Here is a 57671-nt window from a genome sequence, read left to right as displayed (position 1 = left end):
TTGGCGGAGTTGCCGCTGTATCCGAGCGAACAAGCGTTGAAACTGGCAACACAGGACCTGAAATATCCGGCCCCGCAAGTCCGTGAAGCCGCAGTACGTGCTGTCAGCGCGTTTCTACCGCCGCCGGAGCGGGTGGCTCTGTTGACGCCGCTGCTGGGCGATCCAGTCAAGGCTGTGCGCATTGTGGCGGCACGGGATCTGTTGAGTGTCGCTCGCAACGGGCTGGGCCCGGCACAGGCCAACTGGGATGCCGCAATTGCCGAGTACGAATCCGTGCAGAAGAGTCTGTCAGAGCGTGCCGAAGCCAACCTCAACCTTGCGATGTTGTATCAAGCCAATGGACGTTCCAGCGAAGTAGAGGGGCTACTGCGCACAGCAATGAAGCGTGATCCGGACTTCTACCCCGCTCTGGTCACGCTTGTGCAATGGCTGGAAGGCAACAGCCGCAGTCAGGAAGCCAAAGCCCTGCTTGATGAAAGCCTCAAACAACATCCTGACGCCGCGTTGCTGCACCACACTCGCGGACTGTCATTGATCCGTGCGGGGAAAACCGCCGAGTCCATGCCATCCCTCAGCAAGGCTGCGCAACTGGAGCCGCAGAACGCGCAGTACGGTTACGTACTGGCAGTTGCTTTGCACGAGAGCGGCAAAGTGGATGAAGCGTGTGCGCAACTGGAGCGTTTGCTCAGGGCGCAACCTGCGAACCGCAACGCGCGGCTATCGCTGATCGAGTGGTATCTCAACAGCGGGCAGGAACCCAAGGCACAGGTGGTCTTGCAGTCCTGGAAAAAAATGAATATTGCGGATCCGGCATTGAAATGAGTGCGTTCTGAAGTTGTAGCCTCAGGTGAAAGGGGCTGGCCGTCCTTGGCCAGCCAGTTTATCTATCGCTCACCTATTCGCCCTGATCGCCAATCGAAGTAGATTTCGTGATTTTCATCCGATACCGAAATAAAAAAAGTTGCTGAACCGTGAAGCGCTTCTATCCTCAATGAAGTTTTTCCAGTCTCTAAAGTCCGCCGAGCGTATCCGATTGGAAGGTGTTACTGCGCGTGAGGTACAGCGCTTCGATTCGGTTCCTGGCCAATACGCATTGATGGACGCGAATTGGCGCTTGCGTGGTGCTGACGGACCTCGTGCGCTGAACTGCCGCAGCATCCTGCATCCGCATTGATGATCTGGTTGCGGCTCAGCAAAACAACGACAAACGTCTGGCAGCGTTAGTGGGCCGCACTGCCAGCAACTCCAGCAACGGTTGCCCTGCCGCCCAGTAAGGAGAGAGACCCTCATGTCAGCCAAGGATTTGCGCCGCTCCGGATCGCCGTTCACCAGCAGAAACTCAGTACGTGCAACCCTGTCGTTGCTTGGCGCCACAGGTTTATTCGTCAGCAGCCTGTCCGCCCAGGCGGGCGGTATCATGATTTACGAAGCAGGTCATGAGGGCACGGGCCTCGCGAACGCCGGGTCGGCGGTGCTGGCCACTGACCCGAGTGTGCTGATGACCAACCCGGCCGGCATCAGTCAGTTGGCTGGCACGCAGATCAACTTCAATGCCCAAGTGATCCTCGGTGACCTGAGTTTTTCCCGCGACAGCGCCAACACCTTCAGTGGCAACGAAGGCGGCAACGCACTGAAATATCTGCCAGGCAGCAGTTTTTTCATCAGCCATGAACTTGATGATCGATCGACAATCGGCTTCGGTATGTATGGCAACTTCGGTCTGGCACTGGATTATGACGACGACTGGGCAGGACGATATTTCACTCAGGAGTCGGCCATTATCGGTGTGTCATTCCAGCCGACCTATGCTTATAAAATTTCAGATGACTTATCGATCGGCTTCGGGCCTCGCTTCATGCTGGGCTACTTCCGCACTGAAGTAGCGGTCAATAACAACGTGCTGGGGCTGGGCAACGCCGACGACGGCCAGTTGCGCTACAAGGACACAGACTGGGGTACAGGCGCGAATATCGGTTTGCTCTACAACCTCAATGATCGGACCAGGCTCGGCGTTGCATGGACGAGCAAGGTCAAGCTGGAGTTCGAAGACCGACCCGAGTTGAAAAACATCACCAACCCCCTGCTCCGATTCGCGCTGAACCGTGTTGACGTCGACCAACTGAGCATTGACATGAATGTTCCTCAAACAGTCACCACCAGTGTTTCCTACCAGCTCGATCCTCAATGGACATTACTGGGTAGCCTCGGCTGGCAAGACTGGAGTGACTTCGGCAAGGTGGGTGTCGAGGTCGACACCGATGCTGCATCGACTTCACGCACTGCCGATCGGCAATACAAGGACACCTGGCACGTTTCCCTCGGCGCGCAAAACCAGATCAACCCTAAGCTGCGCTGGAATGTCGGCGTCGCCTATGACTCCTCCGCCGTCGAAGACAAGGATCGCACGGTCGATAACCCGATGAACGAGTCGTGGCGGTTGGCAACCGGATTCAACTATGCGCTGCAGGAAAACCTCGACATGCACATGAGCTACACCTTGGTCTACCTCGCAGACATGGAGGTACAACAGACCAAGTCCCGTTCTGGTGGCTCCGTGTCCGGCGAGTACAAGAACGCAGCGCTGCATGTAATAGGTGGGGGGCTGGTCTGGCGGTTTTGAATCATCCGACAAAAGAGGCTGGGCCGTACGTCCCCAAAAAGCACAGATCACCGCGGATGGTTTGGTAAAAAACCCAGCTACTCCTACGCTTAATCTGTTCGTCGCGATGCGTCGGCATTCAATGGAATGATTCAGCACGTAGCAAGAGGGCCGATCATGAATGGTTCACGGGGTGGATTTTGCGGGGCACATCTACGTCCGCAGCGTCAGTCGTTGGCATTGGAGCCAAGAATCCTGTTCGATGGGGCCGCGGCCTCAGCGACGGTCGATCAGCATCACAGTGACCCTGCCGCCCAGCCTGCTGCGGTAGAAGCGCAAGGCCCTCACGCTACGCCTACTGAAGGCCGAGCCGCCACCGATCAAGCGCCTTCTGCCGCGCGCAGTTTGTTGGTGATTGACAGCCGCATTGAAAACCGCGACCAGTTACTTGCGCAATTGCCCGGTAATGTCACCGCTATTGTGGTGAATGCAGGTGAGGATGGTCTCGCAGCGATTTCCGCTGCCCTTGCGCAACTGGGCAAGGTCGACTCGATTCAGGTCATGTCCCACGGTGCGTCCGGACAATTTACCTTGGGCAATCGAACGATCAGCTCGGACAACGTCGACTCCTTGGCAAAAAACCTCGAACAATGGCGCGCCAACCTCACCGAAGGTGCGGACATCCAGTTGTATGGCTGTGACGTCGGTGCCGGTGCGGCCGGGCAAACCCTGGTAACCGAACTCGCGCGCTGGACGGGTGCCGATGTGGCCGCTTCCAGTAACGACACCGGCAGCACCAAGGCTGGCGGTGACTGGGCGTTAGAAACCAGAGTCGGCGATATCGATAAGAGCATCGCCATCAGCGGCCTTGCGATGGAGAGTTTCAACGGATTGCTCGCCGATGCTGCACCCACCGCCGTGGTATCAACCGGCGGCAGCGACGTGTTGCTGGGAGATAGCTTCACCTTCACCGTGAATTTCACTAATGCTTCGACACAAACCGGGTTTGCCCCGTTCATCAATCTGGCCATGCCATCGACTGGCAGGGATGGCGACGACGGCGTCAACTTCATCTCCGCCACGTATCTTGGGCAAACCCTGACCAGTCACGTGGTTACTTTCGACGCCAACGGTAACGCCACGCATCCGCTGGCGAAGGACGCCAACGGCAACTTCCTGATCATTAACGCGGCGACCTATGGCATGCGCGCCGGCGACAAACTGGTGGTCATCGATCTGCCATTCGCCAGCGTTACCAATCAACAACCGGTGATTGGCGTGCAGATCACCGCCAGCCTGAGCAATCTTGCTGACACGGCGTTCTCCAACGGCACGCCTGATCTGACCATTCGCGCCAGTGGTGGCTTCCAGTTTGGTAATGATGCGCTCGATAACCCGACCAACGACCCGAGTCTGATTCAGGCTGGCAGCGCCGCATTCGTGGTGCATCCGACAGTTATCACGGTCAGCGAAACCATTAATACCCCTGAGGGTGAAACCGCCACTGGTCCCAACTACGTGCGCACGCTGACCCTGTCGGCGACGCCGGCGCCGGGCCAGACCCTGACCAATGTCATCATCACCCAACCGCTGCCAGACAATATTCAGGTCAACTCCATCACCCCCGGCGCCGGCGGGCAGGTGACTTCCATTACCCTTCACGACGGCACGGTGGTGACCGGCGCGGCACAAATCGCCGTGTTGATTGCGGCAAACGACGTCTACATCAACTCGTTTACCGTCGAGTACGCCAGCCTCACCGGCACGACCGATACGGTGGTCGCGTTCTATGTGCCCGAAGTCGATGCCAACGGCCAGCCCGTCATCAACCCGGTGACCGGCGATGCGGTGACAGTGACCCTCGGGGCGCCGAGTGCTTCGGGGCAATGGGTACCACTGGACCCGCGCGACGTCACCGCACCGAACACCACCATTGATTTCAGCGGCACCGGTCAAACCACGCAGTTCATCGCCAAGTCGATCACCCTGCTGAAAACCGCGACGATGCAGACCGACATCGGCCACACCGGTATCAGCCCCGGCGATACGCTGCAATACACCCTGAATCTGGCGATTTCCGACTACTTCGCCTTCGGCAAGGACTTCTTCAATCAGGGCCAGTTGGTCATTCGCGATCAGCTCAGCGACGGCCAGACCCTCAGCGGCACCCCGACGCTTACCGTGACCATCAACGGCGTGGTACAGACCATCACGCTGGTCACCAGCGTGGTCGACAATGCCGATGGCACGACCTCGATGGTGTTCGACATTGCCCAGTCGCTGCGCAATGCGTTCAACAACGTGCGTGGCTGGCTCAACGGCGACCTGGCTTTTGACGAGACGTTGCAAGGCGCGGTAGTCGCCGTGCTGAGCTATTCGGCGATTGTCGGCCAGACCTACAAACCGCCTTCAGGCAATCCGCATCCGGACATCAACGAGGGCGATGAACTGGGCAACACCGCCACGGTGGACGGCACGCTGCTGGTTGACCAGTTCAACCTCACCGGACAGAGCGAAACCGACGGCTCCGCGACCACCAGCGTTGTGCCCACCAGCAACGTCGATATCAGTCTGGTTGAGGTCAATAACGGCACACCACCGGGCAACGGCGAACTGCGTCCCGGCGATGAAGTGACTTTTGAACTGAGCTATGACCTGGTCACCGGCGACTACGAGCAATTCAAACTCACGGCTTATCTACCGCTGCCGCTGTTCAATGTCACAGGAGTTACCTGGGGTTCTGGCAGCGATGTCGGCCAGTGGCAGCTTGGACCGGGCAACACCAACGCGGGCGGCGTGATCAGCGTGACCAGTGCCGATGGCAACTCGGTAGTGTTCGACTTCGGCAGCTTCGCGACCAGCACCACCACCGGCAGCCGGATCGTTGTCCGGTTTACCGTGAGGGTTGGCGATCAACCCTTTGCCGACCAGCGCTCCCTGGACGTTTTGGCCCAATCGACACAGCAGACCACCCTCACCGACCGCACGTTGATTTCCTCCGACGTAGTGGCGATTGTTTCCGTGGCCGAACCGGTGCTGGGCATCAAGCACGGCGTGGTGTCCGGCTCCAACGGGACGGTCACTGGCACCACCGGCAGCTGGAATCCGCCGGGCAGCAGCGGCGTGCCGTTCAACGGCAGCATCACCGATCTGTCAGCCGTGGACGGCAACATCAGCAATATCGACGGTGCTGACCAACTGCGCCTGGTGACCGCGATTGAGAATACCGGTGGGGGCGGCGCATTCGATGTCAGCACCGCCATTACCCTGCCCGGCGGATTGAGTTTTGTCGGCGGCAGCCTGGCGGCGGCCAATCTGCAGATCTATCGCGGCGACGGCACCCTGCTGGTGCTTGGCACCGATTACAGCGTCAGCGGCAACCAGATCACCTTCCTCGATGCCGGCGGCCAGGCCTCCCTTCTCGCTGGGCGCAGCGGCACGGCTGCCGACACCAGCGGCGCCAATGTGGTGGTGATCAGTTACGACGTCGTCGTCAGCGCCACCATTGAGGCCAGCCGCACCTTGCAGACCAGCGCAGCGTTGACGAATTACGCCAGCGTCAACGGCGGCAACGATTTCACCCCCACCGACCTCACCGATCTGGCCAATCAACTGGTTGCCGCGCCAGTGATCAACAAGGTCTTTGCCGACGGTACGCTCGATGCTGGCGATTCCAGCGCCAGTCACACCACCGGCAGCGATCTGGTGATTGGCGAAAGCATGCGCTACGACATCGTCATCACCCTGCCCGAAGGCACCACGCAAAACCTGCGCATCGAGGACCTGATACCTGCGGGCATGCGCCTGGATACCAGTTTCAACAACGGCCAGGGCTATCAGATCATCACCACCCGCGCCGACAGTGGCGCACTCGGTGCGGATTTCGCCGGCAGCGTGCTGGTCAGCGGTTTCGCCGGGATTGGCGGCACACTGGGCGCCGATGGCGTGGACGGGCGCTGGACGTTCAGCGTCTCCAGCGTGTCGGCGGACAACCAGACCGGCAACAACACGTTCGTGATTCGCCTGCAACTGGTGGCCAACAACGTCATCGCCAACCAGGCGAATGTCTCGCTGCAAAACAACGCGCAACTGGTCTACAGCGATCCTGACAGCGACACACCCAATGGTGCCGTCGCCCTTGATCGCAACGTCGCCCTTACCGGCGGCCAGCCGACCGTGACCGTGCGCGAGCCAACCCTGCAAATCAATCAGGTGATCACATCCACCTCCGGTCTTGGTGGTTATGACGAAGGCGACACGGTGACGTTCAATATCACCATCAGCAACGGCAATGGCAGCACCGATTTCAGTGCCTTCGACATCAGTTTCCTCGACACCCTGCCCACTCAGTTGAGTAATGTCACGCTGGTCGGCGTGCTGTATCAGAATGGTGCAACCAACAACGGCGGCGTCGCTTTCGAAATCGTCGGGGGCCAGTTGCGAACCGCCACTGGCGCCAATATCGACATCAGCAAGGGCGGCAGTATCGTTCTGCAACTGAGCGGCGTGGTCAACGCCAGTGCGGCGGCGCTATCGAGTATCACCAACGTCGCCAGCGTGCAGTGGACCAGCCTCGACGGCGGTATTGCGGACGAACGAACCGGTGTCGACGGCACCCTCAATGGCGGCACGCTCAACGATTATCGTAACCTTTCGACCCTGCTGATTCCCGTGGCCCAGGCCATCGAGATCTCCCGCGTAGGTGGTCTGCCGGACACTGCTGCTCCCAACCCGACCACGGGGGCGGTCGAGCAAGTGACCGTCGGCGAAGTGATTCGCTATCGCGTGGTGGTACTGGTGCCCGAGGGCAACAACCCCAACTATCAGGTACAGATCACCCTGGCCAACGGCTTGCAGTTCATCTCGCCGGATGCGCTGGTCAATGCGTTGCGCATCGCGTTCATTTCCAACGGCGGGCTGACCAGCGACGCCAACCTCATCGTCGGCGGCACACTCAACATCAACGGTAACGAGAACAGCCCGGAGGCGTTGCCCATCACCTCGGATCTCTCCGGACTGGCGCCGCAGGGCATTTTCGATCCAGGCCGACTGATCATCGTCACCAACCCCGACGGCAGCCAGGTGGTGACGTTCGACCTCGGCAATGTGGTCAACGGCAATGGCGACGATGACGACCTCGAAGGCATTTCCATCGAATTCAACGTGCGGGTGACCAACATCGCCACCAACATTGCCGGCGAGCAACTGGCCGTGACTGCGCGGGAGATTGTCGGCGGCGCAGGTCGCGCGGTCAGCGACACGGTGTTCGAGCGCGTGGTCGAGCCGAGCTTCAGCGGCCTCGACAAACAAATCGTCACCTTCAATCCGAACCCGAGCGGAACGACCGGCAACGCTACGGTGCAACTGAGTTTTACCCAGAACGGCGGTCTGCCGGCGTTCGATGCGCAAGTCAGCGACAGCTTTGCCGGCGGCAGTAATTACACGCTGCTGAGCGTGAGCGTCAATGGCGTGACCTATGGGCCGGGCAACCTTCCGGCCGGGATCACTTTCAGCACCACCGGCGGTTTGAGTGTCAACTTTGATCAACTGGATATCGGCGCGCAGATCCAGGTGCGTTACTCGGTCGATCTGCCCAACTCAAGCATCGTCGCCAGCAGCAACGCGACACTGACCTGGAGCAGCCTGCCCGAGGATTTCACCAGTTGGGGCGGCGACAGCGTCGGGGTCGACGGCAGCACCACGGGTGAACGGACCGGCAGCACAGTGGGCCCGAACCAGTACATTTTGCGCGACAACGCCGGGCTCGGCGTCATCACCGGCACCTTGTGGAACGACACCGCCAGCCCGACAGCCAGCGCCACCCCGGACGGGGCCGGGCTGGCCGGGCAAACCGTTACCCTGACCTGGGCCGGCGCCGACGGCTTGCTCGACACCGGCGCCGACAACCTGCAATTCACCACCGTGACTGACGCCAACGGCCAATACCGCTTTGGCGTTTTGCCGCTGGGCGTATTCCGCATCGACGTACCCGCCGGGCTGGTCAGTTATCCGCAACCGCTGGGTGATTTGCGCGTGCGGGTCGACAGCGATGCCGGCACCCTCGGCCAGATCACCATCACCCTCGGCGACGCCGACACGCAAAGCGCGAATGCCGGTTACGTCGAACTCAACGACGCGCCGGTCAACACCCTCCCCGGCACGCAGAACGGCCAGGAAGATGTGGTGCTGAATATCGGTGGCATCAGTGTTGCCGACCTTGATGCCGACCGTGACCCGAACCTCAACGACCGCGCGATCAGCGTCATCCTCACAGTCACCCAAGGCACGTTGTTCCTCGGTGCGACAGTGCCCGGTGTCACCGTCATAGGCGCCAATACCGCCGGCCTGACACTGACCGGCAACCTGGCCGACATCAACACGGCACTGGCCAGCCTGCGCTATTTGGGCAACGCCAACTTCAACGGCACCGACACCCTCACCGTGCTCAGCAACGACCTCGGCAACTACGGTGATGCCGATGGCGACGGCATTCCCGGCACTGGCGCCGATGCCCTGACCGACTCCGATACGCTGCAAATCATCCTTGCCGCGGTCAACGACACCCCGGTGGGCGTCAACGACGCCGCCACGGCGCTCGAAGCGGGCGGCAATAACAATGCCTCCGCCGGTATCGACCCGCGCGGCAATGTGCTGAGCAACGACACCGACGTCGACATCGGCACCAATGCCGATCAACTGCAGGTTGTATCCGTCGCCCCTGGCGCTGGCGCACAGATACCGCTGGCCGGTGTCACCGTGATCAACGGGCTCTACGGTCAGTTGGTCATCAGCAGCAATGGCACCTACCAATATGTGGTCGATAACAGCAACGCAGCCGTGCAGGCGCTGCGCCTCTCGGGCCAGACCTTGCAGGACAACTTCAACTACGTCCTCGCCGACCTTGCCGGGGAGACCTCGACGGCCACATTGACCGTGACCATTCAAGGCGCCAACGACACGCCGCAAGGTGTCGATGACGACGGCGTTGCGGTAGAGGCCGGTGGGGTCAACAACGGCACGGCGGGCAGCGATGCCACCGGTAACGTGTTGACCAACGATACTGACGTCGACAGCGCCGCCAACGGCGAAACCCGCAGCGTGACCGGCGTGCGCCCGGTGGCTGAAGCAGGCACTGGCGAGTTCACCGATGTCAACGCTGCCACTGTGGTTGCGGGCCTTTATGGCACCTTGACCATCAATCCCGACGGCACTTATCGCTACGTCGTCAATAACGCCAGCGACGCCGTGCAACGCTTGAGTGCCGGTCAGCAACTGGTGGAGTTTTTCAGTTATCGGCTCACCGACACTGGCGGCCTGAACGACGTCGCGCAATTGCGCATTGTGATTCAGGGTGCCAACGACAATCCGCTGGCCAGCGACGACGCCGCTACGGCGCAAGCAGCCTCCACCAACGGTAATGCCTCGGAAAGCAATCCGAGCGGCAACGTCGTGCAGTTCCCGAGTCGCCCCGGCACGATCACCCAACCGGGCGGCAACGGCGTCGATCAGGACGTCGATGCCAACGACCAGCCCAGCAGTCAGTTGCTGGTCAACGGCGTGATCAACAAAAGTGAGGCCAGCTACAACCCCGCTGTCGATGTCCTCAGCGGCGTCGCTACAGGCACCACGTCGGCTAACGGCACCGTGGTGGTGGGGCTCTACGGCACCTTGCGCATCGGCGCCGACGGCTCGTTCTTCTATGACGTGGACAGTACCAACGCTGCGGTACAGGCGTTGGCGTCAGGCCAGACGCTGACCGAGTTCTTCACTTATCGTGTTACCGATACCACCGGGCTGACCGACACCGCGCAACTGGTGATTACCGTACGCGGCGTCAACGATCCACCCGTGGCGCAAGACGTGATTGCGCTCGCTACCGAACAGGGCGGTGTTGGCAACGCCACGCCGGGCGTCAACCCGTCTGGTGACGTGACGGCCAATGACACCGATCCCGACGGTGATGATCTGACCGTCACGCTCATCAAAACCGGCGCCACTGGCGATCCGGGGACGCCGATAGCAGTGAATATCGGCGGCACGGTGATCGCCGGGCTGTACGGCACGCTGACGATTTTCCCCGACGGCAGCTACGTTTATGAGGTCGACAACAGCAACCTCGACGTGCAGGCATTGCGCCGCAGCAGTGATCTGCTGTCGGAGCGCTTCACCTATACGGTCAGCGATGGCAATGCGACGCCAGAAATCGACACTGCAGAAATCATCGTGCTGATTCGCGGGCAAAACGATAACCCGGTGGCTGGTGACGACTCAGGCATAGCGATCGAAGCCGGTGGATTGAACAACAGCCAGCCGGGCCAGGATCCTACCGGCAACGTGTTGACTAACGACACCGACGTCGACGGCGGCGAAGTCCCGGCTGACCTGCCCGACCATGCCTATGGCGAAACCCGCGCGGTGTCGTCGGTGCGCACCGGCACTGAATCGGGCAGCGGATCCGCCGGCACGCTGGGCGCGGAATTGCGTGGCACTTATGGCTGGCTGACGCTGAATGCCGACGGCAGCTACAGCTATCGCCTCGACAACAGCCTGGCGGCCGTTCAAGCCTTGCGCGTCGGCAACAGCTTGCTCGACTCATTCAGTTACGAGGTGATGGATGCGGCCGGTGCAACCGATCGCGCCACGCTGAACATCAATATTCAAGGCCGCAACGACACCCCGGTCGCGCAAGACGATATCAACACGGCCACCGAAGCCGGAGGCCTGAACAACACCACACCAGGCAGCAATCCGAGCGGCAATGTGCTGAGCAATGACACTGATGTCGACGCTAACGGCGAAACGCTCAGCGTCATCGCCGTCAATCAGGGCGCCTCGATCGGCGTCATCGGCAGCGGGTTCAACGGCGCTTATGGCCAACTGACCCTGAACGCCGACGGCAGCTACAGCTATCTGGTCGATAACAGCAACGCACTGGTCCAGGCGCTACGCACCAATGTCCAAACCCTGACAGAAACCTTCACTTATCAGATCCGTGACCTCGCCGGTGCTACCAGCACCGCGACACTGACCATCACTATTGACGGTGCCAACGACAACCCGATTGCCGCCGACGACAGTGCCGTCGCGGTCGAAGCCGGCGGCACCTTCAACGGCACGCCGGGGGTGAGTCCGAGCGGCAATGTCCTGACCAACGACGCCGATGTCGATGCCAATGACGCCAAGCTGCTGACCGGTATTCGTACCGGCGGTGAAGCCGCTGGCGGGACCTTCACGACCGTCGGTGGTGCGCAAACCTTCAACGGTTTGTACGGCACGCTGACCATCAATACCGACGGCACTTACAGCTACGTGATCAACAACACACTGGCGGCGGTTCAGGCGCTTAAAGTCGGCGATTCGCTGGTGGAAACCTTCACCTATCGCATGCGCGACATTGCCGGTGCGACCGACACCGCACAGTTGAGTATCCGCATCGACGGCGCATGGGACGCGCCAGTAGCGGCCAACGATACCGTGCTGGCCGTGGCTGATAACGGCAATGGCAATGGCGTCAATCCGAGCAGCAACGTGCTGCCCAACGACACCGACGTCGATCAGGGCGACAGCAAAACCGTCACGGGTATTCGCTTCGGCACCGAAGCCGCCGGCGGCCCCCTGGCCGGGGTCACTGCCGGCACCGACAACGGCAATGGCACGCTGATCAACGGGCTCTACGGGCAATTGATCATTGGCGCCGATGGCAGCTTCACCTACAACCTCGACTCCAGCAACGCGGCGGTCCTGGCGCTGGGGCCACTGCAGTTCCTCAACGAACACTTCACCTATCAGGTCACCGACCTCGGCGGGCAAAACGATCTGGCGCAAATCAACGTCATCATCCGCGGCCGTAACTCGGCGCCTGAGGCCAATACTGACACCGCAACAGCGGTCGAGGCTGGCGGCAGCAACAATTCCGAGCCGGGAATCGACCCGGTTGGCAATGTCTTGAGCAACGATACCGATGCAGAAAGCGACCCACTGTCTGTGATCGGCATCCACACCGGCAGCATCAACGATATCGGCACGGTGGGCAGCGTCGGCACGTCATTACGCGGTTTGTACGGCGATCTGCTGATCAATGCCGACGGCAGCTACACCTACACCGTCGACAACAGCCTCGCTGTCGTGCAGGCCTTGCGCCAAAGTGGCCAGACCCTCAACGAAGTCTTCAGCTACACCATCGAAGACCGCTGGGGCGACACCAGCATTGCCGAGTTGCGCATCACCGTCGATGGCCGCAACGACACCCCGGTTGCCGTCGATGACAACGCGACTGCCGTCGAGGCCGGCGGCGTCAACAATGGCACCGCGGGCAGCAATGCCACTGGCAATGTGCTGGACAACGATACGGACGTCGACAGCGTCGCCAATGGCGAAAGCAAACAGGTACAGAGCGTCAGCAATCAGGCCGGCCAGTCGACCGGCGCCGGGCAAGTGCTGATCGGTGTGTACGGACAACTGACGCTGAACGCCGACGGCAGCTACACCTATGTCATCGACAACAACAATCCGGTGGTCCAGGCGTTGCGCACCGCCGGTGAAACGCTCAGTGAAACCTTCACCTACCGCATGATCGACACCGCTGGTGCGACCTCAGACGCGCGCCTGACCGTGGTGATCCAGGGGGCCAACGACGCGCCGGTCGCGCAGAACGACAGCGGGTTCGCCAGCGATCAGGCTCCCGCACCGCAAACCACTGGCAACGTGCTGCCCAACGATGGCGACGTCGACGCCAATGACAGCCTGGTAGTGGTCGGCGTGCGCACCGGTGGAGAGGCCGAGTCCGGCAGTGCTGGCGTCATTGGTCAGCCGATCATCGGTCTGTACGGGACGCTGGTGCTGAACGCCGACGGTAGCTACACCTACACCATCGACCAGAACAATCCGGCCGTGCTGGCCGCCGCCGGTCTCGGGCAAATCCTGCGAGACGTGTTCACCTACACCATCAATGACCGCAACGGCGCCAGTGACCAGGCCGAACTGCTGATCACGCTCGACATCGCCACACCCTTCATTCCTGCACCCGGGGGCAATTTCTTCGAGCGAGATAACACCAGTCAAAACCCAAACCTGCTGATTCCCGATCCACAACCAGCGGTTTTCGTCACCCCGGTGGTCGAGCGCGCGGCTGCCGCATCCGAATTGACGGCCATGGGGGTGGACGGCAGCAGAATCCGTCTTGCGTCGGTGGGTGAGTTCCGGAGTGAGTCGCTGGCCAATGGCTTGGGTCTGGTGCCAGGGCAATTCGTTGCGCTAGCGGTGCGCGAAAGCCGTCTCGACAGCGAACTTGACCTGCTCTGGATCCAGGGGCGTCAGGGCCGTACCAGCCTGAGTGCCGATGGTTTATTGAGCGATCCATCGCTGTTCACCTTGATCCCGGCGGATCTGACCCATGGGCCGGTGCCGGCTGAAAAAGAGCGTGGAAAACCGTCAACCAATGGTTTCAGCGCGCAATTGCGCGATGCAGCCCAACGGATGCGGCCGGCAAACCGTGATGGTGCAAACAGTCGAACAGAATAAATTCGAAGAATACAAAGGAATGAACATGCGACTACATGCGACCCGGCTTCTCAGTACCGCCATCGCTTCTGCACTGTTGCTCAGTGCTTGCTCATCAACGGAACCGAAACCCTCCACCGACGAAGAAAACCGCCAACGGATCATTGCCGACCAGTCACGCATGTATTCCGGCCAGGAGCCGGTTACTGCACCGATCACCTTTTACGAAGCCGCCGCCCGCGCACTGAAATACAACCTCGACTACCGCCTCAAACTGATGGAAAGCGCGCTGGCCTCGGACCTGCGCGACGTATCCAGTCACGAGATGCTCCCGCGCCTGGTCGCCTCGGCCGGTTACGCCGGCCGTGACAACGATTCCGGCGGTACCTCGATCGGCATCGAAGACCGCCAGGTCAGCTTGCGTCCATCGACCTCGGAAGAACGCTATCGTGAAGTGTATGGTTTGGGTCTGAGTTGGAGCCTGCTGGATTTCGGCGTCGCTTATTACCGCACCCAGCAGAAATCCGACCAGATCCTGATGGCCGAAGAGCGTCGGCGCAAAGTTGCGCAGAACGTTCTGCAGGACGTGCGTAACGCTTACTGGCGCGCACTCGGCGCCCAACGTCTGATGCCCGAAGTCGACAAATTGCTGATGCGCACCCATACCGCGCTGACCTCGGCTCGTGAGGCCGAAACCCGTGGCCTGCTGCCGCGTCAGGAAATCCTCGCCTATCAACGCGCCCTCCTCGACTCGATCTACCTGCTGACCGTACGCCGTCAGGATCTGGAGTTCGCCCAGGCTGAACTGTCGGCACTGATGTCGTTACCGCCAGGCTCGAAAATGATACTCGCCGACACGGCTGATCCGGCCCTGCCAGAGGTGCGGCAAAGCATGGCGCGGCTGGAACAGTTGTCGCTGGAGAACCGCCCGGAAATCATGGAAGAGTGGTACCGCAAACGGGTCAACCAGAAGGATCTGGAGATCGCCAAGGCGCAGTTGTGGCCGAACGTCAGCGTCGATTTCGGCTACAAATACGACTCCAACAAATACCTCTACAACAACGACTGGATGAGCACCGGCCTGCAAGTGTCGATGAACCTGATCCGCCTGCTGCAATTGCCTTCGCTGAACGCCGCCGAGAAATCCCAGAGCGAAACCGACGACACCCGTCGCGTAGCGCTGTCGATGGCGATCCTCACCCAGGTACGGGTCGGCACCCTGCGCTATCAACTGGCGCGCCAGGAAGTCGAGTTTGCCGAAGACAGCCTGCGCGTCGATCGCAGCCTGCTCGACTATGCTCAGGCGGCCAAGACCGGTGCGCTGGGTTCGGAACTGGAGGTGATCCGCTCCGAGGGACGTTATCTGCTCTCGCGTTATCAGCGTGAAGCCGCGTTTTCCAGCGCTCAGGCGGCCTGGGGGCGGATGTACAACTCGGTGGGCCTCGACGTATTGCCCAAAGAAATTCAACAACACGACATCAAGACCCTGGCCCGGGAAATCCAGCGCACATTAAATGAACAAGAACAACAACGCCTGCTCGCCGCCACTTCGCAAGGAAAGCCGAATGCGCAAAATCGCCCTTGAGTCCCGTTTCGGGGCCCTGCTGTTGGCCAGCCTGATCCTGCCCGTCCACGCCGAAGAAAGTCCTTCTGCCCCCACACTGGAAAGTGCCAGCGCGATACGCGTGTTACTTGCCGCCGAACTGGAAACCACCCTGTCCAGCCAGATGGCCGGCACTCTGGGCGAACTGAAAACCGGCTTCGGCGAACAGGTCGCCAAGTCCGCCGTACTCGCCCGTTTCAACTGCAATGAAGCCGAAGCCCGCGCCAAAGTCGCCGCCGCCGAACTGGCGATGGCCAAGCAGAATCTGCAAGCGAAACAACAGTTGCGCCAGCTCAATGCCGTCGGCGATATCGAAGTGTCGATGGCCAATACCGAAGTGCAAAAGGCGGCCGGCGCGCGGGCGATGGGTGCGGCACAGAGCAGTTATTGTCAGGTGCTTGCGCCGTTTTCCGGGCGCGTCGCCAAGGTGTATGTGAAGCCTTACCAAACCGTGGCCGCCGGCACTCCGTTGTTCGATCTTGTAAGTGACGGCGCGCTCAAAGTGCGTCTCAACGTGCCTTCCAATCTGCTCAAAGACCTCAAACCCGGCATGCCGCTGCAAGTCAGCATCCATGAAACCGGCAAGACCTATCCGGCTCACGTCAGCGGCATCAACTCACGCGTCGATGCGGTGGCGCAAACCGTCGAGCTGGAAGCCCGACTCGACAACAAATACCCGGACCTGATGGCCGGCATGAGCGGCACTGCACAGTTCGATCAAGCCGCACGCCCATGACCATGAACGAGCCGCTGCCCCACCCTAACCTGCTCCTGGAGCTCGACGCGCTGCGCGACAAAGCCATGGCTGCCGACTCACTGAATGCGCTGGCATTCAGCATGGCCAACGACTTGTACCCGTTGCTGCACTTTCATCAGGCATTGGTGTTTGCTCAGCGTGAGTCGTCACTGGAACTGCTGAACGTCTCGGGCCTGTCGCGCCCCAGCGAGGACTCGCCGTATCTGGTGTGGCTACGCCGTGCCAGTCGCTGGGTATCCGCGCAGGTTCCCGCTGGCGAACCGGTCTGGCTGTCGCAGGAAGTGACTGCCCCACCGCCGGATATCGCCGAAGGCTGGAACGAGTGGTGGCCGACGGGGCTGTGGTGCGTGCCGGTGCAGGATCGCGACGATCAGCGCCTGGGGTTGTTGATCGTGTTGCTGGAGCAGGCACCGCCGACCTTGTTGTGGCAACACCTCAAGGGATTGGTCAACACGTGGGCGTATTGCTGGTCGGCGCTGACGCGACGCAAGCGTTTCAGCCGCTGGCGACCAAATCGCAAACAACTGTTGCTGACGTTGATTGTGATTGGCGCCTTGCTGTTGTTGCCGGTACGGCAGACTGCATTGGCGCCGACCGAAATCGTCTCGCGGCAGGCGCAGATCATCAGTTCGCCGATCGATGGTGTGATCGAAAAGATTCAGGTTCGACCGAATCAACCGGTCGACGCTGGCACATTGCTGTTCTCGCTGGACGAAACCACCCTGCGCAGCCGCGCCGAAGTGCTCGGCAAGGAAGTCGCCGTGGCCGATGCAGAATTACAGGCCGCCAGTCAGAGGGCGTTCGATAACTCGCAAAGCAAAAGCGAACTGACCCTGCTGGCCGGTCGCGCGCAACAGCGTCGGGCGGAACTGGCGGCGGTGCAGGCGCAACTCAAGCGCACGCAGGTTTTGTCTCCGCGCGGCGGCGTCGCGGTGTTCAGCGACCCCAATGACTGGCTGGGTAAACCGGTGGTGACGGGCGAACGCATCATGCAAGTAGCTGATCCGACACAACCGGCGATGCTGATCCAGCTGGCGGTGGCCGATGCCATCGCACTGGAGCCCGGCGCCGAAGTCACGCTGTTCCTGACCGCGTATCCGCTGACGCCTCTCAAAGGTGAAATCCTCGAAACCAGTTATCAGGCGCGCCCCGGCGATGACGGCGTGGTCGCCTATCGCTTGCTCGCCAGCATCGAAGGCGCCCCGGAACACGCGCGCCTCGGTCTGCACGGCACCGCGAAAATTTATGGCGGGCGGGTGATGCTCGGTTATTACCTGCTGCGCCGTCCGTTGGCGACGTTGCGGGCCTGGAGTGGCTGGTAATGCTTGATCCTGCCGATCTGCCCGTCCCGCCACTGCGCGAAGACTTGCGCCTGAGCGAAGCAGCCCACGGCAGCAACGGTGAACCGGCGTGGGTGATTCAAGACACGGTGATCAACCGCTTTTACCGCATCGGCTGGCTCGAGTTCGAGTGCCTGCTGCGCTGGGGCCAGTCACCGCGCAAGATCAGCGAGCAGATTGCCGAAGGTACGGCGCTGAGGCCTGATGTCGAGCAGGTTCTGGATTTTCGCCAGTTCCTCGAACAGCATCAATTATTGCGCTCAGGCCCAGCGGCGCTGGAACGCCTAAAGGCCAAAGGCGAAGAAGGTGGCTGGCTAACCTGGCGCTGGTGGCTGCACCACTACCTGTTTTTCCGTATCCCGTTGCTGCGCCCGCAGAAGCCGCTGCAGAATCTGGCGCGCGCCTTGGGCTGGTTGTTTCATCCGCTGACCGGGATGCTGGTACTGAGTCTCAGCGTGCTGGGGATTATTCTGGTATTGCAGCAGTGGGACGTGTTCACCAGCGCCGTGGTCGAGTCGTTTTCCACCGAAGGCCTGTTCAGTTTCGCCCTCGCGTTGATCGTCGCCAAAACCCTGCATGAACTTGGCCATGCACTGGTCGCCACGCGCTTGGGCTTGCGCGTCGGGCACATGGGCATTGCGTTCGTGGTGATGTGGCCGATGCTCTACACCGACACCGGTGAGAGCTGGAAACTCAGCCGCTCGCGGCAGCGCTTGGCGATTGCCTCAGCAGGGATTGTCACCGAACTGTCGCTGGCCGGAATCTCAACGCTGGGTTGGGCCTTGTGTGATCCCGGCGCTTTGCGCAACGCCTTGCTCTATCTGGCGACCACGAGCTGGTTGCTGTCACTGGCGCTGAATGCCAGCCCATTCATGCGCTTCGACGGCTACTTCATCCTCTCCGACCTATTGGATTTCCCCAACCTGCACGAACGCGCCTCAGCACTCGCGCGGGTCGCATTGCGGCGCAATCTGCTGGGCTTGCAGGAAGACTGGCCGGAATCATTTCCTGTAAGTCAGCGGCGTTTGCTGGTGACCTTCGCGATCATTACCTGGATTTATCGGTTGGTGCTGTTTCTGGGGATCGCGCTGGCGGTCTATCTGTTTTTCTTCAAGATCTTGGGGATTTTCCTGTTCATGGTCGAACTGTCTTGGTTTATCGCGATGCCGGTGATGCGCGAACTGGGTCACTGGTGGAAAAACCGTGCGGCGATTCCCGGCCGCCGCAAAGTGGCGTTTTACGCGGTGCTGCTGTTGATACTGCTGGGGCTGGCGATGCCATGGCGCACACAGATCGATGCGGTCGGCGTGGCCCGTGCTGAGCACCAGTTGCGCGTGTATGCGCCCTACCCGGCGCGCCTGCAATCGATTCACCCGGAGGGCCCGGTCAAGGCTGGGGAAACGCTGATCACCCTGGACGAGCCGGACATCGCCTCGCGTCTGCAAACCAGCGAAGCCAGCGCGCGCAGCTACGAGGCGCGGCTGTCCGGGCTGATTGCCGATCCCGGCGGCCTGGCCGAAGACGCCGTGACCCGCCAGCGCCTCAACGTGCAATTCGAAGAGGCCCGCGCTGCCCGTTCGGAAATCGCCCGACTCAACCTGCAGACGCCGTTTGCCGGGGTCTGGCTCGACGTCAATCCCGACTGGAAGGCCGGGCAATGGGTCGGCCGCCAAGAGTCGCTGGGCATACTGATTGACCCACAGAGTTGGCAGGTCGATGCGTATGTCGCCCAGGACCAGGTACACCGCATGGCCATCGGGGATCACGTTCGTTTCTATGCGGATGGCCAGACCACGCCGATGTCCGGCCGTGTCGTGCAGATCGGCAGCACCCGCGCCAGTCAGCTGTCGCACCGCATGCTGTCTTCACGCTTTGGCGGGCCCGTACCGACGACCAATGCCGAACATGCGCTGATTCCGAGCAATGCGCTGTTTCAGGTGTTGATTCAGCTCGATGAGCCCCTGCCGAGCCTGCGCGAAACCCGCGGGCATCTGAAGATTGAGGGTGAGCGGCGCAGTGTGCTCGCCGACGCTGCGACTTATGTACTGGCGGTATTGATGCGCGAAAGCGGCTTCTGACAATACGGTCTAGCCAGCCGCGACGAATACGATAATCGGCCCGCACACGGCCAGCAGCACATTGGAAATCGCATAGCACACGGTGAACCCGATCACCGGGGTGTTACTCCCCGACTGCTCGATGATCTTGTTCATCGACGCCGCTTCAGTCTGCGCGCCGGCCAAGGCGCCAAACAGAATCATCGGGTGCAGGCGCAGCACATAGCGGCCGAAATACAACGCCACCAGTGGCGGCAGAATCGTCACCACGGCGCCGGACAGCAACAGTGCCAGGCCCTGCTCTTTCATTGCGGCAAACGCCGCCGGCCCGGCTAGCAAACCGACCACGGCGCCGAACGCCGTCAGGCCAAACTCGGAAAATGCCCACTGCGCCGCTGGCGGCAACGCACCGATTTCCGGGTGGCGCGAGTTGTACCATCCAATCACCAGCGCGGCGACCAACACCCCGCCGCCGATGCCCAGTTCCACCGGAATCATGCCGACATGGGTCGAGAGCAATCCCAGCAGTGAGCCGAGCACCATGCCCAGGGTGTGCATGGCGATGTCGCTTTTATAGTTGTTCTTGCGGATCCGCCCCAGGCGTTTGGCTATCGCTTCGACGCTGACAGTGCGTCCGGTAAGCGTCAGCACGTCGCCCCGGCGCAGCACTGTGTTGGGCAGTAGCGGCAGATCGTAGCCCTGCCGGGAGATGGTGTTGACGAAACATCCCAGGCGTCCATCGCTGGCCAATCGGATTTTCGCTTCATGGATAGTCTTGCCGGCAAACTCGGCTGAAGTCAGGACGATGTCCACTTCCCGCGTGGGGAATGACAAGGAGTCGGGGTGATCGATTTCCGGCCCGACCCAGTGGCTCAGCAGCCCCACGGCATTGCGCAAGGCATAAACCCCAAGGACATCGCCGGCCGTCAGGACGAAATTTTCATCACGCTCGATGATCTGCCCGGCTCGCACCACGCGCTCAACAGTCAATGAGTCATGCAGTTTTTCAAAATCGATGATGCGCTGGCCATCCGCCTGACCATTGCTCGCCACTTGGTGAGCCCGCACGACCATGCGCGTGTAGGGCACGGTGATCGCCTCTTCTTCCTTGGCGATGCCCAGTTCCAGCTCCAGTTCACGCGCCGATTCGCGCAGATTCACCCCGAGCAGCTTCGGCGCAATACTGCCGACAAACACGATCAGCCCAATGGTACCGAACAAGTAGGTAATGGCGTAGGCAATCGCCATGTGGCTGTTGAGCTGGGCCTTGGCTGCGGCATCAATCGTCAGTTGGTTAATCGCGCTGGTCGCGGTGCCCATGATCGCCGTGTCAGTCAGCGCACCGGCACCGAGGCCTGCGGTAAACCCGGCGTCGAAATCGAACACCGAGTACATCAGCAGAATCGCCCCCAGCGCGGTGCCGCACAGCACCACCGAGAGCAGCACCAGTTTCAGTGTGCCGCGATTGAGGCTGCCGAAAAACTCCGGGCCACTCTTGAAACCGACGGCATAGATGAACATCACGAAAAACACCGACTTCAGACCCACCGGCACCTCCAGACCGATCTGCCCGATCAGCAAACCCATCAACAACGCGCCGGCCACCGAGCCGAGGTGAAAACTGCCGATGTGAATCCGACCAACAAAAACGCCCAGGGCAATTGCCAGGAACACTGCGATTTCCGGGTCGGTGCGCAAGGCGTGCAGGATGAATTCGAGCATGGGGCGGACTCCTTTGAGCGGCGGTCATTGATCCTGCGGTTTTTGCGCCGGTGCCGTGTACCAATTTTCCCGTGGCACCCTTTTCTCGCTCTGCGGATCGCCCAAATAGTGCGGCGACATGATCTGCACGCCGTACTCGTTGAACACGTCCTGAATATTGGCGTGAAGCATGCTCAGCAGCACCGCGCGCGGACGTGGCTGGCTCGGGATCGCTTGGGCGACCAGCCGGTATTCGGGGTAGAAATCAGACAGAGCGGTCTGGAACACCTGCGCCGGCGGGTCCTCGAGAATTCCCGGTGTGCGCTTCGCGGCTTCCAGCAGCATCGCTTCGACCTGGCGCCAGGGTGTGTCGTAGCCGATCGTCACCACCGTATCGACGACATAACCCGGGCCTTGTACGGTGCGCGAGTAGTTTTTGGTGACGGTACCGGTGATCATCGAGTTGGGCAGTGTCAGCACTTCACCGAGACCGGTGCGGATCCGCGTGGTGAACATGCCCAATTCGGTGACGGTGCCTTCATAGTCGCCAATCTTGACGAACTCGCCGGGGCGCAAGGTGCGCGTGTAGGTCAGGATCAAACCGGCGGCGGCCTGCCCGACAACACTGGTCGCGCCAAGAGAAATCATCAGGCCAATCAATACCGACAGGCCCTTGAATGCATCGGTGCCGGCCCCCGGCAAGTAGGGATAGGCCATGGCCAAGGCAAACAGCCAGATCGCCAGCGCGGTCAAGCGCTGCGTCGGTTGCAGGGTTTCGTGATTAAGCCAGCTGAATGTCCCTGGCGTTGCCATGCGCCGCAGAATGCGTCGGGTAAACGCGGTGACGCCACGGGCGATAAAGAAAATCGCCAGTGCCACGCCCAGTCCGGGAATCGCCCCGACAATGCCTTGCAGTAAATAACCGGCCAGCTCGAACAGGTAGTTGTTGAGGCTTTCACCCCATGGCCGGGTGTAGGGAAACCGCGACAGGACAAAGCCCAGCCATTCATAGGTCAGCAGCAGAATCACCAGCCAGCGCAGCAGCAACAGCAGACGGCTGACCAACGGATAAAGAAAATTCGAGTCGATCAGTTGCACCCGCCCGACCTTCAACGCCTGAGTGTGGCGATCCATCAGCGCAGGTAATTTTGCCAGCAACTTGCGCCGCAGGTACGCCAGCCACCACAGGAGCGCAACATAAATCAGCGTCGCCGCCGCGGCCAGCGCCAGCGAGCGCAGGATCAACTCAAGGCTGCGCGCCTCCCGGGTTTCATTGACCACCTGGCGCAACTTCTCGGCAGCGCTTTCGGCGGCGTTTTGCACCGACGAATAGGCCAGCTCGTCGATGTCCTTGGGGGCAACGATAAACGCACGTTTGGCGCCGATCAGCACCAGGTAGCTGTTCTGGATCGGGTCGATGGAGACCGTCAGATCATCCGCCTCGTCCAGCGCTTCATTGATGACCATCTTCGCCCGCTTGACCCGCGAGGCCGGCGCCTCACCGAGTATCGTCGCGCGAAACAGCATGATGCTGCGGTTGGCCACCTTCAGCTCAACCGCTTCATTGGCAGGTTCTGTCGCATCCTCGGCGGACCAGCCGAGCCCGCTCCATAGCGCTGCGCACACCACCATCGATACCGCCAGCAGCCTACTTCGCATGCGCCTGTTTCCTTACGCCCAAGTGTCAAAGGTGGATACGTTAGCCAGCGTAGTTCAGCGATGAAAGGTTGTCAGATCTGAAGACCGAGCTTTCTTTAACGATAAGAGCAACAGCAAACATGCGGTCATAACAACGAATCAGAACTCGCCCACTATGCTGGCTGAGGATAAAAAAATGCCGGCAAATATCGCTGGGAGTTTGAAGGTAGCCCGCCAGATGGCAAGACAAGGTCAATCAAACCTTCCTGTAACCGTTCCTCTCCTACACCACCAGTCAACTCAAGAAGCGAGTCCTCTCCGTTAACCGTTGCCTGGTGCCGCTAATCTAAAAAGCAAGGCTCAAGACCGGGCAAAAATCCAGTGCTGGTCTATCGTCCTTAGGGGTGTCGAATTGTGCTGTTCACTGCTGAAACCAGTTGAACTCACTCACCGCATTCGCAGCAAAAACAGGACCGCATCTGACATTAAAGTCGCAATAGTGCGACCCACCGGCCAAGGAGCCAGTCTTATGACTCGCGTACGCAAGTGGTTACCCAAACTCGCCATATTGGCGACATCGCTCATTACGTTGTCTACAGCCGTTTCGGCCGCCGATAAACCCAACATCCTTGTGATCTTCGGTGATGACGTCGGGCAGACCAATATCAGTGCATACTCCCATGGGGTCGTTGGCTATAAGACGCCGAACATCGATCGAATTGCCAAAGAAGGCATGATGTTTACCGACTACTATGCGGAAAACAGCTGCACCGCCGGGCGTTCGTCATTTATCACCGGTCAATCACCATTGCGTACCGGGCTCTCTAAAGTCGGTATGCCGGGCGTGCCAGTCGGTCTGCAAGCAAGGGACGTTACGATCGCCCAAGTGCTGAAAGCCAAGGGCTATGCCACCGGACAATTTGGTAAGAACCACTTGGGCGACAAGGATGAATATCTGCCCACCAACCACGGCTTTGATGAATTCTTCGGCAACCTCTATCACCTCAATGCCGAGGAAGAACCCGAGCGCGAACTGTGGCCAAAAGACGATACGAGTTTCGTCAAGGCGGCCTCGCCTCGCGGCGTGATCCACAGCTTCGCTGACGGAAAAATTGAAGACACTGGGCCGCTGAATAAAAAGCGCATGGAAACGATTGATGATGAGACCACGCAGGCCGCCATCAACTTCATGGACAAACAAGCGAAGGCTGACAAGCCGTTTTTCGTTTGGATGAACACCACGCGCATGCACGCCTTCACTCATGTGCGCGAATCCATGAAAGGCCAAAGCGGCATGCCGGGTAATGAATACGCAGACGGCATGCTGGAACACGACGGCGATGTGGGCAAGTTGCTTAAAGCAGTTGATGACCTGAAAATTGCCGACAACACCATCGTGGTCTACACCACCGACAACGGCCCGAACCAATGGTCCTGGCCTGACGCTGCCACAACCCCGTTCCGAAACGAGAAGAATTCGAACTGGGAAGGCGCTTTCCGCGTACCGGCGATGGTCCGTTGGCCTGGCAAAATCAAGGCCGATACGGTTTCCACTCAAATGTTCTCCGGTCTTGACTGGTTCCCGACACTACTTGCCGCAACTGGCGACACCGATATCAAGGAACGCCTGCTGAAGGGTGCTGACGTTGGTGGCAAAAACTTCAAAGTCCATCTGGATGGCTTTAACCAGCTCGATTACCTCACCGGGAAAACCGAAAAGGGTGCTCGTGATGAGTTCTACTATTTCAGCGATGACGGCGACCTGGTGAGCATGCGTTATGGTGACTGGAAACTGGTGTTCTGCGAGCAACGCGCACCGGGCGGTCTGAAGGTCTGGAGTGAACCCTTCACATGCCTGCGGGTACCGAAGCTTTTCAACTTGCGCATGGACCCTTACGAGCGCGCCGATGTCGTGTCCGACCAGTATTACGACTGGCTGACCAAGAACGACTTCCTGCTATTCAATGGCACGCGCAAAGCAGCAGCGTTCCTGCAGACTTTTGTCGACTACCCGCCTAGCCAGCGTCCAGCCAGCTTCAGCATTGATCAGATTCGAGCTGATGTAGACAAAAAAATCGAGGAAAAAATGAAGCAACAGAAATAACAGGAGCCGCATCCAAGCGTCCGCCCGATGGCGGACGTTTTGGTTTGTGGAGCGATTTGCTCAATTGATCCTGGATTAAATCAAAGCGATGGGAAGAAAGACTTGAGTCGCCAGGTTTTTGTTATCCATGATTGTGAGTCCCGCACTGCTTGCGACACTACTGCATCTATCCTGTGAGACCAGCTTTCGCCAGATTGTAAAAAAGCTTGTTAGGATAGGCATGCAAACATCTCGTTTTTACCATAGGAACAGCGGGGCTAACGACCACTGCACGTCATAACGTGCCACCATCAAGGAGGCTCTCATGGGCCGAACACCTGGGGATGATCTACCAGACAAACCTCATAAAAGCAGTGAGGATGGCATTCCTGCTCCTAGCGGGGACGCCAATCTGATTGACACCGACTACGTGATCGGACAGGACAATATCAAAGGTGAGTTTTCATTTTCCCTTGATATCCATGGCAAAGTGTTTGTCATCTCAGCTGCCACCATCTTGCTGTTCGTCATTTTGACGCTGGCGCTCCAAAATGAAGTAGAACCGCTGTTCAGTGCCATCCGAAACTGGCTGACTGCCAATCTCGCTTGGCTGTTCATGAGCATTGCAAACATATTTGTCTTGCTTTGCATCGGGCTGATTTTCTCGCCGCTGGGGAAGGTTCGATTGGGCGGTAGGGATGCCAAACCAGACCATAGCTACGTGGGCTGGTTCTCAATGCTTTTCGCTGCAGGAATGGGCATTGGCCTGATGTTCTATGGCGTAGCCGAACCCATGTCTCATTATCAAGCGTCCATGGGCGGTGTAACAGTCGATGCGAGTGGAGCCCGAACCGACTGGGCACCATTAGCAGGTGCAGCAGGCGACGCCAAGGTATCAGCCGACTTGGCAATGGCCGCCACTATCTTTCACTGGGGACTCCACCCTTGGGCGATCTACGCGATTGTCGCTCTGTCCCTGGCCCTGTTTTCTTACAACAAGGGCTTACCGCTCTCTATACGGTCGATCTTTTATCCATTGCTAGGCGAGCGCGTCTGGGGGTGGCCGGGGCACTTGATAGATATCCTGGCGGTATTCGCCACATTGTTCGGACTGGCGACCTCGCTGGGGATAGGAGCCGAGCAGGCAGCAGCAGGGATTGAATATCTCTTCGGTATTGAGTCGACAAATCTAAGCAAAGTAGTGCTGATCGTTGGTATCACCATAATTGCCCTTTGGTCAGTACTTGCAGGCTTGGATAAGGGCGTCAAGATGCTGTCGCAGATCAATATGGGCCTAGCGTTGCTGCTGCTGGTGTTCATCATTGTTGTTGGGCCGACCTTGGCAATCTTCACTGGATTCTTCAAAAATCTGGTGACCTACGCTGAATACCTACCGGCACTTTCCAATCCTTTCGGACGCACTGACACGGAATTCACGCAGGGCTGGACTGCATTTTATTGGGCATGGTGGATCAGTTGGTCTCCATTTGTGGGTATGTTCATTGCGCGGGTCAGCCGTGGACGAACAGTCAGGGAGTTCTTAATCTCTGTTTTGTTAGTTCCTACCCTGGTGTCCGTGTTATGGATGACGACGTTTGGTGGCACTGCCATCGACCAAGCTACTGTACAAAACTTGGTTGGCGTTAAGGATGCTGTGCTGGAGTTGAAACTGTTCGCCATGCTGGGAGAACTGCCTCTAAAAGAAATATCTTCGTTCTTGGGCATTGTTCTGGTCATCGTCTTTTTCATCACTTCCTCAGACTCCGGCTCCCTGGTCATCGATACGATTACAGCAGGGGGCAAGGTCGATGCGCCTGTTCCACAGCGTGTATTTTGGGCCGTCATAGAAGGAGTGATTGCCATTGCGCTGTTGTTGGGCGGAGGTCTCGTGGCACTACAAGCCATGGCGGTATCTACGGGTCTGCCTTTCGCTCTTGTGCTGGCTCTGGGCTGCGTGTCTCTTGTGAAGGGCCTGATGTCTGAGCCCCGCTAGTCAATATTGAGGCGCCAGGCATCCCGTAATCTTTACATAACCCGCCAGGTACGCGCTGGCGGGTTAAACCTCGAAAAGAGAACGTCAGAATTTTTCAAGAAACATTAAATTTTTGATGACGAATATCAGCCCTGCCAAATGCCCCGAGTGCTGGGCCGTCAGTCCCATAGCGCACCAATAGGTGACGCTGATGAATAATGGGTAGCTATCTGCGCTTGTAGCAGTTCCGCGGTCGCGAGGGCATCGGTTAACGCATGATGCCCTTGATAGGCTGGAAGGTTATAGCGCGTGCGACTGTCGGCCAATCGTATCGAGGTCTTCGGACGGCGCATGAGCCTGGCAACCCAACCTTGCTTTTGCCGATGCATCCTGGCTTCCAATTGCATCGTGTCTACGACCGGAAACCTCAGGCCTTCTCCGAGGTGCCTGCGCAGTGCTGCATCAAGGAACTCACGCTCGATATTGCGGTAATGGACGACCATCACTTTGCCGGCCATGGCCTGCAGAAGTGGCTCCAGTACTTCCGGGAGCGAGGGAGCATTCAAAATCTCAGCGTGGGTAATGTGGTGAAAGGTGACTGACTTTTCACTCAGTTCTGATGATGGGTTTAGCACCCAATACGCCGCCTTGCTACAGAAGATGCGCTTTAACGTGAACGGCACCAAACCAATGCTGACAATACTGTGAGTCTGGGCATTGAGCCCGGTTGTCTCTACATCCATCGCAAGAAACTGCACGCTTTCAATCAGAGTGTCTGGTGAGACGACGCCCGCCTGATAAAACGTTCTCAAGCAAGAATTAGCCGACTTCTGCGCCAATTCCCGGAATACGAATGGCCAGTTCGCCGGGTCAGCCGGCTCCACCTTAGCGCCATTCATTTTGAGGTGCGGCCCTTTGGCGGGTAACGGAAGCGCAAAAAATTCTGGCCGTTACTCAAGACCTGGAAAGCCTCTTTGAGGTTGTGCCGCTCGCTATTGGAGAAGCGTTCAGGCTCGATATAGTTATTGGGCGTTTCTCCCTGCTCCAGCGCCTCTACCTGATGCCGAATTCGCACCATGGAGAGGAACTCCAGCGCATAGCGCAGGTGCTTCAGTGCTTCGGGCGGCATGATATTAGCGCTAGTGATTGCATCGATACGATCAAACGAGTTCTGCGCCGTACTGCCGCAAGCAAGAGCATGGATACGAATAAGGTCGGTGAGCGGTGCGGTACCGCGACCTTTCAGATTGATGATTCTTTTCTGCTGGCCATCTGTCTCAACGACAAAGGTACGAAAAAATCCCAGGGGCGGTGTCCGGTTGAGCGCGATCCTCGCCATGGCATTGAGGAATCCTGGATGTAAACTGGATTTGTGAGCAGATAGAACTTTGAGTTCTTGCACTAACGAGAGCTGGCCAAATACGCCATCCAGATCGAAAAAGATGCAACTGTTAAGCAAGGTTGTCGGCTTTGGTTTTTCGATCCACTGTTCAAAATAGCCCCGCCAAACCCTCAAAGGCTGGCGCCATTGATCGTTGGTAGCCATGACTCCGCCCTTACAGTAGCTGTATCCACACGCGGCCAGGCCATCGCTGACAAAGGTTGCCAAACTACGAAAATATGCGTCATGCAAGGAAGGATCGAATCGATCATCCAGCACTAAGGCGTTATCTTGATCGCTTACCAGCAGTTGCTCATCGCGCGCCATGGAGCCTAGAACCATGAAGCAGTAAGGTACGGGAGGTGGGCCCAGTTTTTCTTCTGCAAGTTCCAGCAGACGCTGCGTGAAAGCTCTGCCGATACCTGAAATAGCGCTACCGATCATGTGCGCGGTCGCGCCATCCCTCACCATCCGGATGTACGTTCCACGCAGGTCTCGTAAGAGCGACTTTAGACCGTCGACCGAGGTCTGGTTAGATATTCTGTTGACCAGGTACAAGCTACTGTGGGATTCGTACCGAATAATATCTGAGAGGTTGATTACGCCAATCGGGCGCCCATGATGGAGAACGGGCAAGTGATGGATGTTGCGGCGCAGCATGACTAGCATCGCTTCAAAACCCGAGTCATCAGCATTTATGCTGACAGGATCTGTCGTCATGATGTCGCTGATGAGCGTTTTGTCGGCGTTCTTCCCGGCAGCGACGACCCGGGTGCGAAGATCTCTGTCGGTCACAATCCCCTGGGTGTCTCCTGCCTGCAGCCCCGATGGCGACATGACCACGACACAAGCAACGCGTTGCTCAGTCATCAGCCTTGCAGCCTCGCCAACGGTAGTATCTGACGTCACCCACACCAAGGAGCGTGACAGCAAGGCTCGGCATTTGAGCTGGATCAATTCGCTCGCCCGCCCCTGCGCCTCGACTGCGGACTTGAGCCTGGAGTGCCCTTCCGCTTCAACGAAATCCGCAAAGGCTTCATGCTGTGCGCACAGTTCGGCGAATACGTCGGCGGGGATGTAGTAAATCAGACTGTCTTCAAGTGCTCTCGCAGGAAAACGAACTTTGTTGCTGCGCAAGAGCCCTGCCTGGCCAAAGATATCGCCTTCGACAAGCCGATTGTAAAGCTCGCCGCTGCGTCGATAAATCTCCACTGCGCCGCTGCGCACATAGTGCAGATCCTGGATAACGGCACCCGCTTCCAGGATGTCGCTACCGGCCTTGAAGTAACGCACATCAACTCGCCGAGCCATAGCATCTACCGACTCCCTGGGCAGTTGATCAAACGGGGAAAAACGATAGAGATGGTCGCTGATTTCCTGCATCTCGGCTTGCATGGAACCTCGGTATGCTGGAAGGAAAAAATCGCCAAAAGGCGTATGTTGAAAGTTGCTGTTCGCCCCAAAAGCCTATCAGATACTTTCTATCGAATTACAGGATTAAGGCAACTCAAGCCGAGTGGGCAGCAGCGGCCTTGGCAAAATACGGCCTCCATCCGCTCTTGACAGTGGACTGGAGGATTGGGGTCTATGGCAATCTCTCTGTATCTAGACCTGTGAAGCCTGACTCGCCTGCGTGGCATCGAAGGACCCTATAGATCTCCAAAACCACCTGCATCGTTGCGTCTTCGATCGTTCCTTCATTACGGCATAAAACCCAGCCGTTATCCGAAGTCGCTTGCTCGAACGCCCTGGTACAAGCGACATGTTCCTCCAGCTTGTGCATCACCGTGCTGCTTAGCCCACGCCGTCTTGCCGCTGCCCTCGCCCATGAAATTTCAGGGGCGGTAACCACCCCGACATGCAGGTCTGGCACTCGAACGTTTCGGCCGATGTTCAACTGTAGAATTTCTGCAAACGGGACTATCCGGCGAAACGCGGCATCGGACGGGTACCAGCGATCAATCAAAATGATGCTGCCGGGTGGCTGTTTAGGCAGCACGTGCCGGGAAATCCAGCTACGGCTATCAGCAAGGCGCTGACAAATCTGCAACTCCAGATCGCGGGTGGGATTTCTGACGAGTTTGTTTACCAGGGCCATTGTTTCACCCCTATGGGGATCGCTTTTTCTCTCGCATAGCCGGATCACCATGTTGTTGTCGGCCCTGAGTGCTTTCGTAACGGCCTCCAACAGTGTGGTTTTGCCAGCTCCCTTGGGCCCATCCAGAGATACAAACAACGGACGATTCATTTTCACATAACGATAGAGATACGGTTTTTTTGCCCTGTTCGTTCGCTGAAACCGCGTGGCGCGACTACGCGAATCGAGTGAAGGGAGCTTTTGAGCTGACATTGATCACCAGTCTACCCCGGTTTCTGGCTAACGAGTCTCAACGTCCAGGGCTGGATCCCGCAGTACTACTCGATCCATACCTGTCACAAATCCGCTGATCCCTGACATAAAAAAGCTTTTTGCTAACGTTTCAATGATCGCGCAAATCCCTAAGGCGCGCTGGTCTTCGCTCAGGCGCGAAATTGAGCCACGAACTACGCTTGAATCAGAATTTATGATTTAACTAGGTAGTTAGCTATCTATATAATGCACCCATCATTTCAACGGGACATTTAACGTGAAGCAGAGTCAACGCCTCTCGGGCATATCAAAATTCATTCTGGTCGGGCTGGGCGTGATCATCGCCCTCCTCGGCCTGGCACTGGCTGCAGGTGGCGTGAAGTTGGTCAGCCTGGGAGGGTCGTGGTACTTCCTGGCAGGTGGACTGGTGATGACCATTTCCGGTCTGTTGATCGCTCGCTTCAAAACGGCCGGCGCCTGGTTGTTCGCTGCGTTTTTGGTGGGCACGGCAATCTGGGCTGTGAGTGATGCCGGGCTGGTTTTCTGGCCGGTCTTCTCGCGCCTGTTCATGTTCAGCGTCGTTGGCCTGGCGGTCACGCTTGTGTACCCGTTGCTCAAGCGTGCCGATGGTGGCATCCCGGGGCGTGGCGCTTATGGCATCGCTGCTGTGTTGGCGATTGCGCTGGCGGTGGCCGCTGGCAACATGTTTGTTGCGCACCCGACTGTCGCCGCCACGGGCACTGGCCCGGGTCTGACGCCCGTCGAGCCAGCCAACGCGCAAAAGGACTGGGCTCACTACGGTAATACCGAGGGCGGTAGCCGCTTTGCTGCGCTGGATCAGATCAACCGCAACAACGTCGACAAGTTGAAGGTCGCGTGGACCTACCACACCGGTGACGTCGCCGAGAGCGATGGCAATGGCGCCGAAGACCAGCTTACCCCGCTGCAGGTCGGCAACAAGGTGTTCATCTGCACCCCGCACAACAACCTGATCGCACTGGATGCCGACACCGGCAAGGAGCTCTGGAAAAACGCGATCAACGCCAAGTCAAAAGTCTGGCAGCGTTGCCGTGGCCTGGCCTATTTCGATGCCACCAAGGCAATCGCTCAACCAGGCAACTCGAGCATCATCGAAGCCAAACCTGCCCCGGCTGCCAACTGCCAGCGCCGACTGCTGACCAATACCATCGATGCTCGCCTGATCGCGGTCGATGCCGACACCGGCGAGTTCTGCCAGGGGTTCGGCAACAACGGCCAGGTTGACCTGAAGGCAGGCCTGGGTGATGTTCCGGACAGCTATTATCAGTTGTCTTCCGCCCCGCTGATGGCGGGCACCACTGTGGTGGTTGGCGGTCGCGTGGCCGACAACGTGCAGACCGACATGCCGGGCGGCGTGATCCGTGGGTTTGATGTGATCACCGGCGCCATGCGTTGGGCTTTCGACCCCGGCAACCCGCAGGATCGCAATGCACCGGCCGACGGCAGCACTTATGCGCGCAGCACGCCGAACAGCTGGGCGCCGATGTCCTACGACCCGGCGACCAACACCGTGTTCCTGCCGATGGGCAGTTCGTCCACCGACATCTATGGTGTTGAACGCAGCAAGCTCGATCACACCTACGGCGCCTCGATCCTGGCGCTGGACGCCACCAGCGGTGAAGAGCGCTGGGTGTTCCAGACCGTTCACAACGACCTCTGGGACTTCGACCTGCCGATGCAGCCGAGCCTGATCGACTTCACCAAGGACGGCAAAACCGTACCGGCGCTGGTCATCGGCACCAAGGCCGGGCAAATCTACGTGCTCGATCGTGCCACCGGCAAACCGCTGACCGACGTTAAAGAAGTGCCGGTCAAAGCCGCAAACATCCCCAACGAACCGTACTCGCCAACCCAGCCGAAATCGGTGGGCATGCCGCAGATCGGTGCGCAGCATCTGACCGAATCCGACATGTGGGGTGCAACGCCGTACGACCAGCTGTTGTGCCGTATCGATTTCAAATCGATGCGTTATGACGGTCTGTACACCGCGCCGGGTACCGATAAGTCGTTGAGTTTCCCGGGGTCGCTGGGCGGCATGAACTGGGGCAGCATCTCCACGGACCCGGTGCACGGTTTCATCTTCGTCAACGACATGCGTCTGGGTCTGTGGATTCAGATGATCCCGTCGCAGAACAAAGGCCAGGCCACTTCCGGTGGCGAAGCATTGAACACTGGCATGGGCGCCGTTCCACTCAAGGGCACGCCTTACGCCGTGAACAAAAACCGCTTCCTGTCGGTAGCCGGCATTCCTTGTCAGGCACCACCGTTCGGCACATTGACCGCCATCGACATGAAGACGCAGAAAGTCGCCTGGCAGGTTCCGGTCGGCACCGTTGAAGACACCGGTCCCCTGGGTATCCGCATGCACCTGCCGATCAAGATTGGTCTGCCGACCCTCGGCGGCACCCTGTCCACTCAGGGTGGCTTGATCTTCATTGCCGGTACCCAGGACTTCTACCTGCGCGCCTTCAACAGCGGCAACGGTGAAGAGGTATGGAAAGCTCGCCTGCCAGTGGGCAGTCAGGGTGGCCCGATGACCTACGTCTCACCGAAGACCGGCAAGCAGTACATCGTCGTCACCGCCGGTGGTGCGCGCCAGTCGACCGATCGCGGCGACTACGTCATGGCTTACGCCTTGCCGTAAGCCGCGGTGCCCGCCTCGCTGGCGGGCATTCTCTCTGAGCGCGGCACCTGCGGGTGCCGCGCTGCTTTGCGAAATCATTCAAGATTCCATCAGGACGATTCACATGTTTTTGGCTGTCCGCTTTTCTCATGCAGGCTGGCTTAACGGCTTGCTATTGGGCCTGACCTGCAGCACCACCCTTCCCGCCTTCGCCGATACCGACTCGAATCTATTGACCCGCAATACGCTGACCGGTGATTGGGGTGGCCTGCGCCACCAGATGGATCAGGACGGCATCAAATTCACCGGCGATTACAGCGGCGAAACCGCCTACAACGCCGATGGCGGGCTCCATCGTTCGGCCCGCTACTCGCAGAACATCAAGCTCGGCGCGCAGTTCGACCTGAGCAAACTCTATGGCGTGGATAACGCCGGCAAGATTCAGCTGACCATCAACGACCGACGCGGCAATAGCGCCTCCGAGGATCTGGTCGGCAACCGTTTGCCCATCCAGGAAAACTACGGCGGTCTCTACACTCGCCTGACTGAACTGAGTTATGAGCGCAGCCTGCTCACCCCGGCGCTCAACGTGAAGCTCGGTTACATGGCCATGGGCAACGACCTCGGTGGCCTGGACAGTGGCATTCTCTGCAACTTCATGAACGCCGGTTTCTGCGGCCACCCGCTGAACATGTCCGGCGGGAGTGGCTGGACCAACTACCCTAACGCCCACCTGGGCGTACGCGTGAAGTACGACCTGTCGTCGTCCTGGCAGCTGCGTGTGGCGGCCTTCAATGTCGATCCTGAAAGCAACGGCAATTCCAGCCGTGCCTGGCATCTGGGTCCGAAACATACGACCGGCACCGTGGTGCCGATCGAACTGGTGTACAAGCACGCGGGTGAGTTACCCGGCGAGTACAAGGTTGGCTACTACTACGACAGTTCCGACGTGAAACGTATCGGCAGCGATAAAGAAGTGTCCGGCCGCGGCGGTCATTACCTGCTGATTGATCAGGCCGTGTGGAGCTCGCAATCCTCCGAGGGCCGCAGTCTACATGCCTTCGGCCAATACTCGGCAGCCAGCGAAGCGGCTTCACCGTTCAGCAAGTGGTACGGCACCGGGGTGGTTCTGTACAAACCGTTTGAAGGTCGCCCGCGTGACACCGTTGCTCTGGGTTATGGCCGGGCCGTGCCCAATCCGCGCAGCCGGGATGTGCAGCAGGACGCCGCGCTCGCCAATGGCACAACGCTCCCGAATCTGGACAGTGCCGAACAACTGATCGAGCTTGGCTACGGCTACCAGGCCACGCCGTGGCTGACGTTGCGCCCGAATGTGCAATACATCATCGAACCCGGCGCGTTTTCCGGGCAAGACATCGACAATGCGCTGGTGCTCGGTTTGCAGGTGAAAGCCGCGCTCTGAACGCTCGATCAGGGAGCCGCAAAAAACAGAAAAACCGGTGCAAGACCGGTTTTTTTGTTCGGTTATTCAGCCCACTCCGCCCCATGACACCTACCGCAAAGGCCGTGGCAGGGCCTTATAAGGTGTAAGAAATACCGACTTGAACTGTTCTCGGCTCACCGGGGTAAGCGTAGACATTGCCAAAGGCACCTTCCTCATAGTCACGGTCGAACACGTTCTTCACATCCAGATTAAGCCTGACCTTGTCGTTTATTTTGTAGAAGCCGAGCAAATCGACGACGGTATAGCTATCCATCGAAAACGCCGTGTCAGCCGTCTGGCCTGCACGCTCATCGACGTACTTGCCGCCGACACCCAATCCCAGTCCTTTCAGATTGCCATCCTGGAATTCGTAAACGTTGAGCAAGCTGAAGCTGTTCTTCGGAATGTTCATCAATCGGGTGCCCGACTGGATCACGTTGTCTTGGGTGACCTCGGCGTCGACATACGCGTAGCCACCAATCACCCGCCACTGCGGGGTCAGATTACCTGCCACGTTCAAATCAAAGCCACGGCTACGGACCTCGCCAGCGGCCACGCTGAAGGTCGAATCCACGGGGTCGGTGGTCAGGACGTTGCGTTTCTCAATCTGGTAGATCGCCGCGTCAACACTCAACTGGCTATCCAGCGCTTCCCATTTGATCCCCATTTCATAAGACTTGCCCTCTTCCGGATCAAAGCCACCACCCTCTCGGCTGGCTCCGGTATTGGGTTTGAAGGAACGCGCTGTATCGGCATAGACCGCCACGGTATTGGTCAGGTCATAAACCACTCCGAGTCGCGGCGTCACCGCATTGTCGCTCGCCTCCCAGCTTCGACCACCCGGTACAAAGGTTTGGTAGTCATGCTCGAAACGCTCGAAGCGGGCGCCCGCCAGGACTTTCAGGCGCCCAGTCAACGCCACCTGATCCTGGACGAAGGCCGCGTAGGTCTTGAGGTTTTCCTTGTCGTGGGTTGGCGTGCGGGTCAGGGCTGGACGAGGCTGGCCATAGACCGGGTTGAAGATATCAATCGGGTAGGCACTGACCGCGCCACTGGAACGCTGGATGATCGACTTGTAGTCGTAATCTTCGTATTCGACACCGGTCAACAAGGTGTGATCAAAACCACCGATGGAGAAATGCCCCGTGAGGTTCAGTTGAGTGTCCTTGTCCGTCCACTCAAGCTTCCTGTAGTTAAAGTTGCGGCCCAACGTGTGTCCGTCGGCGGCGATCCCGTTGGCCTCTACGGCATTACCTTCAAGGGTGCCATCGAGCCATTGGAAACCACCACCCAAGGTCCAGTTATCGCTCAGCAGATGCTCGAAACGTAACTGCGCCATGTTGTTGTCGTTGTGCAATTTGCCAACGTCTTTTTCACCGAAGAACGTGTCACGCGACGCGGTGCCAATCTGATTCGGATAGCGCGTCACGCCACGATCCAGCGGGTGATTATTGCGCATGAAATCGCCCTCGAAGATCACCTTGGTGTCGTCGTTGGCCTGCCAGGAAATGACCGGCGTCACACCATAGCGTTCGGTTTCAACATGATCGCGGAAGGTGTCACCGCCCTCACCCACCACATTCAGGCGATAGGCCAGGCGACCTTCTTCATCCAGCGGGCCGGAGGCATCCAGCGTGCCCCGCTTCATGCCCTGGTCATCGAGCTGGCTGCCCAGCGTAACCGTGGGCACGGCCAGAGGTTGCTTGGAGATGACGTTGAATGTGCCACCCGATCACCCCGGCCATAGAGCATGGTCGCCGGCCCTCGCAGCACTTCGAGCCGCTCGATGGTGTTTGCATCAGGCATGTTCGGATAACCGCGATTGATCGGAAATCCGTTGCGATAGAACTCGCCGGTGGTAAATCCACGCACTGTGAACGTGGTCAGGCCCTGGCCGCCAAAGTTGTTGGCCCGCCCCACCCCGCCAGTGTAGTCGAGCGCGTCCTGTAAACGGGTGGCACTGATGTCCTCCACGACATCCTTGGGCACCACCGTGATCGATTGGGGTGTTTCATGGATCGAGGTGTCGGTACGGGTCGCACTGGCCGAACGCGTCGCCCGATAACCATCCACCGGCCCCAACGCTGTTTCAAAGTCCGCAGTACCCACGATGTCGGTCGCTTGCAACTCCAGACTGGCTTTATCGGTTGTCACCTGCTCCGCCCAAGAAGCCGCGGAAAACGCCTGAAGCACACAGACAGAGACCAAAGTACGACGCATCGAAGAAACCTTGTGAAAAGAGCCAAATAGGACGGCATACGTGCCAATAAATTGCGGCGCATGGTATACCACCTCATCAGCTTTTGATACTTATTCGCATTCGTATGTACGTTCGCGGACAAACGCCCAAAAAAACAGCACGTCTGCTCAATTCTTGATTTATACAAGGCGCGACCATTTCTCTGACTACCGGGAGAGGATTGCCATGCAAACGATGAATGACACGGCGGGCAACAAGTGACTGTTCGAAGCGTGACTTGTTGCCTGCTTTTGTCCATCTGCGCCCGCAGCGGAACAGCCTTGGCCTCCGACACCACTGAAACCTCGCCAGGGTTTCGGGACGGCTCGTCATTTGAAGTGCTCAGCCGAAACTTCTATCTCAACAATGACTTTCGAACCCCCTCGCCTTCAGGCAAGAACTACACCCGGGAATGGGCCCAGGGTTTCATCAGCTCATTTGAATCCGGTTTTACCGGCGGCACCGTTGGAATCGGAATTGATGCCCATGCATTCGTGGGGTTGAAACTGGACGGAGGAAAGGGTCATTCCGGGACGGGACTGCTGCCCCTCGATCAGGAGGGGCGAAGCGAAAACGATTATTCCAGCGCAGGTGGCGCCCTGAAGTTACGTACCTCCCGCACCACCTTGGCGTTCGGCGAAATGATGGTGGAAACGCCAGTGTTCGATACCGCGGACAAACGCCTGCAGCCCGAGTACGCCACTGGCTTTCTAGTGGATAGCCGTGAAAGCAATGACGTGCATTGGCTCGCGGGCCACTTCACCGCCTTCAAGAATCAGAACGCTTCGACCAGCAAAGGCAACTTCTCCGGCTACGGTGTCAGTACCGAAACCGGGAGTATCGATTTCATCGGCGCCAATCTTTTTGAAGAGCGCCCGGTGGGAGGCGCCCTTTACGCTTCACAACTGAGCGACACATGGCGCCAGTACTACGCCAACCTGCACATCAAGCAGTCCGGGTTGTTTGTGGACAGCAACGTTTATCACACCACCGATTATGGCGATGCCGTGGCCGGGGCCATCGATAATACGGCCTACAGCCTGGCCGGCAAGTACACCGCCGGGGCTCATGCCTTCACCCTCGCCTATCAAAAGATCAACGGTGACACGCCGTTTGACTTTGTGGGTGGCGACTCCATTTACCTGGCCAACTCAATCAAGTACGCCGACTTCAATGGCCCGCATGAGCGTTCCTGGCAGGTGCGCTATGACTTTGACCTGAGCAGCCTCGGCGCGCCCGGGTTGAAATTCATGACCCGCTACGTCACCGGGCGCGGTATCGACGGAACCCACGCACCTCAAGGTGGCGGCTATAACCCTTTCGATGAAGCACTGGGACAGTACGTGCCCCAACAAGGCGATGGAGGGCGCCATTGGGAGCGCGATATCGATCTACGCTACGTTGTGCAGTCGGGGGCGGCCAAGGACTTGTCCCTCCAACTCTCCCATGTGACACATCGGGCAAACAGCGCTCAAGGCGGTGATGACATCGACAGGATCTACATCGTGATCGAATACCCGATCAAGTTTGGGCCGTTTTAACCACCTGACTCGCCAACATTTCCTTGCGGAATGTTGGCTGCCGCGCAAAACAAAGCTCAACCACCAACAGCAGGGAATGACACCATGACCTCGATCACAACAAAAGACGGCACCGAGATCTTTTACAAAGACTGGGGCCCAAAAGATGCGACCCCGATCATGTTTCACCACGGCTGGCCACTCAGTGCCGATGACTGGGACAGCCAGATGATGTTTTTCCTGGAAAAAGGCTATCGCGTCATTGCTCACGACCGTCGCGGTCACGGGCGCTCGACGCAGGCGTGGACAGGTAATGACATGGACACTTACGCCGCCGATGTCGCCGAGCTGACCGATGCACTGGACCTTAAAGGTGCGATTCATGTCGGCCACTCCACCGGTGGCGGCGAAGTGGCTCGCTATGTCGCCCGCGCCAAGCCGGGTCGTGTGGCCAAAGCGGTGCTTGTCAGTGCCGTGCCTCCGATCATGGTCAAGTCGGATAAGAACCCAGGGGGACTCGGCATCGAGGTCTTCGATGGACTTCGCAAGGCATTGCTTGAAAACCGCGCGCAGTTCTATCTGGACGTTCCAACCGGCCCGTTCTACGGTTTCAATCGTCCAGGCGCCCAGGTCTCGCAAGGCACTATCGAGAACTGGTGGCGCCAGGGCATGATGGGCGGCGCCAAAGCCCAATATGACTGTATCAAGGTGTTTTCCGAAACAGACTTCACCGAGGACTTGAAGAGCATCGAAGTTCCGACGCTGGTCATGCACGGTGATGATGACCAGATCGTGCCATACGCGGACTCTGCACCTCTATCCGTCAAGTTGTTGAAGAACGGTACCCTGAAAACGTACGCCGGTTTTCCACACGGCATGCCGACGACGAATGCTGCTGAAATCAATGCTGATATCCTGGCGTTTGTACGCGGCTGACCTTCGGCAAAAGGGGCCGCGAAGGCCCCTGTTTTCTCAGGTCACAAGACCGTTGCCAATCAAACCCGTCGACGCAACCACTGCAAAAAGCCCCTCTTCTCAGTTGCCTTCGGCTCTTCCTGAGTCATCGTGTGCGCAATCTGCAAACGGAAATCCAGCAACGCTTTCATCGCTTCACTGATGTCATGGCGGGCTTCCACACACGGCCTGAAGAATTCCTTTTCGATCCGGTACAGATTGCAGAATGTCAGCGCGGCGAACTCCGCCGGTAACGCCGTGCCCGAGACGATGCCGCCTTCGCCAATCACCTCGCCCGGTCCCATGCGCCCGGCTTCGAACTTCACGCCGGCACGGCTCAGGGCCACCGTCACCACCCCTGACTCGATAATGTACAGGTGCTCGCTGACCTGGCCGGCGGGCAAAATCACTTCACCCGGCTGGAAGATCTGCCGGGTCATGGCCTGGCTGACTTCATCCTTTTCCTCCTCGCTCAAGGTCGCCGCGAAAATGCTCGCGTTATCCAGCAACCCCCGCGCTTTTGACTGCACGGGGGGCAAACTCGATTCAACGGTCGACAACCAGTTGATACCGGCCGCCTGCAAATGCCGATACGCCAGATCGTAGAGCTGGTTGCGCACCGAGCGTTTCTGATCCATCGACACCACGAAACCGCTGACCTCGTATTCCACACCGTTGCCGCCGGTGCTTTTGATCGTCACTTTGGGGGCCGGTTTGGTCAGCAGGATGCGGCACCCCTGGGCGGCCCGTTCAAGGGCATCGAACACCCGGTTCGGGCGCACCAGGGGGCTAATGAGCAAGCTGATCGAGACCCCGAACATGTCGCTGGGCCGACTGAAGTTGGTGATCTTGGCCTTGGCCGCCATTGAATTGGGGATCACGATCATGTTGCCCTGGGAGGTCTGCAGGAACGTTGCGCGCCAATCGATATCGGTCACCCGGCCTTCGGTGCCGTCGATCGCGATCCAGTCATCGATTTGATAGGGCTTGGTGGTATTGAGGACGATCCCGGAAAACACATCGCTGAGGGTACTTTGCAGGGCCAGACCGACAATGATTGCCAAGGCGCCGGAAGTCGCCAGCACGCCCTTGACCGGCAGATTGAGCACATAGGCCAGGGCGGCGATCACCGCGACCAGGAAAATCACCGCGCCGAGCAGGTCCTGGAGCAAACGCCCGGTGTGCCCGACCCGGTACATCATGACCGCGCCGATTATCACCGTGAGGGTACGTGCGCCGAACAGCCACCACATAATCTGCAGCACCGTGGTCGCAAACTGCAGCGTTGTGTCACTGACCGGGGGGCCCGGCTCCCACGGGCTCAGGCCTTGGTGGAACAACAGCGCGCTGTAAAACGAAAAAATGACCACCCGCGCCAGCACTTTCCAGTTGTAGCGGTGGGAGGCGACCACTCGCCACATCACCATGTCGATAAGGATCAAGACCAGGCCGCCCATTAACGGGCTTTCAGTGAACAAGGACAACATCAGGTATCTCCCGCTCGGGCCAGTGATCACTGCTCTGTGGCGGACCTGGATCCGCCCATTCAGGATAGCCCTTTCCAGCCACCCAGCCGTCAGCCGACGTGGCAAGTTCTGAACACTGACTTACACTGCGATACACCCGAGGCACTCCGGTGATCTGTGTGACGCCAACATGAAAACGGTCATGGCCTGTTTCACCTCTTTATTCGCTGCCAGCGCCTGCCTGGTGACGGTCCCTTGCGCGCACGCGGCGTCCTTCACCACCAGCTACGACTGCACCCGGGCAACAGCGACTGTGGAAAAGCTGATCTGTCGCGACTCGCAACTGGCACAAATGGATATCGAGCTGATGCGCCTTTATCGCCTGGCGCTGACGGATGAACACTCTGTCCCGCGTCCGGATAAAGTGTTGATCGACCAACAGTTCTGGATGGATGCCCGTAACCAGTGTGCCTCCGGGCCTGATCCCCGAGGCTGCACGATCAGCAGTTATGCCAGGCGCGCGCACCAGTTGCGCCAAGGCTCGGCCATTGTCAGGACCAAAGACCCGTACAGACTCACCGAAGGCCCCCTGGCATTTCGCTGCACTGGGTTGAATGCTCTGATTGCCGCGACGTTCTTCACCACGCAACCGGGTGTGGTTTACCTGGCCTGGGCGAATAGCTCGATCACGCTGAACCAGGTGCCGAGTGATGTCGGTACGCAATACATCGGCAAGGATGCACTGGGACGCTACAGCTTCCGGCAAGACGGCGATGCCGTCCTGTTCCAGAAGCCCGGCTCGGGAATGCTCGACTGCGTGGCTGAACCGACGGGCTGAAGTTCAGGCCGTACGGCTCAGCCAACGCACGTCGGTCACGTTGCGGATGTTGGTGAATCCTGTACCCACTGCCAGAACAGTTGATAACCGACCGCCAGTATCACCGGGCCAATGAACAGACCAATGATGCCGCTGGTGACCATGCCGCCCAGGGCGCCAATCAACACCACCGGCATCGGCACGTCGACACCACGCCCCAGCAGCAATGGCTTGAGCACGTTGTCCACCAGACCGGCAACGAACACGTAAATGGCAAACACAATAGTGGCGGTGCTGGGGCCTTCGGTGGCGAAGACATAGGCAATTACCGGCACGGTAATCAGCGTCGCCGGTAATTGCATGATGCCCAGCAACAGCACCGCCAGTGCCAGCAGGCCTGCGCCGGGAACGCCCTTCAGGACAAAGCCGAGCCCGACCAGGAGCATTTGAATGAAGGCGATACCCACGACGCCGAGCGCTACCGCACGGATGGTTGCGGTGCACAAGGCCGCCATGCCTGGGCCTCTGTCCGGCCCGCTGATCCGCGAGGCAATCTGTACCGAAGCACGGCTGCCGGCCTCACCGTAGGCCATGAAAATCCCGGCGATGATCAGCGAAAAGATAAAGGTCAGGAAACCCATGCCGACACCGGCCAGTTTGCCCAGCAAGCCGAGGCTGAAACCTTTGATTTGCGGGATGTATTTGGCTGTGAGCCCGGGAAGATCGGTGGCCGCCTGTTGCCACAGTGCATACACCTTGTCACCTATCAGCGGCCATTGCGCCACAGACTCCGCCGGCGCCGGAATTCGCACGCCCTCCTCCTTGACGACGCTCATCGCACCTTCCACGGAATCGGCAATCGACGTGCCCAACAGGTAGATCGGCACCATCAGGATGATGATCGCCACCAGCACGATCACCGTCGCAATGCGGCCGTCCTTTTGCCCCAACGGGCCTCTGAGTCGCTGTTGCAGCGGATACAACGTGATCGCCAGGATCACCGACCACAGCATCAAGTCACGGAACGGGCTGAATATCTCGAAACAGAACAACACCAGCACAACAATCAGTCCGGCGCGGATCAGCACATCCAGCAATCCGCGGGACAAGGCCTTCTCTGACAGCGGTAAAGGCACCATGGAAATCTCCTTACAGTGCACTGCGTAGGTAGGAAGTCGTTTTGCCCAGCATAGACGTACATCGGCAAACGTGAGGCTCGTGTAAGCGTCAATATTCAGCACAGGAAAATGGCGGAAGGTAGCCGGAGTCGAACCTGCCCGGGAACGGATGCCGTCCCCAACCGGGTTTGAAGCCCGGCCGCGCCACCGGGCGCGATTACCTTCCTTGAATTCAGTGCCCGGATTGCCGGGCGAAGGCGTTGTCCAGGCGTATCTGGCGGCGATCGCCAAAGCGCCTTGTCAGGCCGAGCCGGTCGAAGTATTCGAGAATCTGGATGCTGCGTTTGCGGCCCAGCCCCACGGCATCACGAAACGCCGAAACCTGTATCACCGGATTATCATCGGCCAGTTGCAACAGCATAGTCGCCAAACGCTGGATCGTTGCGTCGGTATAAAACAGGTCACGGACCACCTGATGCGCCAACCCCAGCCTGGCCATCTTGCGCAGCAACGAACGCACAGCCACCTCGTCGTGGCCTAGCTCGCGTACCCACGGCGGATCAAAGCCCGCCGCGTCGAACAGCGGTTGCAACTGCTGCCACAGCGCTTCATCTGCCTCGCTCAGGCGCACCTGGTGTTCTGGCAAATGCAGCCATGGCCCGCTGGCGGCAATCGCACCCTTGGTGAGTAGAGGGTCGAGCAGACTCATGAACGTTGAGCGTTCAAGAGTGCTCCCGGTGAAACGGCGCAAGCGATCGCGGTCCGGCCCCATTTGATCCGGTTCCAATTGGTGAAAGCGCGCCAGGTGCTGCAACAGTTCATCCTGCAACGTTTGCCATCGCAGGCTGCTGAACAACACCGGCGCCTGCCGGGTTTCGATCAGGCGCACGTCTTCAGGCAGTAACCAATCCGCTCGCGGGTGATTGAACTGGCGTTCCAGACGTTGCGGATCGAGCCCGGTTTCGCTGTTGCTCAGCAATGGCGCGAGCACCTCTTCCAGGCGATTGCTCGCCGCCAACGCCTGTAGCTGGGCCAATCGCTCCGGGCTGCGGCGATGTCGGCTGGGGGCGAACGGATCGAGGACGCGGCCACCGCCAAGGGTTCGTTGAGCACTCTGGTCGCGCAGGATCAGCGGATCATCCTTCACCGCCTGCACCGGTGAATTGAGCAGGATCTGCGCGAACATCCGCTCGCCCGGCGCCAGGGTCGGCCCCTCCAGCAGCGCCACGCGGCCGGTGACGTCTTGCGTACCGATGTGCACGTGAACCGGCTGAAAATGTTCAAACGCGCGTGGCTCATCGGGCATTAACTGAAAGTCGAAGTCCAGGCGTTGAGTCGGCGCGTACAGCCACTGTGCCGCGAGCCACTGACCTCGATGAATCTGCTCCAGCGCCAGGCGTTCACCGCTGAGGTTCAACGCGACACGCTGCCCGGCACTCGCGACTTCAGCAGCCTGGTTCTGTGCATGCAGGCCGCGCACGCGCACGGTTTTGCCCAGCGGGCCGAGGATCAGCGTATCGCCCACCGCAACCTGCCCGGACACGGCCGTGCCGGTGACCACGATACCGGCGCCAGCCACGCTGAATGCGCGATCGATAGAGAGCCGAAAACCACCTTCGAGACGGCGTTGTGCGACCTCGTTCTGAGCTTGCAGCAGCGCCTCACGCAAGGTGTCGACGCCCTGCCCGGTTACGCTCGACAGCGCAATCAATGGCGCAGCGGCGTAAGGCCCGGGTGCCAGCAATGCACTGACTTGCTCGCGCACGGCGTCCACCCGGGGTGGCTCGACCCGGTCGCACTTGGTGATCGCCACAACGGCATGAGCAATGCCCAGCAGTTCGACAATCGCCAGATGCTCTCGTGTCTGCGGCATCACGCCGTCATCGGCGGCCACCACCAGCAACACCAGATCAATGCCTTGCGCCCCGGCCAGCATGTTGTGGGTGAAGCGCTCGTGTCCCGGCACGTCGATGAAACCGGTCAGGGGCGCGCCTGGCTCCAGCTCGGCATAGAGATAGCCGAGGTCGATGGTCATACCGCGCTCGCGCTCTTCCCTTCGCCGATCACCCGCCTGGCCGGTCAAGGCCTGCAGCAACGCTGTCTTGCCGTGGTCGATGTGCCCCGCCGTGCCGACAATCACCCTGCCCGGCCCTCCACTTTCAATTGATCGAGCTGCGCCAGCCATGCCGGTTCGTCGTCGAGTTGCCGCAAGTCCAGCCACAGGGCGTCGTCATCGATGCGGCCAAGCACCGGAATCGGCAACCCTCGCAGTGCCGACTCCAGCGCCAGCAGCGATCGCCCCCGCAGGCGTTTGCTGGTGTTGGGGCGCAGGCACAACGCGGCGCTTGGCAATCGCGCCACCGGCTGGCTGCCACTGCCGATCATGCCCTGCGCCGGCAACGCGCTGACGCTCCAGCCTTCGCCCAATTGTCTGGCCAAGGTTGATTGCAGGCGTTGGGCCTGAGCAAGGATGTCGGCCTGTGGTCGGGTCAGCAGGCGCAGGCTGGGCAGACGCTCGGCCAGTCGGTCCGGATTGCGGTACAGGCCGAGCACCGCTTCAAGGGCGGCGAGGGTCAGCTTGTCGACGCGCAAGGCGCGTTTGAGCGGGTTCTTCTTGATTTTGCCGATCAATTCTTTGCGCCCGACAATCAACCCGGCTTGCGGACCGCCGAGCAATTTGTCACCGCTGAAGGTGACGATATCCGCGCCATCAAGCAGTGCCTGGTGCACCGTCGGCTCAGCGGGCAAACCCCAGCGCGTCAGGTCCAGCAGACTGCCGCTGCCGAGGTCTTCGAGCAGCGGCAAGCCGTGCTGATGTGCCAGTTGCGCCAGTTCGGCGGTCGGTACGCAGGTGGTGAAGCCTTGAATGCTGTAGTTGCTTGCGTGCACCCGCATGATCAAACCGCTGCGCGGGCCGATGGCGGCTTGGTAGTCGCGGGCATGGGTGCGGTTGGTGGTGCCGACTTCATGCAGTTTGACCCCGGCGCGGGCCATGATGTCGGGAATGCGAAAGGCTCCGCCGATTTCGATCAGCTCGCCACGGGAGATGATGCCTTCCTTGCGTGCACCCAGGCTGTTGAGGCTCAGCAGCACGGCGGCGGCATTGTTGTTGACCACGGTCACCGCTTCGGCGCCGGTCAGTTCGCGGATCAAGCCTTCGATCAGATCGTCGCGGTCACCGCGCTTGCCACTGTGCAGATCGAATTCCAGATTCAGCGGATAGCGTGCGGCCATTTGCACCGCCTCAATCGCCTCATCCGGCAATAACGCCCGCCCGAGGTTGGTGTGCAGCACCGTGCCGGTGAGGTTGAACACCCGGCGCACATGGCTGCGGTGTTGAACCTGCAGGCGTTCGCCCACACGACCCGCCAGCACTTCAGGGCTGACCTCAATCGCCTGGACCAAACCCTGTTGTACGGCTTCGCGCACCTCATCTAGCAACTGCCGCAACGTCGTCAGCAACGCGTCGCGCCCATAGCGCTCGGCCAAAGGCTGACACGCCGGATGACGCAACAGGCTGTCGATGGAAGGCAAACGCAGGTGGGGGCTGGCACCGCTGGCGGACATCTGGCACTCCTGAAATCGAAAGACCGTCGCGCCAGAGTGTAGACGCTGTGGTCATTCGTCTCCGGGAGCCAGCAACAGATTCGGCGCCAGACGCTGGTAGCCGTCCTGAGCCAGGCGCATGTCCAGCATCAGGCTACCGAGGTCCGCCGACAACGCTTCAGCGGCCGCATCGTTTTCCAGGTAGATCAATTTCAGATAGCTGTTGCAGCCGGGGCACACCTCGGCGCGCAGCGGTGCCTGATTGGCGGCGTGGCGATCGTCTTCCAGGCTCAGGTATTCCAGGCCTTTGCTCTGCTCGCAATACACACATTTAACCCGCACCACATGCCACTCGCAGGCGCACAACGAACAGACCAGATAGCGCAAACCGTTGTGTTTGCCGCGATTGCGGATCACCCCGGCCATGGCCGGCGAACCGCAACACGGGCACTGGCTGAGGCTGTCACCGGGTTTGAGTTGCAGGTTGGGCGTGCTCAACAGCCAATGGCTCCAGGCCGCTTGCAGGGCGGCGCCGAGGAACGGCACCAACGCCGCTGGCACCAGCGAATATTGGCCGCTGACCAGCGCCACCGCCCAGGCACGACGTTGGCCGGAGCTGGCTGCGCGCAACGTTGCCAACGCCTCGATCACGGCCGGTTGAGCGGGCGGCGCGTAACGCTGCAACAACGCGTCCAGATACGGTTGCCAGTCGTCCTCGCGGGCCAGACTGTCGGCGGCGAACGGTGGCAAGCCATGTTGCTGGCACAGTTCGATGCGCTGCATGTCCAGTGGTGCGCCTGCCGGCGGGTCATCCAGCAGCTGTTGCTGTGCCCGGCACAGGCCTGCGATCAAGCACAGGTAATCGGCCAACGGATGATCCACGGCCAGTAGCTCAAGGCGTTGTGCACGCAGGCTGAACAGATTAGGTGGCGGCAGGTACAGAAACGGCGGCGAACTGGCCGCCGCTTCGATTTGTCCGGGTTCAAGAATGGTTGGCAAGGGTCAGCCCTTTTTAGTGATCGGTCGCTCGGGCGTTTCGTCGCGCGGCGCGTCCTGCGTCACCTGGCGATACCAGAGTTCGTGGTGTTTCTTTGCCCAGGCGCGACTGACCCCGCCATGCATCATGGCGCTCACCGAACCCTTGATCCAGATGCCGGCGTAGATGTGCACGATGATGCTCAAGATCAGCACAAAACCCGCCAGCGCGTGCAGCAGCATGGCCCAGCGAATGCTGGTAATGCCGAAGTACTCACTGAAATAAGCACGCCAGATCACCAGGCCGCTAAACAGCAGCACCAGCATGCACAGCAGTAAAGTCCAGAACAGCAGCTTCTGCCCGGCGTTGTATTTGCCCACCGGAGGAACCTCTTCCTCATTGTTGGCCATCACCCGATCGATGCGCTTCAGCCACTGCCGATCATTGCTAATGAAAAAGTTGGCGCGCCAGAAGCTGAACACCAGACCGAGGAAAAACACGAACATGAGCACGCCCATGAAGGGGTGCAGGATGCGCGTCCACGGCCCGCCGCCGAACAGATTGGTCAGCCAGAACATGGCCGGATGAAACAACGCGAGCCCGGACAGGCCGGCCATGAGGAACAGAATCGCCACCAGCCAGTGATTGGTACGCTGGTTACTGGTGTAGCGCAGGATCGTCTTGTTCATGGCCTGCCCTCCCCGCGTGGATCAAAGGTGTGCACCGCCGGATCGACTTGATGCACCGACGTATCCGGCGGTTGCGGGTGCTCGTCTTCCTCGACCCGGTTCGGTCCGATACGCACATAGTGGAAGAACCCGGCCAGCACCGCCGCGCCCATGGCAAGTAGCGCCAGGGGTTTGCTGATGCCTTTCCACAACCCCACCAACGGACTGATGGCCGGATGATCGGGTAAACCGGCATACAGCCTTGGTGTGTCGGCATGGTGCAGCACGTACATCACGTGGGTACCGCCAACACCTTCGGGGTCGTACAGGCCGGCGTTGTCAAAGCCGCGACTTTTCAGGTCGACGATGCGTTCGGCGGCGTGTTCCTTCATGTCTTCCTTGGTGCCGAACACGATGGCGCCGGTCGGGCAGGTTTTCACGCAGGCCGGCTCCAGCCCCACCGTGACCCGGTCCGAACACAGGGTGCACTTGTAGGCTTTATGGTCTTTTTGCGAGATGCGCGGAATGTTGAACGGGCAACCGGTGATGCAATAGCCGCAGCCAATGCAATGGTCCTGGTCAAAATCGACGATGCCGTTGGCGTGCTTGATGATCGCCCCGGGGCTGGGACATGCCGCCAGGCAACCGGGCTCGGCGCAATGCATGCAACCGTCCTTGCGAATCAGCCATTCCAGGTTACCGGCATCGGTTTCATGCTCGGTGAAGCGCATCAGCGTCCAGGTGTCGGCGGTCAGGTCATGGGGGTTGTCGTAGGTGCCAAGGTTGTGACCAACCTCGTCACGCAGCTCGTTCCACTCCGAACAGGCGACCTGGCAGGCTTTGCAGCCAATGCATTTGGTGGTGTCGATCAGCTTGGCGACTTCCTCCACGCCGCGCACCGACGGCGCGGGGGTGGTGGTGGCCGAGCGGGCAATGATGTCTTGGCTGGCCATTTAGACTTTCTCCACGTTGACCAGGAACGACTTGGATTCCGGGGTCTGTGTGTTGCCATCGCCGAGGAACGGCACCAGGGTGTTGGTCAGGTAACCGTGACGCGTGAGGCCGGTAAATCCCCAGTGCAGCGGAATGCCGATCTGATGCACCACCTGATTGTTGACCTGCAGCGGCCGAATCCGCTTGGTCACCACCGCCACTGCTTCGATAAAGCCGCGCTTGCTGCTGACCCGCACCCGATCACCGCCAACGATGCCTTTCTCCTTGGCCAGCACTTCGCCGATTTCCACAAACTGCTCAGGCTGGGTAATCGCATTGAGCTTGCAGTGCTTGCTCCAGAAGTGGAAGTGCTCGGTCAGCCGGTAGCTGGTGGCGGCGTACGGGTAGTCCTTGGCCACGCCAAGTGTGTCCCACACCGAATCGAAGATCCGCGCCGCCGGGTTGCTGGTGGCTTTTTTGTTGTTCGGGTGCAACGGGTTGATGCCGATTGGCGTTTCGAACGGCTCGTAGTGCTCGGGGAATGGCCCCTCGTTCATCTTGTCGACGGCGAAGAACCGCGCCACGCCCTCGGGGTTCATGATGAACGGATTCATCCCGGCTTCCGGTGGCGAATCCGCCTTATAGTCCGGCACATCGGTACCGCCCCAGGTCTTGCCGTTCCACCACACCAGACGTTTATTCGGGTCCCATGGCTTGCCTTGCAAGTCCGCGGAAGCGCGGTTGTAGAGAATCCGCCGGTTGGCCGGCCAGGCCCACGCCCAGCCTTGATGCTGATGCATGCCGAACGGGTCGTTGTTGTCACGGCGGGCCATCTGATTGCCCGTTTCTGTCCAGCTGCCACAGAAAAGCCAGCAACCGGACGCCGTGCTGCCGTCGTCCTTCAATTGGCCGAAACCGGCCAACTGCGCATTCGCCTTGATCACCGCGCCAGTGGCGTCGGTGAAGTCGATGGTGGCGGATCCGTTGATTTCCTTGGCCAGTTCCTCCGGCGAAGGTTCGTCGGCAATCTTGTACGGCCACGACAGTTTGAGCAGCGGATCGGGGAACTTGCCGCCATTGGCCTGGTAACGCTGGCGCAAACGCAGAAACAGTTCACTCATGATCCGCACGTCGGTGCGCGCCTCGCCGGGGCCGTCGGCGCCTTTCCAGTGCCATTGCAGCCAGCGGCTGCTGTTGACCAGCGAACCGTCCTCCTCGGCAAAACAGGTGGTGGGCAGGCGAATCACTTCAGTCTGGATCTCGGCGCTGTTGACGTCGTTAAACGGCCCGACCTTTTGCCAGAATTCAGACGTTTCAGTCGCCAGCGGGTCCATCACCACCAGCCACTTGAGCTTGGCCAGCGCCGCCATTACCCGGTTTTTATCGGGCAGCGCGGCGATGGGGTTGAAGCCCTGGCACATGTAGCCGTTGACCTTGCCCTGGCCCATCAGATCGAACACCTTGAGGATGTCGTACTGCGGGATGTCGAGTTTCGGCAGGTAGTCGTAAGCCCAGTTGTTTTCGACCGTGGCGTTGGCGCCATACCACGACTTCATCAAGCTCACGTGGAACTTGCTGTAGTTCTGCCAGTAGGACAACTGCCCCGGCCGCAACGGCGTTTGCGTGCGCTTGGTGATGAAAGCGGCGTAATCCTGTTCGGAGTCGCCGGGCAGCGTCAGGTAACCGGGCAGCGAGTTGGACAGCAGGCCAAGGTCCGTCAGACCCTGGATATTGGAGTGCCCGCGCAAGGCATTCACGCCCCCGCCCGGCATGCCGACGTTGCCCAGCAGCAGTTGCACCATTGCCGCGCTGCGGATGATTTGCGCGCCGATAGAATGCTGGGTCCAGCCCAAGGCATAGAGGATGGTCATGGTCTTGCCCGGCTGCGAGCAAGTGGCGATTTCCTCCCAGATTTTCTGCATGGCATCGACCGGCATACCACAAATCTGGCTCGCCAGTTCGATGTTGTAGCGGCTGTAGTGCTGCTTCATCAATTGATAGACGCAACGCGGGTCTTGCAAGGTGGGATCAACCTTGACGAAGCCGTCTTCGCCGAGTTCATAGCCCCAGCCAGACTTGTCGGTATACAGACGCTTGGCCGCGTCATAGCCACTGAAGATGCCGTCTTCGAAGCCATAGCCGGCTTTGACGATGAACGACACGTCGGTGTAGTTGCGCACGTATTCGTGCTGGATCTTGTCCTCGGTCAACAGGTAATTGATCAGCCCGCCCATGAAGGCGATGTCGGTGCCGGTGCGAATGGGCGCGTAATAGTCGGCCACCGAGGCGGTCCGGGTAAAACGCGGATCGACCACAATCAAACGCGCCTTGTTGTGCGCCTTGGCCTCAGTCACCCATTTGAAGCCGCACGGATGCGCTTCTGCTGAGTTGCCGCCCATCACCAGAACCAGATTCGCGTTGGCGATATCGGTCCAGTGGTTGGTCATGGCACCACGGCCGTACGTCGGGGCAAGACTTGCCACCGTCGGGCCGTGTCAGACACGCGCCTGGTTATCAAACCCCAGCATGCCGAGACTGCGAATGACCTTGTGGGTGATGTAACCCGCTTCGTTGGACGCCGCCGATGCCGCGAGGAAACCGGTGGTCACCCAGCGATTCACCGTTTGGCCGTTGGCATTCTTCTCGATGAGGTTGGCGTCGCGGTCGGCCTTCATCAGGTCGGCGACGCGATCGAGCGCTTCATCCCAGGAGATTCGCGTCCACTCCGTGCTGCCAGGCTTGCGCACCTGCGGGTATTGCAGGCGACCGGGGCTGTGTATGAAGTCCAGCAAGCCTGCGCCTTTGGGGCAAAGAGTGCCGCGGTTGACCGGGTGGTCGGCGTCACCTTCGATGTGGATGATGTTTTGCGCGACGTTCTTCCCTGCATCGCCCTGGCTGTACATGATCAACCCACAGCCGACCGAGCAATACGGGCAGGTGTTGCGGGTTTCACGGGTGTGGGCAAGCTTGAAGTGGCGCACCTGCTCGGCGAAGGCCTGCGTCGGGGCCATGCCCAACGCGCCCAGGCTCGAGCCCGCAAGGCCGATACCAGCGACCTTGAAGAACTGACGACGGCTGAGGTCCATCGTGCACTCCTGATCAGGTGGAAATCCGGTGCGTTGCCGGATTGTTCTGGACAAACACGGTTGCGGCAGCCGGGCTGCCGACATCTGGATTCTAGACAAGGCTGTCGAAATCACCATGACAGCCGACCGTCGGACGCACCCGGTCATCAACCCAATCACACGCTCGCTCCCACAGGGATTGGCGATTATCATGGCGACCATCACCCACCCGCTGTTACGAGACCGCGCATGACTTTCGATTTTGATCAGGTGTTCGACCGCCACAACACCGGCAGCACCAAATGGAGCCGCTACCCGGCCGACGTGTTGCCGATGTGGGTTGCCGACATGGATTTCGCTGCGCCGCCAATGATCATCGAGGCCCTGCAAAAGCGTCTGGAACACCCGATGGTCGGCTACAGCGTGGCGCCGGACAGTCTGCGCGAGGCCATCGTTGCCGATTTGTGGAACAAGTACGCCTGGCGCATCGAGCCACAAGAGCTGATCTTCCTGCCGGGTGTCGAATCGGGCGTCAACATGGCCCTCAAGGCCTTGGTCCAGCCGCCACAGAACGTGGTCGTGCAAGTGCCGAACTACCCGCCGCTGCGCCATGCACCGGGGCATTGGGGCCTGAACAAGGTCGAGTTGAATTTCGACCCGCAACCCGACGGCAGCTACACCACGCCACTGGCTACCTTGAGCCAGTCGTTGCAAGGTGGCGGCGCCCTGCTGCTGAGCAACCCGCACAATCCGCTGGGCAAGGCGTTTCCCCGTTCCGAACTGCAAGCGATCGCCGACATCTGCCTGGAGCACGACGCCTGGATCATCTCCGACGAGATCCACGCCGAATTGTGCTTCGACGGCCGCCAGCACGCCCCGATGGCTTCCCTCAGCCCGCAAATTGCCCAGCGCACCATCACGCTGATGTCGGCGAGCAAGGCCTATAACATCGCCGGGCTGAAAACCTCGTTCATGATCATTCAGGATCGCCACCTGCGCGAGAAGATCAACCACGCCCGCTGCGGCATGGTCGACAGCGTCAACCCGCTGGGCATGGAAGCCACGCGCGTCGCCTACAGCGAAGCCGGGCCCTGGCTGGCCGCGCTGAAGGATTACCTGCAAGGCAACCGTGATTATCTGGTCGACGCCGTGCGCACGCGCCTGCCGGGCATCACCATGAACGTGCCGCAAAGCACTTATCTGGCCTGGCTCGATTGCACGGCGCTGGGGCTGGACAACCCGCACCAGTTCTTCCTCGAACAGGCCAAGGTCGGTTTGAGCCCGGGCCTGGACTTCGGTGATGACGGCCAGCAATTCGTGCGCCTGAACTTCGGCTGCCCACGGTCACTGCTGGAAGAAGGCATCGCGCGGATGGAGCGCAGTTTGCAGCACCTCAAGGGCTGATATGGCCTAAGGCAATCGTTATCCCTGTGGGGCGGGCTTGCCCGCCCCACAGTGTTTTGCGTACAGCAAGTCATCTGAAATTCAACCGAACTCCAGCCAAAGCCCCACAGTCAACTCGAACACGACCCGCTGTTCGGAGATTGATGATGAACGACTACCCAAAACCACCCTTCCCCAAGCAACAACAACCCGTCCCCGGCTCTCAACGCAAAATGGACCCCTACCCGGACTGCGGCGAGCAAAGCTACAAAGGCTCGGGGCGTTTGGAGGGCAAGATCGCGCTGATCACCGGTGGTGACAGCGGCATTGGCCGCGCGGTGGCGATTGCCTTCGCCCGTGAAGGCGCGGACGTGGCCATCGCCTACCTCGATGAACAGGAAGACGCGCAAGAAACCGCCCGTTGGGTCGAACAGGCCGGCCGCCAATGCCTGCTGCTGCCCGGCGACCTGGCGCACAAGGTGCATTGCCACGCACTGGTAGAGAAAACCGTTGAGCGCTTCGGGCGCATCGATGTGCTGGTCAACAACGCCGCGTTCCAGATGACCCACGAAACCCTCGAAGAGATCCCCGACGAAGAATGGGTGATGACCTTCGACGTCAACATCACCGCCATCTTCAGGATTTGTCAGGCCGCGTTGAAACACATGCAGCCGGGCAGTTCGATCATCAACACCAGTTCAGTCAACTCAGACTTCCCTAACCCGACACTGCTGGCATACGCCACGACCAAGGGCGCCATTGCCAATTTTTCCGCCGGCCTTGCCCAGATGCTGGGGCCGAAGAACATCCGGGTAAACAGCGTCGCCCCGGGCCCGATCTGGACACCGCTGATCGTTTCCACCATGCCCGAGGCAACCGTGCAGAACTTCGGCGCCAACACCCCCCTTGGCCGCCCGGGTCAGCCCGTGGAAGTGGCGCCGATCTATGTGCTGCTGGCCTCAGATGAAGGCAGCTACATCACCGGCCAGCGCTTTGGTGTGACCGGCGGTAAACCGATCCTTTGAGCTGCCGCGGAAAAAATGAACCCGTGGACATTGGTTGCGCTCAACACCTTATAGGGCCCTCCACTGGCGGGCCTTTCGATATCTGGAGGTCGCCATGTCCGCACCTATCGTCAAGCTGTTTACCCAACCCAACTTCGCCTGGACGGATTGGGGTGTCGGGCCGCTGGTGCTGGTCACGATCCTGCTGGAAATGATCCTGGTGTGGTTCAACGTCCTGACCCCTGAGTATTTACGCGCCCAGTCGGTTGATTAACCAAGCCATGGGCTTCATTGCCTGGGTCGCCGTGCTGGGCGCCGTGCTGCTGACGCTGGCGCTCACCTCGTCGTACCTGCGCTGGATGCCGGTGACCACCTCGGCTGTGTGCCTGGTGCTGGGCGTGGCCATCGGGCCGGCGGGGCTCGACTGGCTCAGGCTGGATATCAAAGACGCGTCGTTCTGGATGGAGCACCTGACTGAAGTCGCGGTGCTCTTTTCAGTGTTCGTCTGCGGACTCAAATTGCGGCTGCCGCTCAAGGATCGCAAATGGCGCGTGGCGTACGGGCTCGCGGGACCAGTGATGCTCCTGAGCATCACCGGCGTGTGCCTGTTGCTGCATTTTGCCTTCGACCTGCCCTGGGGGCCGTCGCTGCTGATCGGCGCCATACTGGCGCCGACCGACCCAGTACTGGCTTCGCTGGTTCAGGTCAATGATGCCAAGGATGACGACCCGGTCCGCTTCGGGCTCTCTGGTGAAGCCGGCCTGAACGACGGGATCGCGTTTCCCTTTGTCATTCTCGGTCTGTTGTTTATTCAACAGGGCGAGGCCTCCTCAACGGCCTGGCTTGATGACTGGGCACTCAAACGGCTGTTATGGGCAGTGCCTGCGGGTTTGCTGATCGGCTATTTCATGGGCCGTGGCATCGGGCGCCTGACCTTGTCGATGCGCATCAGAAACGCCGACAGCACCCTATCACCCAACGATTACCTGACCTTCGCGCTGATCGCACTGGCCTATGTCGCGGCTGAGACGGTTCACGGCTACGGGTTTCTCTCGGTATTCGCCGCAGGGCTGGGCTTGCGCGGCGCCGAGGTCAAGTCCACCGGAAATGCCCAGCCACCGGCGGAACATCTGGTGCAAGCGGTGGTTGGCCACCAGAACGTTGAGCCCGACGCTGCCGTGCATGGCGATGTGGAGCATTTGCAAGACACGCAGGTTGCCGCCGGGATCATGATCGGCGACATGCTGTCGTTTGGCAGCTTGGTGGAACGGGCCATGGAAGTGTTTTTGGTGACGTTGCTCGGCGTCGTGCTGATGGCCCACTGGGACTGGCGTGCCCTTGCCATCGGCGGCCTATTGTTTTGCCTGGTTCGCCCCATGAGCGTCATGCTCATACCCTGGGGTGGTTTGCTCGACGGTCGGCAACGACTGCTGATCGGCTGGTTCGGCATTCGCGGGATCGGCAGCTTTTTTTACCTGTTCTATGTTCTCAACCATGGGCTGGCCCCTTCGGTGGCAACCCTGTGTACCGACCTGACACTCTCCGTGGTGGCGCTGAGTATCCTGGTCCACGGCATCAGCACCCAACCGGTCCTCGCCCGTTATGAGCAGCGTAAAAAGCCGATCGTTGATCCGCGAACGGCATGAGACATCAAAGTAGAGGAGACAGAAATGTTTCCTCAGGTGAAGAAACTGCTCGGCACAACTACGGTTGTAATTTGCAATCACTTCATCGTCGACGCAATGATCTCCACCAGGTTGAGTTGGGTAAACGGCTTCGACAACCTTGGCAACCCGGCCTCAAAACTTTCAAGACGCTCTGCATAGCCGGAGGCCAGGATAATCGGCATGTGCGGTTTGAGCCTGCGGATGGCGTCCGCCAGTTGCGCGCCACTCATCTGCGGCATCGCCATATCGGTGATGACCAGGTCGATGACTTGATCGCCGGCTAACATCTCCAGCGCTTGTACGCCCGATGTCGCCGCGATCACCCGATGGCCGAGATCCTCAAGCAACAAACAGGTGCTGGTCAGCACCAGACTATCGTCATCCACCACCAGCACGCTCAGCCGAGGCACCTGCGGCGTAACCGGCTCATCGATAACAACGTCAGGGGGCGCGTTACTGTTCGCGACGGGCAACCATAGCTCTGCGGTTGTTCCGTGGTCCTTCTTGCTTTTGAGGACGAACCGCCCTCCCAATTGCTCGATAAAACCGTGGACCATCGATAATCCCAGCCCGGTCCCTTTACCCAGCCCCTTTGTCGTGAAAAACGGGTCCATTGCCGATGCCAGCGTCGCGTCATCCATGCCCTCTCCCGTATCGGTGACAGACAGACACACATATCGGCCCGCCGCCATAGGCGGTCGAATGTCATCACAAACGTCTTCGGTCCGGGTGCTGATGACGATTTTTCCACCGTGAGGCATGGCATCACGGGCATTGGTTGCCAGGTTCAGTACGGCCAACTCAAGCTGGTTGACGTCGGCCAGCACCGGTTCGAGCTCCGCAGGAAAACGGGTTTCGAGGACCACCGAAGGCCCGAGCGAGCTGCGCAACAGCCCGGAGATGCCTTGCACCAGTGCCGGTATCTCGACGGGTTCGGATTTGAGTTCCTGACGCCTGGCAAAGGCCAGCATGCGCTGGGTCAGGGAGACGCCTCGCAAGGCACCCTGGGTGGCGTTGTCGAGCAGCCGGGTAATTTTCGGGTCGTCTGAAATTCGCTTACGGACGATTTCCAGATTGCCGAGGATAACGGTCAGCAAGTTGTTGAAGTCGTGAGCGATACCGCCGCTGAGCTGGCCGATAGCCTGCATCTTCTGCGCCTGGAACAGCGCTTCACGGGTTTTCTCCAGGGCTTGCTGCGCCATCTTCCGGTCGGTCAAATCCCGGGTGAT

Annotated in this window: 32 protein-coding genes, 1 tRNA gene and 2 pseudogenes (2 of these 35 running past the window's edge); 19 read left to right on the top strand and 16 right to left on the bottom strand. The window is 59.5% G+C overall.

Going from position 1 to position 57671, the window contains the following annotated elements; genetic code table 11:
* From M5G20_RS04220 to M5G20_RS04185, 8 genes and pseudogenes are all read left to right on the top strand, one after another.
* Positions 1-822, top strand: partial view of a tetratricopeptide repeat protein gene (locus tag M5G20_RS04220; protein WP_273918039.1) — the 3' portion only. It extends 1536 nt beyond the left edge of the window; 822 of the gene's 2358 nt are visible here — the last part of the coding sequence; its start codon lies off the left edge, out of view; the stop codon is at positions 820-822.
* Positions 823-1054: 232 nt separating this feature from the next.
* A pseudogene (locus tag M5G20_RS04215) lies at positions 1055-1274 on the top strand (ABC-type transport auxiliary lipoprotein family protein); the annotation flags it as partial.
* Positions 1275-1288: 14 nt separating this feature from the next.
* Positions 1289-2620: an OmpP1/FadL family transporter gene (locus M5G20_RS04210; protein WP_273918038.1), complete on the top strand. Its 1332-nt coding sequence runs from the start codon at positions 1289-1291 to the stop codon at positions 2618-2620.
* 156 nt (positions 2621-2776) lie between these two features.
* Positions 2777-14119, top strand: coding sequence for a VCBS domain-containing protein (locus M5G20_RS04205; RefSeq protein ID WP_273918037.1), 11343 nt, complete (start codon positions 2777-2779; stop codon positions 14117-14119).
* Between the two features lie 25 nt (positions 14120-14144).
* Positions 14145-15683 carry a TolC family protein gene (locus M5G20_RS04200; protein WP_273918036.1) on the top strand — a complete coding sequence of 513 codons (1539 nt, stop codon included), beginning with the start codon at positions 14145-14147 and terminating at the stop codon, positions 15681-15683.
* Positions 15664-16437, top strand: a complete 774-nt coding sequence (locus M5G20_RS04195; protein WP_273918035.1) for an efflux RND transporter periplasmic adaptor subunit — start codon at positions 15664-15666, stop codon at positions 16435-16437. Before M5G20_RS04200 ends, M5G20_RS04195 begins: the two co-directional genes overlap by 20 nt.
* On the top strand, positions 16434-17780 hold the full coding sequence (locus M5G20_RS04190; RefSeq protein ID WP_273918034.1) for an efflux RND transporter periplasmic adaptor subunit: 1347 nt from the start codon (positions 16434-16436) through the stop codon (positions 17778-17780). The genes M5G20_RS04195 and M5G20_RS04190 overlap by 4 nt, the downstream gene beginning before the upstream one ends.
* Entirely contained in the window at positions 17780-19876 is a 2097-nt protein-coding gene (locus tag M5G20_RS04185) for an HlyD family efflux transporter periplasmic adaptor subunit (RefSeq protein ID WP_273918033.1), read from the top strand. Before M5G20_RS04190 ends, M5G20_RS04185 begins: the two co-directional genes overlap by 1 nt.
* 9 nt (positions 19877-19885) lie before the next feature.
* Here the strand turns inward: M5G20_RS04185 and aspT are convergent, their stop codons facing one another.
* Both aspT and M5G20_RS04175 read right to left on the bottom strand, forming a co-directional pair.
* Positions 19886-21577 carry an aspartate-alanine antiporter gene (gene aspT, locus M5G20_RS04180; RefSeq protein ID WP_273918032.1) on the bottom strand — a complete coding sequence of 564 codons (1692 nt, stop codon included), beginning with the start codon at positions 21575-21577 and terminating at the stop codon, positions 19886-19888.
* A 24-nt stretch (positions 21578-21601) separates the two neighbouring features.
* Positions 21602-23215, bottom strand: a complete 1614-nt coding sequence (locus M5G20_RS04175; protein ID WP_273918031.1) for a mechanosensitive ion channel family protein — start codon at positions 23213-23215, stop codon at positions 21602-21604.
* 508 nt (positions 23216-23723) lie between these two features.
* On the opposite strand from M5G20_RS04175, the gene M5G20_RS04170 reads away from it, so the two are divergent.
* Together M5G20_RS04170 and M5G20_RS04165 are read left to right on the top strand one after the other, a co-directional pair.
* Positions 23724-25298, top strand: coding sequence for an arylsulfatase (locus tag M5G20_RS04170; protein ID WP_273918030.1), 1575 nt, complete (start codon positions 23724-23726; stop codon positions 25296-25298).
* A gap of 304 nt (positions 25299-25602) precedes the next feature.
* Positions 25603-27270: a BCCT family transporter gene (locus M5G20_RS04165; protein ID WP_273918029.1), complete on the top strand. Its 1668-nt coding sequence runs from the start codon at positions 25603-25605 to the stop codon at positions 27268-27270.
* 158 nt (positions 27271-27428) lie between these two features.
* Here M5G20_RS04165 and M5G20_RS04160 read toward each other — a convergent pair whose 3' ends face one another.
* The 3 genes from M5G20_RS04160 to M5G20_RS04150 form a co-directional block, all read right to left on the bottom strand.
* Entirely contained in the window at positions 27429-28148 is a 720-nt protein-coding gene (locus M5G20_RS04160; protein ID WP_273918028.1) for a 3'-5' exonuclease, read from the bottom strand.
* Positions 28145-30025 (bottom strand): DUF294 nucleotidyltransferase-like domain-containing protein, encoded by a 1881-nt coding sequence (locus M5G20_RS04155; RefSeq protein ID WP_273918027.1) that lies wholly within the window; start codon positions 30023-30025, stop codon positions 28145-28147. Before M5G20_RS04155 ends, M5G20_RS04160 begins: the two co-directional genes overlap by 4 nt.
* A 190-nt stretch (positions 30026-30215) precedes the next feature.
* Positions 30216-30878: a dTMP kinase gene (locus tag M5G20_RS04150; RefSeq protein ID WP_273918077.1), complete on the bottom strand. Its 663-nt coding sequence runs from the start codon at positions 30876-30878 to the stop codon at positions 30216-30218.
* 379 nt (positions 30879-31257) lie between these two features.
* Between M5G20_RS04150 and M5G20_RS04145 the strand changes: the two genes are divergently transcribed.
* Positions 31258-33663, top strand: coding sequence for a glucose/quinate/shikimate family membrane-bound PQQ-dependent dehydrogenase (locus M5G20_RS04145; protein ID WP_273918026.1), 2406 nt, complete (start codon positions 31258-31260; stop codon positions 33661-33663).
* A 103-nt stretch (positions 33664-33766) separates the two neighbouring features.
* Positions 33767-35065, top strand: a complete 1299-nt coding sequence (locus M5G20_RS04140) for a carbohydrate porin (RefSeq protein ID WP_273918025.1) — start codon at positions 33767-33769, stop codon at positions 35063-35065.
* Positions 35066-35180: 115 nt separating this feature from the next.
* On the opposite strand, the pseudogene M5G20_RS04135 reads toward M5G20_RS04140, so the two are convergent.
* Positions 35181-37306: pseudogene (locus tag M5G20_RS04135) on the bottom strand (TonB-dependent siderophore receptor).
* A 300-nt stretch (positions 37307-37606) separates the two neighbouring features.
* Here M5G20_RS04135 and M5G20_RS04130 point away from each other — a divergent pair.
* Both M5G20_RS04130 and M5G20_RS04125 read left to right on the top strand, forming a co-directional pair.
* Positions 37607-38866: an OprD family porin gene (locus M5G20_RS04130; protein ID WP_443218279.1), complete on the top strand. Its 1260-nt coding sequence runs from the start codon at positions 37607-37609 to the stop codon at positions 38864-38866.
* Positions 38867-38950: 84 nt separating this feature from the next.
* Positions 38951-39781, top strand: coding sequence for an alpha/beta fold hydrolase (locus M5G20_RS04125; RefSeq protein WP_273918023.1), 831 nt, complete (start codon positions 38951-38953; stop codon positions 39779-39781).
* 59 nt (positions 39782-39840) lie between these two features.
* Here the strand turns inward: M5G20_RS04125 and M5G20_RS04120 are convergent, their stop codons facing one another.
* Positions 39841-41286, bottom strand: coding sequence for a mechanosensitive ion channel domain-containing protein (locus M5G20_RS04120; RefSeq protein WP_273918022.1), 1446 nt, complete (start codon positions 41284-41286; stop codon positions 39841-39843).
* Between the two features lie 169 nt (positions 41287-41455).
* Between M5G20_RS04120 and M5G20_RS04115 the strand changes: the two genes are divergently transcribed.
* A complete protein-coding gene (locus M5G20_RS04115) occupies positions 41456-42103 on the top strand; it encodes an MliC family protein (protein ID WP_273918021.1) in 648 nt (215 codons plus the stop codon).
* Positions 42104-42138: 35 nt separating this feature from the next.
* On the opposite strand, the gene M5G20_RS04110 is transcribed toward M5G20_RS04115, so the two are convergent.
* The 8 genes from M5G20_RS04110 to fdnG form a co-directional block, all read right to left on the bottom strand.
* A complete protein-coding gene (locus M5G20_RS04110) occupies positions 42139-43221 on the bottom strand; it encodes an AI-2E family transporter (protein WP_273918020.1) in 1083 nt (360 codons plus the stop codon).
* Positions 43222-43330: 109 nt separating this feature from the next.
* Positions 43331-43426, bottom strand: a tRNA-Sec gene (locus M5G20_RS04105).
* A 6-nt stretch (positions 43427-43432) separates the two neighbouring features.
* Entirely contained in the window at positions 43433-45340 is a 1908-nt protein-coding gene (gene selB, locus M5G20_RS04100) for a selenocysteine-specific translation elongation factor (RefSeq protein ID WP_273918019.1), read from the bottom strand.
* Positions 45337-46767 (bottom strand): L-seryl-tRNA(Sec) selenium transferase, encoded by a 1431-nt coding sequence (gene selA / locus M5G20_RS04095; RefSeq protein ID WP_273918018.1) that lies wholly within the window; start codon positions 46765-46767, stop codon positions 45337-45339. The genes selB and selA overlap by 4 nt, the downstream gene beginning before the upstream one ends.
* 51 nt (positions 46768-46818) lie before the next feature.
* Positions 46819-47745: a formate dehydrogenase accessory protein FdhE gene (gene fdhE / locus M5G20_RS04090; protein WP_273918017.1), complete on the bottom strand. Its 927-nt coding sequence runs from the start codon at positions 47743-47745 to the stop codon at positions 46819-46821.
* A gap of 3 nt (positions 47746-47748) precedes the next feature.
* Positions 47749-48411 (bottom strand): formate dehydrogenase subunit gamma, encoded by a 663-nt coding sequence (locus M5G20_RS04085; protein ID WP_273918016.1) that lies wholly within the window; start codon positions 48409-48411, stop codon positions 47749-47751.
* Positions 48408-49343: a formate dehydrogenase subunit beta gene (fdxH, locus tag M5G20_RS04080; protein ID WP_273918015.1), complete on the bottom strand. Its 936-nt coding sequence runs from the start codon at positions 49341-49343 to the stop codon at positions 48408-48410. Before fdxH ends, M5G20_RS04085 begins: the two co-directional genes overlap by 4 nt.
* Positions 49344-52409, bottom strand: coding sequence for a formate dehydrogenase-N subunit alpha (gene fdnG, locus M5G20_RS04075; protein ID WP_273918014.1), 3066 nt, complete (start codon positions 52407-52409; stop codon positions 49344-49346).
* A 228-nt stretch (positions 52410-52637) separates the two neighbouring features.
* Between fdnG and M5G20_RS04070 the strand changes: the two genes are divergently transcribed.
* From M5G20_RS04070 to M5G20_RS04055, 4 genes are all read left to right on the top strand, one after another.
* Positions 52638-53792, top strand: coding sequence for a MalY/PatB family protein (locus tag M5G20_RS04070; protein WP_273918013.1), 1155 nt, complete (start codon positions 52638-52640; stop codon positions 53790-53792).
* Positions 53793-53938: 146 nt separating this feature from the next.
* Positions 53939-54796, top strand: a complete 858-nt coding sequence (locus tag M5G20_RS04065; protein WP_273918012.1) for an SDR family oxidoreductase — start codon at positions 53939-53941, stop codon at positions 54794-54796.
* Between the two features lie 94 nt (positions 54797-54890).
* Positions 54891-55049 (top strand): hypothetical protein, encoded by a 159-nt coding sequence (locus M5G20_RS04060; protein WP_273918078.1) that lies wholly within the window; start codon positions 54891-54893, stop codon positions 55047-55049.
* 7 nt (positions 55050-55056) lie between these two features.
* A complete protein-coding gene (locus M5G20_RS04055; RefSeq protein WP_273918076.1) occupies positions 55057-56421 on the top strand; it encodes a cation:proton antiporter in 1365 nt (454 codons plus the stop codon).
* A 77-nt stretch (positions 56422-56498) separates the two neighbouring features.
* Here the strand turns inward: M5G20_RS04055 and M5G20_RS04050 are convergent, their stop codons facing one another.
* Positions 56499-57671, bottom strand: partial view of a PAS domain S-box protein gene (locus M5G20_RS04050; RefSeq protein ID WP_273918011.1) — the 3' portion only. 366 nt of this gene lie beyond the right edge of the window; the window shows 1173 of its 1539 coding nt (coding positions 367-1539); its start codon lies beyond the right edge, outside the window; the stop codon is at positions 56499-56501.

This window comes from Pseudomonas sp. TNT2022 ID1044 (assembly GCF_028656895.1).
In the GTDB taxonomy this organism is placed as follows: Bacteria; Pseudomonadota; Gammaproteobacteria; order Pseudomonadales; family Pseudomonadaceae; genus Aquipseudomonas; species Aquipseudomonas reinekei.
This window is presented reverse-complemented; position numbering and strand designations above follow the sequence as displayed.

Bases quoted from the DNA above. Each gene is read 5' to 3' on its own strand.
- M5G20_RS04210 (WP_273918038.1), top strand. From the start codon at position 1,289: ATGTCAGCCAAGGATTTGCGCCGCTCCGGATCGCCGTTCACCAGCAGA.
- M5G20_RS04205 (WP_273918037.1), top strand. From the start codon at position 2,777: ATGAATGGTTCACGGGGTGGATTTTGCGGGGCACATCTACGTCCGCAG.
- M5G20_RS04200 (WP_273918036.1), top strand. From the start codon at position 14,145: ATGCGACTACATGCGACCCGGCTTCTCAGTACCGCCATCGCTTCTGCA.
- M5G20_RS04195 (WP_273918035.1), top strand. From the start codon at position 15,664: ATGCGCAAAATCGCCCTTGAGTCCCGTTTCGGGGCCCTGCTGTTGGCC.
- M5G20_RS04190 (WP_273918034.1), top strand. From the start codon at position 16,434: ATGACCATGAACGAGCCGCTGCCCCACCCTAACCTGCTCCTGGAGCTC.
- M5G20_RS04185 (WP_273918033.1), top strand. From the start codon at position 17,780: ATGCTTGATCCTGCCGATCTGCCCGTCCCGCCACTGCGCGAAGACTTG.
- aspT (WP_273918032.1), bottom strand. From the start codon at position 21,577: ATGCTCGAATTCATCCTGCACGCCTTGCGCACCGACCCGGAAATCGCA.
- M5G20_RS04175 (WP_273918031.1), bottom strand. From the start codon at position 23,215: ATGCGAAGTAGGCTGCTGGCGGTATCGATGGTGGTGTGCGCAGCGCTA.
- M5G20_RS04170 (WP_273918030.1), top strand. From the start codon at position 23,724: ATGACTCGCGTACGCAAGTGGTTACCCAAACTCGCCATATTGGCGACA.
- M5G20_RS04165 (WP_273918029.1), top strand. From the start codon at position 25,603: ATGGGCCGAACACCTGGGGATGATCTACCAGACAAACCTCATAAAAGC.
- M5G20_RS04160 (WP_273918028.1), bottom strand. From the start codon at position 28,148: ATGAATGGCGCTAAGGTGGAGCCGGCTGACCCGGCGAACTGGCCATTC.
- M5G20_RS04155 (WP_273918027.1), bottom strand. From the start codon at position 30,025: ATGCAAGCCGAGATGCAGGAAATCAGCGACCATCTCTATCGTTTTTCC.
- M5G20_RS04150 (WP_273918077.1), bottom strand. From the start codon at position 30,878: ATGAATCGTCCGTTGTTTGTATCTCTGGATGGGCCCAAGGGAGCTGGC.
- M5G20_RS04140 (WP_273918025.1), top strand. From the start codon at position 33,767: ATGTTTTTGGCTGTCCGCTTTTCTCATGCAGGCTGGCTTAACGGCTTG.
- M5G20_RS04125 (WP_273918023.1), top strand. From the start codon at position 38,951: ATGACCTCGATCACAACAAAAGACGGCACCGAGATCTTTTACAAAGAC.
- M5G20_RS04120 (WP_273918022.1), bottom strand. From the start codon at position 41,286: ATGTTGTCCTTGTTCACTGAAAGCCCGTTAATGGGCGGCCTGGTCTTG.
- M5G20_RS04115 (WP_273918021.1), top strand. From the start codon at position 41,456: ATGAAAACGGTCATGGCCTGTTTCACCTCTTTATTCGCTGCCAGCGCC.
- M5G20_RS04110 (WP_273918020.1), bottom strand. From the start codon at position 43,221: ATGGTGCCTTTACCGCTGTCAGAGAAGGCCTTGTCCCGCGGATTGCTG.
- selA (WP_273918018.1), bottom strand. From the start codon at position 46,767: ATGTCCGCCAGCGGTGCCAGCCCCCACCTGCGTTTGCCTTCCATCGAC.
- M5G20_RS04085 (WP_273918016.1), bottom strand. From the start codon at position 48,411: ATGAACAAGACGATCCTGCGCTACACCAGTAACCAGCGTACCAATCAC.
- fdxH (WP_273918015.1), bottom strand. From the start codon at position 49,343: ATGGCCAGCCAAGACATCATTGCCCGCTCGGCCACCACCACCCCCGCG.
- M5G20_RS04070 (WP_273918013.1), top strand. From the start codon at position 52,638: ATGACTTTCGATTTTGATCAGGTGTTCGACCGCCACAACACCGGCAGC.
- M5G20_RS04065 (WP_273918012.1), top strand. From the start codon at position 53,939: ATGAACGACTACCCAAAACCACCCTTCCCCAAGCAACAACAACCCGTC.
- M5G20_RS04060 (WP_273918078.1), top strand. From the start codon at position 54,891: ATGTCCGCACCTATCGTCAAGCTGTTTACCCAACCCAACTTCGCCTGG.
- M5G20_RS04055 (WP_273918076.1), top strand. From the start codon at position 55,057: ATGGGCTTCATTGCCTGGGTCGCCGTGCTGGGCGCCGTGCTGCTGACG.